The 55,801-nt window shown below is 65.2% G+C and carries 45 protein-coding genes; 13 read left to right on the top strand and 32 right to left on the bottom strand.

Going from position 1 to position 55,801, the window contains the following annotated elements; genetic code table 11:
- Window positions 1-274: 274 nt before the first annotated feature.
- Window positions 275-2,854, bottom strand: a complete 2,580-nt coding sequence (gene ligD / locus BZL41_RS21970) for a DNA ligase D (RefSeq protein WP_095601245.1) — start codon at window positions 2,852-2,854, stop codon at window positions 275-277.
- Between the two features lie 71 nt (window positions 2,855-2,925).
- Window positions 2,926-4,125 carry a PilT/PilU family type 4a pilus ATPase gene (locus BZL41_RS21965; RefSeq protein ID WP_174706196.1) on the bottom strand — a complete coding sequence of 400 codons (1,200 nt, stop codon included), beginning with the start codon at window positions 4,123-4,125 and terminating at the stop codon, window positions 2,926-2,928.
- A gap of 134 nt (window positions 4,126-4,259) precedes the next feature.
- Here BZL41_RS21965 and BZL41_RS21960 point away from each other — a divergent pair, with 134 nt between their 5' ends.
- Window positions 4,260-4,538 carry a peptidylprolyl isomerase gene (locus BZL41_RS21960; RefSeq protein ID WP_095601244.1) on the top strand — a complete coding sequence of 93 codons (279 nt, stop codon included), beginning with the start codon at window positions 4,260-4,262 and terminating at the stop codon, window positions 4,536-4,538.
- A gap of 200 nt (window positions 4,539-4,738) precedes the next feature.
- Window positions 4,739-6,766: a PAS domain-containing sensor histidine kinase gene (locus BZL41_RS21955; protein WP_256578223.1), complete on the top strand. Its 2,028-nt coding sequence runs from the start codon at window positions 4,739-4,741 to the stop codon at window positions 6,764-6,766.
- 284 nt (window positions 6,767-7,050) lie between these two features.
- On the opposite strand, the gene BZL41_RS21950 is transcribed toward BZL41_RS21955, so the two are convergent.
- The 8 genes from BZL41_RS21950 to BZL41_RS21915 form a co-directional block, all read right to left on the bottom strand.
- Window positions 7,051-7,599, bottom strand: a complete 549-nt coding sequence (locus tag BZL41_RS21950; protein WP_095601243.1) for a cytochrome b — start codon at window positions 7,597-7,599, stop codon at window positions 7,051-7,053.
- A 67-nt stretch (window positions 7,600-7,666) separates the two neighbouring features.
- Entirely contained in the window at window positions 7,667-9,073 is a 1,407-nt protein-coding gene (locus tag BZL41_RS21945) for an ATP-binding protein (RefSeq protein ID WP_095601242.1), read from the bottom strand.
- Complete coding sequence (locus BZL41_RS21940) at window positions 9,073-9,732, bottom strand: response regulator transcription factor (RefSeq protein WP_095601248.1); 660 nt, start codon at window positions 9,730-9,732, stop codon at window positions 9,073-9,075. The genes BZL41_RS21945 and BZL41_RS21940 overlap by 1 nt, the downstream gene beginning before the upstream one ends.
- A gap of 59 nt (window positions 9,733-9,791) precedes the next feature.
- Entirely contained in the window at window positions 9,792-10,442 is a 651-nt protein-coding gene (locus BZL41_RS21935) for a tetratricopeptide repeat protein (RefSeq protein ID WP_095601241.1), read from the bottom strand.
- 13 nt (window positions 10,443-10,455) lie between these two features.
- Window positions 10,456-11,247: an SDR family oxidoreductase gene (locus BZL41_RS21930; protein ID WP_095601240.1), complete on the bottom strand. Its 792-nt coding sequence runs from the start codon at window positions 11,245-11,247 to the stop codon at window positions 10,456-10,458.
- 9 nt (window positions 11,248-11,256) lie between these two features.
- A complete protein-coding gene (locus BZL41_RS21925; RefSeq protein WP_095601239.1) occupies window positions 11,257-11,907 on the bottom strand; it encodes a TenA family transcriptional regulator in 651 nt (216 codons plus the stop codon).
- Window positions 11,904-13,364: an AMP-binding protein gene (locus BZL41_RS21920; RefSeq protein WP_095601238.1), complete on the bottom strand. Its 1,461-nt coding sequence runs from the start codon at window positions 13,362-13,364 to the stop codon at window positions 11,904-11,906. The genes BZL41_RS21925 and BZL41_RS21920 overlap by 4 nt, the downstream gene beginning before the upstream one ends.
- Complete coding sequence (locus BZL41_RS21915) at window positions 13,348-14,037, bottom strand: thermostable hemolysin (protein WP_095601237.1); 690 nt, start codon at window positions 14,035-14,037, stop codon at window positions 13,348-13,350. The genes BZL41_RS21920 and BZL41_RS21915 overlap by 17 nt, the downstream gene beginning before the upstream one ends.
- A gap of 278 nt (window positions 14,038-14,315) precedes the next feature.
- Here BZL41_RS21915 and BZL41_RS21910 point away from each other — a divergent pair, with 278 nt between their 5' ends.
- The 3 genes from BZL41_RS21910 to BZL41_RS21900 are packed head-to-tail and all read left to right on the top strand — an operon-like array spanning window position 14,316 to window position 17,072.
- On the top strand, window positions 14,316-15,365 hold the full coding sequence (locus BZL41_RS21910) for an aromatic ring-hydroxylating dioxygenase subunit alpha (protein ID WP_095601236.1): 1,050 nt from the start codon (window positions 14,316-14,318) through the stop codon (window positions 15,363-15,365).
- Window positions 15,362-16,315 (top strand): PDR/VanB family oxidoreductase, encoded by a 954-nt coding sequence (locus BZL41_RS21905; RefSeq protein WP_095601235.1) that lies wholly within the window; start codon window positions 15,362-15,364, stop codon window positions 16,313-16,315. Before BZL41_RS21910 ends, BZL41_RS21905 begins: the two co-directional genes overlap by 4 nt.
- A gap of 31 nt (window positions 16,316-16,346) precedes the next feature.
- Window positions 16,347-17,072 carry a GntR family transcriptional regulator gene (locus tag BZL41_RS21900; protein ID WP_095601234.1) on the top strand — a complete coding sequence of 242 codons (726 nt, stop codon included), beginning with the start codon at window positions 16,347-16,349 and terminating at the stop codon, window positions 17,070-17,072.
- 109 nt (window positions 17,073-17,181) lie between these two features.
- On the opposite strand, the gene BZL41_RS21895 is transcribed toward BZL41_RS21900, so the two are convergent.
- A complete protein-coding gene (locus BZL41_RS21895) occupies window positions 17,182-19,011 on the bottom strand; it encodes a sigma-54-dependent Fis family transcriptional regulator (RefSeq protein ID WP_095601233.1) in 1,830 nt (609 codons plus the stop codon).
- Window positions 19,012-19,280: 269 nt separating this feature from the next.
- Between BZL41_RS21895 and BZL41_RS21890 the strand changes: the two genes are divergently transcribed.
- The 6 genes from BZL41_RS21890 to BZL41_RS21865 all read left to right on the top strand — a co-directional run bounded on the left by BZL41_RS21890 (window position 19,281) and on the right by BZL41_RS21865 (window position 27,587).
- Window positions 19,281-20,048 (top strand): coniferyl-alcohol dehydrogenase, encoded by a 768-nt coding sequence (locus BZL41_RS21890; protein WP_095601232.1) that lies wholly within the window; start codon window positions 19,281-19,283, stop codon window positions 20,046-20,048.
- A 116-nt stretch (window positions 20,049-20,164) separates the two neighbouring features.
- Window positions 20,165-21,793, top strand: coding sequence for a DUF1302 domain-containing protein (locus BZL41_RS21885; RefSeq protein ID WP_095601231.1), 1,629 nt, complete (start codon window positions 20,165-20,167; stop codon window positions 21,791-21,793).
- 17 nt (window positions 21,794-21,810) lie between these two features.
- Window positions 21,811-23,172 carry a DUF1329 domain-containing protein gene (locus tag BZL41_RS21880; RefSeq protein ID WP_095601230.1) on the top strand — a complete coding sequence of 454 codons (1,362 nt, stop codon included), beginning with the start codon at window positions 21,811-21,813 and terminating at the stop codon, window positions 23,170-23,172.
- A 115-nt stretch (window positions 23,173-23,287) separates the two neighbouring features.
- On the top strand, window positions 23,288-24,325 hold the full coding sequence (locus BZL41_RS21875) for a YCF48-related protein (RefSeq protein ID WP_371916560.1): 1,038 nt from the start codon (window positions 23,288-23,290) through the stop codon (window positions 24,323-24,325).
- A 104-nt stretch (window positions 24,326-24,429) separates the two neighbouring features.
- Entirely contained in the window at window positions 24,430-26,775 is a 2,346-nt protein-coding gene (locus BZL41_RS21870; protein WP_371916559.1) for an RND family transporter, read from the top strand.
- An 83-nt stretch (window positions 26,776-26,858) separates the two neighbouring features.
- Window positions 26,859-27,587, top strand: a complete 729-nt coding sequence (locus BZL41_RS21865; RefSeq protein ID WP_095601228.1) for a hypothetical protein — start codon at window positions 26,859-26,861, stop codon at window positions 27,585-27,587.
- A 162-nt stretch (window positions 27,588-27,749) separates the two neighbouring features.
- Here the strand turns inward: BZL41_RS21865 and BZL41_RS21860 are convergent, their stop codons facing one another.
- Window positions 27,750-28,679: an alpha/beta hydrolase gene (locus BZL41_RS21860; protein ID WP_095601227.1), complete on the bottom strand. Its 930-nt coding sequence runs from the start codon at window positions 28,677-28,679 to the stop codon at window positions 27,750-27,752.
- Window positions 28,680-28,693: 14 nt separating this feature from the next.
- On the bottom strand, window positions 28,694-30,133 hold the full coding sequence (locus tag BZL41_RS21855) for a coniferyl aldehyde dehydrogenase (RefSeq protein ID WP_095601226.1): 1,440 nt from the start codon (window positions 30,131-30,133) through the stop codon (window positions 28,694-28,696).
- A 317-nt stretch (window positions 30,134-30,450) separates the two neighbouring features.
- Here BZL41_RS21855 and BZL41_RS21850 point away from each other — a divergent pair, with 317 nt between their 5' ends.
- Entirely contained in the window at window positions 30,451-30,933 is a 483-nt protein-coding gene (locus BZL41_RS21850; protein WP_095601225.1) for a MarR family winged helix-turn-helix transcriptional regulator, read from the top strand.
- Between the two features lie 195 nt (window positions 30,934-31,128).
- On the opposite strand, the gene BZL41_RS21845 is transcribed toward BZL41_RS21850, so the two are convergent.
- From BZL41_RS21845 to BZL41_RS21830, 4 genes are all read right to left on the bottom strand, one after another.
- The gene (locus tag BZL41_RS21845) at window positions 31,129-33,012 is read right to left on the bottom strand and encodes a feruloyl-CoA synthase (protein ID WP_256578221.1); all 1,884 of its coding nucleotides are present in this window, start codon (window positions 33,010-33,012) and stop codon (window positions 31,129-31,131) included.
- 106 nt (window positions 33,013-33,118) lie between these two features.
- Entirely contained in the window at window positions 33,119-34,570 is a 1,452-nt protein-coding gene (locus tag BZL41_RS21840; RefSeq protein ID WP_095601224.1) for an aldehyde dehydrogenase, read from the bottom strand.
- An 87-nt stretch (window positions 34,571-34,657) separates the two neighbouring features.
- The gene (locus BZL41_RS21835; protein WP_095601223.1) at window positions 34,658-35,485 is read right to left on the bottom strand and encodes a p-hydroxycinnamoyl CoA hydratase/lyase; all 828 of its coding nucleotides are present in this window, start codon (window positions 35,483-35,485) and stop codon (window positions 34,658-34,660) included.
- 267 nt (window positions 35,486-35,752) lie between these two features.
- Complete coding sequence (locus tag BZL41_RS21830; RefSeq protein WP_095601222.1) at window positions 35,753-36,625, bottom strand: helix-turn-helix domain-containing protein; 873 nt, start codon at window positions 36,623-36,625, stop codon at window positions 35,753-35,755.
- 147 nt (window positions 36,626-36,772) lie between these two features.
- On the opposite strand from BZL41_RS21830, the gene pobA reads away from it, so the two are divergent.
- Window positions 36,773-37,957 carry a 4-hydroxybenzoate 3-monooxygenase gene (gene pobA / locus BZL41_RS21825; protein ID WP_095601221.1) on the top strand — a complete coding sequence of 395 codons (1,185 nt, stop codon included), beginning with the start codon at window positions 36,773-36,775 and terminating at the stop codon, window positions 37,955-37,957.
- 24 nt (window positions 37,958-37,981) lie between these two features.
- Here pobA and BZL41_RS21820 read toward each other — a convergent pair whose 3' ends face one another.
- From BZL41_RS21820 to BZL41_RS21750, 15 genes are all read right to left on the bottom strand, one after another.
- Window positions 37,982-39,241 carry an OprD family porin gene (locus BZL41_RS21820; protein ID WP_095601220.1) on the bottom strand — a complete coding sequence of 420 codons (1,260 nt, stop codon included), beginning with the start codon at window positions 39,239-39,241 and terminating at the stop codon, window positions 37,982-37,984.
- Between the two features lie 88 nt (window positions 39,242-39,329).
- Window positions 39,330-40,535 carry a benzoate/H(+) symporter BenE family transporter gene (locus BZL41_RS21815; protein WP_095601219.1) on the bottom strand — a complete coding sequence of 402 codons (1,206 nt, stop codon included), beginning with the start codon at window positions 40,533-40,535 and terminating at the stop codon, window positions 39,330-39,332.
- Between the two features lie 133 nt (window positions 40,536-40,668).
- Window positions 40,669-41,610, bottom strand: coding sequence for a catechol 1,2-dioxygenase (gene catA, locus BZL41_RS21810; RefSeq protein WP_095601218.1), 942 nt, complete (start codon window positions 41,608-41,610; stop codon window positions 40,669-40,671).
- A 35-nt stretch (window positions 41,611-41,645) separates the two neighbouring features.
- Entirely contained in the window at window positions 41,646-41,936 is a 291-nt protein-coding gene (catC, locus tag BZL41_RS21805) for a muconolactone Delta-isomerase (RefSeq protein WP_095601217.1), read from the bottom strand.
- 16 nt (window positions 41,937-41,952) lie between these two features.
- A complete protein-coding gene (locus BZL41_RS21800; RefSeq protein ID WP_095601216.1) occupies window positions 41,953-43,074 on the bottom strand; it encodes a muconate cycloisomerase family protein in 1,122 nt (373 codons plus the stop codon).
- A 53-nt stretch (window positions 43,075-43,127) separates the two neighbouring features.
- Window positions 43,128-44,468, bottom strand: a complete 1,341-nt coding sequence (locus BZL41_RS21795) for an MFS transporter (protein ID WP_095601215.1) — start codon at window positions 44,466-44,468, stop codon at window positions 43,128-43,130.
- 102 nt (window positions 44,469-44,570) lie between these two features.
- Window positions 44,571-45,335, bottom strand: a complete 765-nt coding sequence (locus BZL41_RS21790) for a 1,6-dihydroxycyclohexa-2,4-diene-1-carboxylate dehydrogenase (RefSeq protein ID WP_095601214.1) — start codon at window positions 45,333-45,335, stop codon at window positions 44,571-44,573.
- 128 nt (window positions 45,336-45,463) lie between these two features.
- Complete coding sequence (gene benC, locus BZL41_RS21785; RefSeq protein WP_095601213.1) at window positions 45,464-46,474, bottom strand: benzoate 1,2-dioxygenase electron transfer component BenC; 1,011 nt, start codon at window positions 46,472-46,474, stop codon at window positions 45,464-45,466.
- Between the two features lie 111 nt (window positions 46,475-46,585).
- The gene (gene benB / locus BZL41_RS21780) at window positions 46,586-47,074 is read right to left on the bottom strand and encodes a benzoate 1,2-dioxygenase small subunit (RefSeq protein WP_095601212.1); all 489 of its coding nucleotides are present in this window, start codon (window positions 47,072-47,074) and stop codon (window positions 46,586-46,588) included.
- On the bottom strand, window positions 47,075-48,436 hold the full coding sequence (benA, locus tag BZL41_RS21775; protein WP_095601211.1) for a benzoate 1,2-dioxygenase large subunit: 1,362 nt from the start codon (window positions 48,434-48,436) through the stop codon (window positions 47,075-47,077).
- A gap of 289 nt (window positions 48,437-48,725) precedes the next feature.
- Window positions 48,726-49,682: an AraC family transcriptional regulator gene (locus BZL41_RS21770; protein ID WP_095601210.1), complete on the bottom strand. Its 957-nt coding sequence runs from the start codon at window positions 49,680-49,682 to the stop codon at window positions 48,726-48,728.
- Between the two features lie 458 nt (window positions 49,683-50,140).
- On the bottom strand, window positions 50,141-51,280 hold the full coding sequence (zapE, locus tag BZL41_RS21765; protein ID WP_095601209.1) for a cell division protein ZapE: 1,140 nt from the start codon (window positions 51,278-51,280) through the stop codon (window positions 50,141-50,143).
- A 922-nt stretch (window positions 51,281-52,202) separates the two neighbouring features.
- Window positions 52,203-53,528, bottom strand: a complete 1,326-nt coding sequence (locus tag BZL41_RS21760; protein WP_095601208.1) for a hypothetical protein — start codon at window positions 53,526-53,528, stop codon at window positions 52,203-52,205.
- A 422-nt stretch (window positions 53,529-53,950) separates the two neighbouring features.
- Window positions 53,951-54,850 (bottom strand): hypothetical protein, encoded by a 900-nt coding sequence (locus BZL41_RS21755; protein ID WP_095601207.1) that lies wholly within the window; start codon window positions 54,848-54,850, stop codon window positions 53,951-53,953.
- A gap of 3 nt (window positions 54,851-54,853) precedes the next feature.
- Window positions 54,854-55,312, bottom strand: a complete 459-nt coding sequence (locus tag BZL41_RS21750; RefSeq protein ID WP_095601206.1) for a CesT family type III secretion system chaperone — start codon at window positions 55,310-55,312, stop codon at window positions 54,854-54,856.
- Window positions 55,313-55,801: the final 489 nt, after the last annotated feature.

Genomic DNA, 55,801 nt, shown 5'->3' with positions numbered 1-55,801 from the left:
GGAATGCATCCTCGGACGCTCCGCGTCCATCCGGGCGGACGCAGAGCGTCCTGACCAGGGCTCCCACGCTGGAGCGTGGGAACCATCAATTCTCCGACGGATTCGCTTTTCGTAGGAGCCAGCTCTGCTGGCGAAGCTTTTGTGCAGCACCATTCGCGAGCAGAGCTCGCTCCTACCCCACGCCGTAGCCCCGGATAAGCGCCAGCGTAATCCGGGGCCGCGGGGTCCCGGATTACGCCCACGCTTATCCGGGCTACGATCCTGCGACCAACCCCTACTTCATCCCCAACCGCCGGCGCATGTCCGCCGTGATCGCCTGCCGGGTGTCGGCCATGTCTGCCCAGGGGTCGTCGTCGCCCAGCTCGTCCAAGCGTTCGAACAGGTTGCGGATGTTCCACAGATTCGCGCCCTTGAGGTCGGCCAGCTCTTCCCGGTGGATCGGCACCGACACCGGCAACCCCTCCCGTGCCCGTACCGAGTAGGCCGCCACCGAGGTCGCGCCGCGGCCGTTGCGCAGGTAGTCGATGAAGATCTTCCCGACGCGGTTTTTCGGCCCGCTGACGGCGGAAAAGCGGTCCGGCATCAGCTTGGCCATGTGCCGGGCGATGGCCTGGCTGAAGTCCTTCACCGCGTCCCAGCCCAGACGGCGGGTCAGCGGTACCACCACGTGGATGCCCTTGCCGCCGCTGGTCTTGAGGAAGGAGCGCAACCCCAGCTCGTCGAGCAGAGTCAGGGTCAACTGGGTCGCCTCGATCATGCGCTTCCAGGGCAATGCCGGGTCCGGGTCGAGGTCGAGGATGAAGCGGTCCGGGCGCTCCAGCTTCGGCACGGTGGCATTCCAGGTATGCAGCTCGATGGTGCCCATCTGCGCCGCGCCTACCAGCCCCTCGGGCGTGTCCACCAGCAGCACCGGTTGCGGGTCTTCCGGGTCCTCGGTCTGGTTGACGTGGGGCAGGCTCAGCTTGCCGGCGTGCTTCTGGAAGAACAGTTCGCCGTCGATACCCTCCGGCGCCCGCACCAGTGCTACCGGGCGTCCTTGCAGGTCGGGCAGGATCCAGGGGGCGACCCGTCCGTAGTATTGCGCCAGCTCCAGCTTGGTGGCGCCGATGGTCTTGTCGATGACGCGATCCGGGTGGCTGATCTTGATCTGACCGACACCGTCCGCGTTCGCCTTGGCCTGCCCGCTGCGTCGTTTCGGCACTGCCTCCTCCTCGACCTTCTCCGCCGGCTGCGCCCGTTCGCGGCTGATTGCCTTCGCCGGCTTGTCGGTACGCAAGCCGTGAAACACCGAATGCCGGATCACTCCGTCGCGGGTCATTTCCGCGTAGGCCACTTCGCACATCAGCTCGGGCTTCAGCCAGTGAGCGCCGCGGGCGTCCGCACCGGTAGGCGGGTTGACCACCGCCGGCCGCTCGATTTCCCGATCCTTGAGCTGCTTGTACACCGTGCGCAGGGTAGCCTCATTGAAACCGGTGCCCACCTTGCCGGCATAGCGTAGTTGGCCGCTGTCCTCGTCGTGCAGGCCGAGCAGCAGCGCGCCGAAAGCATTGCGCGCGCCCTTCGGGTCGGTATAGCCAACGATGATGAACTCCTGGCGGTTCTGGCACTTCACCTTGATCCAGCTGGAGCTGCGACGGGACACGTAAGGGCTGCCGGCGCGCTTGCCGATCAGGCCTTCCAGGCGCATCTGGCAGGCGCTCTCCAGCACCGCGTCAGGGTCTTCGGCAAAGTCCTCGGAGAAGCGCAGCAACGGGCTCTCGTTGTCCGCCATCAGTGCCGCCAGCGCGGCGCGACGCTGTTCCACCGCCACCTCGCGCAGGTCCATGCCGTTCAGGTACGGCGCATCGAACAGGTAATAGACGATGCGCTCGCTGCCGCCTATATCGAAGGCGTTCTGCAGGGCCTGGAAGTCCGGCAGCCCTTCCTCGTTCAGCACCACCACCTCGCCGTCCAGCCAGGCCGACTCCAGCCCCAGAGCGGCCAGCGCCTCGGCCTGCCGCGGCATCTTCGCCGTCCAGTCATGACCGTTACGGGTGATCAGGCGCACCTTGCCTTTTTCGATGCGGGTCATGATGCGGTAGCCGTCGAACTTGATCTCGTAGCGCCAGTCGCCATCCGGGACGGACTCGACCAGGGTCGCCAGTTGCGGCGTCAGCTTCTCCGGCATGGGCGCCTCGCGCGCGCCGGCCAGCCGCTGCCCTTCCTCCTTCTGGCCACGCCGCCGCGCCGGCGTCTTGATCGGCCGGCGCGCCTCGGCCGCCTTGGTGCCGCGCTGGCGCGGGATAATGGTGCGGTCGCTGATGACACTGTCCGGCTGGGCCTCGACGATGTCGTATTCGCTTTCCGGGCGCGCCGCTTCGTCGTTGGACTTGATCAGGAACCACTGCTCCTTGCTGCCCTGCATGTGCGTGCGCACCAGGTTCCAACTGCCGCTGAGCTTCTCACCCTCCAGGCTGAACTTGAGCTTGCCCTTGCGGTAGCCCTCGCGGGGATCGCCCTCCGGCGTCCAAACGCCCCGGTCCCAGACGATCACATCGCCGGCGCCGTAATGGCCCTCGGGGATATTTCCCTCGAAGTCCGCGTAGTCCAGCGGGTGGTCCTCGACATGCACCGCCAGCCGCCGCACCTTGGGATCGAGGCAGGGCCCCTTGGGCACCGCCCAGCTCTTCAGGGTGCCGTCCAGTTCCAGGCGGAAGTCGTAATGCAGGCGGGTCGCATCGTGTTTCTGGATGCAGTATTGCAGTGCGTGCTCCCCCGCCGCGACCTTGCGGCGGGTTCGCCGGGCCGCGCCGGAGGGCTCGGGTGTGGCGGAGAAATCGCGCTTGCGGTTGTACTCTTCCAGCGGCTTGGCCATGGGATCGCCTCTCGCTTGGTCTAGAAGCTTAGAGATGCGCGGCCCCCCAGGGGTTCTATAAGAATGACCTGTTATTGCGGACGCCCCGGCTCCTCGGGCCCGCCTTCTTCCTCGATATCCTCCAGCTTCAGTTCCAGCCCCCAGGCCGGGGCGTCCACAGGCTTGGCCGGTTCGGGAGCGCTGGGCGCCGCGGGCTGGGCGGTGGCCGGGGTGTCCTTGTAGAGTTTCAGCTTGAGGCGGACATTGTTGGCCGAGTCGGCGTTCTTGATCGCTTCCTCTTCGCTGATGGCGCCCTCGTTGGCCAGGTCGATCAGCGCCTGATCGAAGGTCTGCATGCCCAGGTTCTTCGATTTCTCCATCACCTCCTTGATCGAGCTGAGTTCGCTGCGCTTGATCAGGTCGCGCACGGTCGGCGTGCCGAGCAGCACTTCCACGGCGGCGCGGCGCTTGCCGTCGACGGTCTTGACCAGCCGCTGGGAGACGAACGCCTTGAGGTTGTTGCCCAAGTCGTTGAGCAGCTGCGGGCGGCGGTCTTCCGGGAAGAAGTTGATGATGCGATCCAGCGCCTGGTTGGCGTTGTTGGCGTGCAGGGTGGAAATCGCCAGGTGACCGGTATCGGCGAACGCCAGGGCATGCTCCATGGTCTCGCGGTCGCGGATTTCGCCGATCAGGATCACGTCCGGCGCCTGGCGCAGGGTGTTCTTCAGCGCGGCATGGAAGCTGCGGGTATCCACGCCCACCTCGCGCTGGTTGATGATGGATTTCTTGTGCCGGTGCACGTATTCCACCGGATCCTCGATGGTGATGATATGCCCGCCGCTGTTGCGGTTGCGGTAGTCGATCAATGCCGCCAGGGAGGTGGACTTGCCGGAGCCGGTGCCGCCGACGAACAGCACCAGTCCCCGCTTCTCCATCACCACCTTGAGCAGCACTTCCGGCAGCTTGAGGTCCTCGAACTTCGGAATCTCCATCTTGATGTTGCGCGCGACGATGGATACCTCGTTGCGCTGCTTGAAGATGTTGATACGGAAGCGGCCGATGTGCGGCAGCGAGATCGCCAGGTTCATCTCCAGCTCCCGTTCGAATTCGGCCCGTTGCTCGGCGTCCATGACCGACTCGGCGATCTTCGCCACCTCCCCCGGCTTCAGCGGTTCGGCACTGAGCGGCTTGAGCACGCCATTGAACTTGGCGCAGGGCGGTGCGCCCGTGGAGAGGTAGAGGTCGGAACCGTCCTGGCTGGCCAGGATTTTCAGCATCGATTGGATATCCATGGAGCACTCTTCTTACGCTAAAGGATGACGCACCGCCGACCGGGACCGACGAAAAACTGGCGCCAACGAACCGGCGACTGTATGGTCTTGGGTTCAGGCACAATGCCTAGCCCATCACAGAATCGGACTCCCACATGCCCAAAGCCATGGCCCGCCACATCCTGGTCAAGACCGAGGCCGAAGCCGAACAACTGAAAAAACGCCTCGCCAACGGCGAAGCCTTCGATGCCCTGGCGAAGAAACACTCGCTCTGCCCGTCCGGCAAACGCGGCGGCGATCTCGGCGAGGTCCGCCCCGGCCAGATGGTGCGGGCCATCGATCAGGTGATCTTCAAGAAGCCCCTGCGCACCGTACACGGGCCGATCAAGAGCGTCTTCGGCTACCACCTAGTACAAGTGTTCTATCGAGAATGACCACAAAAACCGGAAAATGGCCGGTTTCCGCCCGTCGACCGCTGCCGTTCGGCGAATTGTGGCGAGGGCAACGGATAGGTTGCGCGGTTTGGTGGTCTGTCACTCATGCATCGTAGCGACAGCCCCCGCCCGAAGGAGTATGCAGGATGCAACCGGAGCGACAGTTCACAGGCCCCATGAATCTGATAACGGCCCCGCGGATGCCCCGTTTTCCCTTCGATGGCGGAGAGATGGGGCAGAAGGTCCGCACCTTCGATTGGAGTGCCACTCCGCTCGGCCCGATCCAGGACTGGCCGACCGTGCTGCGCGTCACCGTGGAATTCGTCCTCAACTCTAAATTCCCCAAGTGCCTGGTGTGGGGACCCTCCCTCACCTCGATCTACAACGATGCCTTCAAGCCGATCCTCGGCAACAAACCGGAAGCACTGGGGCGGCCGTTCGACGAGATATGGAGCGAAGCCTGGGACGCCATCGGCCCGATCGCCGAGCGCGCGTTTTCCGGCGAGGCGACCTATATCGAGGATTTCCCGCTCGCCATCAACCGCCACGGCCACTTGGAGCAGACCTTCTTCACCTTCTGCTACAGCCCGGTACGGGACGAGAACGGCGTGGTCGTCGGCATGATGGATACCGTTATCGAAATGACCGGCAAGTACCTCGCCGAACGCCAGTTGCGCGAACTCGCCAACTCGCTGGAAAAGCAGGTCGCCGAACGCACCGCCGACCGCAACCGCCTCTGGCAGTTATCCACCGACATCATGCTGGTGACCCACTTCGATAGCACGATCACCGCAGCCAACCCCGCCTGGCAGCGCATGCTCGGCTGGAGCGAGCAGGAACTGGTCGGCCAACGGGCACTGAGCCTCATCCACCGCGAGGACCTGCATCGCACCATCCGCACCATCCGCCTGTTGTCCCGCGGCACGCCGATCTCCGGCCTGGACAACCGCGTCCGCCACAAGGACGGCAGCTACCGCTGGATCAGTTGGAACGCGGTACCCGGCGATGGCCTGATCAATGCCGTGGGGAGGGACTTCACTGCGGAAAAGGAGCAGGCCGAAGCCCTCCAGCAAGCCGAGGAGAACCTTCGCCACAGCCAGAAGATGGAAGCGGTCGGCCAGCTCACCGGCGGCTTGGCGCACGACTTCAATAACCTGCTGCTGAGCATCGGCGGCAGCCTGGAATTGCTGGGCGAGCGGCTCCGCCAGGGGCGTACCCGGGACCTCGAGCGCTACATCGAGGCGGCCCAGGGCGCGACCCAGCGCGCGGCCTCCCTGACCCACCGCCTGCTGGCCTTTTCCCGGCGCCAGACCCTCGATCCGCGGCCGACCCGGATCAACCACCTGATCGCCGACATGGAAGAACTGATCCGCCACACCATGGGGCCAACGATCCGGGTGGATATCATCCGCTCCGCGGACTCCTGGACCGCCCTGGTGGATCGCAACCAGTTGGAAAACTCCCTGCTCAACCTCTGCATCAACGCACGCGACGCAATGCCGGAAGGTGGGCGGCTGGTCATCGAGACGGCCAACGTCGAGCTGGGGGCAAAAGCCGCCGGCGCGCTGGAGTTGGCGCCCGGCGAATACCTGTCGCTGAAGGTCAGCGATACCGGCATGGGCATGTCGGCGGAAGTCGCCAAACGGGCCTGCGAACCCTTCTTCACCACTAAACCCACCGGCCAGGGTACCGGGCTGGGGCTTTCCATGGTGTACGGCTTCGCCCAACAGTCCGGCGGCCAGGTACGGATCCACTCGGAAACCGGCCAGGGGACATCCGTCATGCTCTACCTGCCGCGCCACGCGGGTGAGCCGGAAGCCCCCAGCAAGATGGCGCCGACCTCCGACATGCCGGTGGCCAGCCAGGGCGAAACCGTACTGGTGATCGATGACGAGGCGACCCTGCGCATGCTGGTGACCGAAGTGCTGGAAGACCTCGGCTACGCCACCCTCGAGGCCGCGGAAGGCCCGTCCGGCCTGGCGTTGCTGGAATCAGGCCGGCCCGTGGACCTGCTGATCACCGACATCGGCCTGCCCGGCGGCATGAATGGCCGCCAGGTCGCCGACGCCGCGCGCCGGATCCGGCCGGGGCTGAAAGTGTTGTTCATCACCGGCTATGCCGAGAACGCGGTGGTCGGCAACGACCGCCTGGAGCCGGACATGCAAATCCTGACCAAGCCTTTCACCCTGGACGCCCTGGCCAATCGGATCAAGGGCCTGCTCGGCTGAATGGGCAAGCGGCCGTCGGGCGGACGAGTCCCCACATCCGCCCCTACCACATTCCGCTCTCTGTAGGAGCCAGCTCTCCTGGCGAAGCTCTTGTATAGCCCCATTCGCGAGCAGAGCTCGCTCCTACAAAGCGCCGCGTCCGGACCTCGGCGTGGGAGCGAATTCATTCGCGATGGGCTGAAAGGTAGCTTCGCGGATGAATCCGCTCCTACAGGTTGCGTACCACTCAGACCTGCTTTTCGTAGGAGCCAGCTCTGCTGGCGAAGCTCCACGCAGGATACGACTCAGCGCCCATCACCCAGCGGCAACATGCGCAGCAGCACCCCATCGCGTTTCACGTAATGGTGGAACAACGCGGCCACCGCATGCAGGCCGATCAGCCAATAACCGGCTTGGCCGAGCGCTTCGTGCAATTCCTTCAGCTCACCCGCGAGCTCCTTGTCCGGGGCCACCAGGGCCGGCAATTCCAGGCCGAAGAACGGAATCGGCTTGCCAGCCGCGCTGAGGATCAGCCAACCCACGAACGGCAGGCCGATCATCAGGCCATACAGAGCAAGGTGCATGGCCTTCGCCAACCAACCCTGCCAGGCCGGAACGGCGGGTTCGTCACGCAGCGAGGGGCCAAGAATGCGCGCCAGCAAACGCAACCAAACCAGGGCGAACACCGCCAGGCCCAGCATGAAGTGCCATTGCTTGAGCAACTCGCGAGTTTCGCTACCTTTGGGGAAGTTGCCTTTCAGCTCGATGCAGGCATACACGCCGGCGATCAGCAGCAGCATCAGCCAATGCAGGCCAATGGAAAGGCGGCTGTAGCGTTGAGAGAGATAGGTCATCGGAAACGCTCCTTGTGTGAGGAAGTGTCGCGATCCTAAGGCTGGACACTTAAGGAAACCTTACCCCTCACACTTCACGCGGGAAACGCACCCGGACTTCCAGTCCGCCCAGCGGCGATTCGAGCAATTCGACATCCGCCCGGTGCAGCTCCGCCACCCGCGCGACGATGGACAACCCCAGCCCGGCACCCTGCCCTTCGCCCTGGCGGAAGAAGCGTTCGAACACCTGGGTACGCATTTCCAGCGGCACGCCGGGGCCGCTGTCCAAGACGCGCAGCGACACGGCATCTCCGGTGCCTTCCAGGCACACCTGGATCTGCCCGCCGGGCGGGGTGTATTGCAAGGCGTTGCCGACCAGGTTCTGCAGCAGGGTCTCCAGGCTGGCCGCATCGCCCATCAGGCGATAATCGCCGCCGTCTGCCGCTTCCAGGGTCAGTTCCTGACGGCGGTTCAGCGCCAGAGGCGTCAGTTCCGCCAGGGCGCCACGGGCCAGCGCGCACAGGTCGAGACGGGCCATGGCCAGTTGCACGGCATTCGGCTCCAGCCGGGCCAGGGTCAACATCTGCGCCACCACCCGGGTGGTCCGGTCCACGCCGGCGATGAGCTGCGCCAATGCATCGGCGCGGTCATGCTCATCGGCCGCCTCCATCGCGTTCTGCGCGTGGATGCGCAGCACCGCCAGGGGCGTGCGCAGCTCATGGGCGGCATCGGCGATGAAGCGTTTCTCCCGCTCGATCAGTTGAGTGACCTGCAACAACAGGCGGTTCAAGGACGCCACCACCGGCTCCAGCTCCCTCGGCAAGGGTTGCAGGATCAGCGGAGACAGATCGTCCGGGCCGCGCGCCTTGAGCGACTGGGTCATGCGCACCAAGGGCCGCAGCCCCCAGCCCACCGCCAGCCACACCAGAATCGCCAGTACCGGCAGCCCCACCAGATCGGGCAGCAGGCTGCGGGCGGCAATCTTGCCCACCAGCTCGCCGCGCACACTGTCGCGCTCGCCGACCAGCAGCCAGGCGCGGTCCTCCCGGTCGTGCAGGAGGAACAACCTCCAGCCGTGTCCGGCCATGCGCAGGTCGTGGTAGCCCTCCAGGGCGGTGCTCGGGGCGGCCGCCCCGACGCTACTCAGCAAAACCTGCAAGGCATCCGCCGGGATACTCGCCGAATGCAGCAGCGAGCGGCCCTGCTCGTCGGCAACCTGGAAACCGAGCTTGCCCTCGTAGCGGTGACCCGCCTTGCGTTCCTGACCGCCCACCAGTGCGGCATCCAGGGCAGCCTGCAGTTCGCTGCGGTTGGCGTCGCTCATGTCGCGTCCGACCAGCCCTTGCAGCAGACGCGCGCTCTGCGCCAACTGGGCGTCGAACAGCTCCTCGATCTCATGGTGGGCGTCGCGGTAGCTCTTCCAGGAGATCAACCCCAGCGAGACGCCGAGCAAGCCGAGCACCAGCAGCAAGGTACGGGCACGGATCGAACGCATCAGAGCTTGTCCACCAGATAGCCGACACCCCGCACGGTGCGGATCAGCTCGGGGAAGAACTTGCGACGCAGGTGGTGCACATGCACTTCCAGGGCATTGCTCTCCACCTCTTCATCCCAGCCGTAGAGCACCTGCTGCAGCTTGTCGCGGGTCAGCACACGGCCCGGGTGGGCGAGCAGCTCGTGGAGCAGCATGAACTCCTTGCGCGACAGGTTCACCGCCTCGCCCCGGTAGGTGACCTGCTGGTTCACCGGATCGAGGCGGATGTCCTGGTATTCCAGCGCCGGCTGCGGGCGGTTGAGGCTGCGCCGGACCAGCGCGCGCAAACGGGCCTTGAGTTCGGCGACATCGAACGGCTTGACCAGGTAATCGTCCGCCCCGGCGTCGAGCCCGGCGACCCGGTCGCCGGTGGCGTCGCGGGCGGTGAGCACCAGCACCGGCACCGGGTTGGCCGCCGCGCGCAGGCGCCGCAGCACTTCCAACCCATCCAGGCGCGGCAGGCCAAGGTCGAGGACGGCCACATCGAAGTCCTCGTGGCTCAGTGCATGCAGCGCGCTGGCGCCGTCCTGCAACCAGTCGACGGTGTAGCCCTCCGGCTTGAGCGCCGTGCGGATGCCCTCGCCCAGCGCACCGTCATCTTCAACCAACAACAATCGCATGGAGACGTCCCGTATCGCCGGCCCCGCCGGATGGCGCCATTCAACCGCAGTGCGCGCCATCATTCCAGCTTCTTGCTGACCTCTGCCAGCAGCGCGCGCGCCTCTTCGCGGCGGCCCTTGTCGGCCAGCTCGCGGCCGGGGCGGTCCGGTGCCTGCAACGCCGTTTCCAGGGCGGCCCGGGCCTCCGCATAGCGCTTCTGGCGCAGCAGGTAGTCGCCGTAGAAATAGTTCGGGTCAATGCCCTTGGGGTTGAGCGCCAGCGCCTGCTTCAGCATCGCCTCGGCCTTCTCGTCGTCGCCAAAGCCGATCGGCCAGCCGGGCACTTGGTAGTAGAGACTGCCCAGGCTGGTATAGGCGGAGCCGTCGAGGGCCTTGGGGTTCACCGCCAGGGCCTGCTCCAGGCTGGCACGCGCCTGCTTGACCAAATCCAGCGCGCCGAGCCCACCCTTGGCGCCGGCCCAGGTGCTGAGGATGATGCCGCGCCAGATCAGCAGCTCGGCCGCCTTCGGTTCGCGGGCCAGGGCCTGCTCGGCTTCCTTGGCGAGACCGGCGAACGCTGCTTCGCGCTGCTTTTCCGGCAGGTCGTAGCGGATTTCCGCCCAGCGCGTCTGCAAATGGCCCAGCATCTGCTGGCCGCTGTCGCTGAGGGCGAATGCCGGCAGGCTGAGCAGGCCGCCCAGGGCCAGGCAAAGGGAAATCAGGACTCTCATAGGGTTCTCCAAGTCAGGAACGGTGACGGGCAAAGCGTTGGATGACCGGCAGTTGCTTGCGCAGCGCCTGGTCCACCACCCGCGGCAACAGGCTGTTGAGGCGGACGAAGAGTTTTTCCGGCCAGCCCAGGTAGCTTTCCTCTCGCTCGCGGAGGATCGCCTCGACGATCCGCACGGCCACCGCCTGCGGCGCGTCCATGCTCACGTTCAGTTCGTCGTTCATCGCCACCACGCGGTCGCCGTTCATGGCCGTGCGGGTAGCACGCGGGGCGATGTAGAGCACCTTGATGCAGGTGTCCGCCAGCTCGCGACGCAGTGCCTCGGAGAAGCCGCGCACAGCGAACTTGCTGGCGCAATAGGCGGTGAAACCGGCGTAGCCGATGGAGCCGAAGGTGGAACCGACATTCACTACCAGCGCGCGCGGCGCATGGCGCAACAGCGGCAGCAGGCGATGGGTGAGTTGTAGCGGCGCGGTGAGGTTCACCTCGACCAGCGCGGCGATGGCGTCCTCGTCCTGGGATTCCAGCAGGCAGAACTGGTTGACCCCGGCTGCATTGATCAAGCAATTGACCCCACCGAAACGCCGCGCAGCACTCAACACCGCGTCGCGCCCGGTGCTCTCGCGCAGGTCGGCCTGGACCACCTCGACCTGCCCGGGAAAGCGCTGCGCCAGGGCCCGCAGGGTATCGCCCTGGCGCCCCACCAGCAGCACCTTGGCACCGCCGGCGCAGAGCCGTTCGACCAGCGCCTGGCCGATCCCGCCGCTGGCGCCGGTGAGCACGGCGCGGCATTCGGAGAGTTTCATGATCGGCCCTCAGGACAGCGGCAAGCTGCGGAACATGTCGCCGTACAGGCGGTACACCACCTTGGCGGTATGCACCACGGCGGCCTGGTCGCGCGGGTCGCCGAGGCGGTTCATCAGCCCCTTGAACAGCTCGATGTGCTCCAGGTCCAAGCTGCCGTGGGAGGTCAGGTAGCTGAACGCCTGGGGCGGCAGGCCGAGCTGGCCCTGGATGATGCCGGCGGCCTGGGTGGCGAGCATGACGCTGGTCCCCTCCAGCACGTTGACCATGCCGAAGAAACCCACCGGGTTGTCGCGGGCGATACGGTCGTAGACATAAGCGACCATCAGCTCCGTGGCCAACCCCGGCGTACCATTGCGCACCGCCTCGGCATCGCCGTCACAGGCGCGAATGTCGTTGAGAATCCACTCGTGGTGGCCGTATTCCTCCTCGATGTACTCGGCAATCGCCTCGCGCAGCCACTCCAGCCGCTCCGGCAAGCGCGCCCCGCATGCCATCAGCAGCGGCACGGTGTGCTTGACGTGGTGGTAGGCCTCGGTAAGGAACGCCTTGTAGCTGGCCAGGCTGACCTTGCCGGCCATGGTCTGCTGGATGATCGGTGCGCCGAGCAGGTAGTCGCGCTCGGCAGCGGTCTGTTCTTGCAGCGTCTCGTAAAAACTCATGGTCTGTCCTCGGGGGAAATGGCCGCGAAGGCCGACTGGTAGTGATCGAGCAAGGCGGCGCGGCGCAGCCGGCCGTTGGCGGTGGCCAGGCCGTTGGCCTCGTTGAAGGGTTGTTCGGCGCGCAGCCAGCGATGAACGCGGGCGTAATCGGGCAGCACGCGATTGACTTTTGCCACCGCAGCGGCCAGTTCGTCGTCGCTACAAGTGGGGAAGCGCGGCACCAGCACGGCGATGTTTTCCGCCAGCGCCTCGCCATGCAGCCAGGCCTGGGCGATGGGAAGCTGCTGTACCAGCTCGGCTTCCACCCATTCCGGGTTGACGTTGCGGCCGTAGGCGGTGATGAACTGATGCTTGCGACGGCCATGCAGAACGAGGAATCCCTCGTCGAAATGCCCCAGGTCGCCGGTGGCGAGCCACTCGTCCTGTGGTGCCGGTTCGCCGAGATAACCGAGCAGGCGTGCCCCGCGCACCAGCACCTCGCCGTCCTCGCTCAGCCGTACCTCCAGATGCGGCAGTGGCTTGCCGACCGTACCGATACGACGCGCCTCCGGCGTGTTCAAACAAACCACCGAAGCGCACTCGGACAGCCCGTAACCCTCGAATACCGGCAGGCCGAGCGCATCGGCGCGTTGCAACAACTGCTCCGCCACCCGTCCACCGCCCACCGCGACGAAGCGCAGCGAGTCGGGCAACGGCATCCCGCGCTCGGCGGCAGTCACCAAGGCCAGAAGCAGTTGCGGCAGGAGAATCAGGCTGTGCGGCCGGCTCTGCGCCAGCGTGGTGAGAAAGCATGGTAGGTCGAGACCGCTGCCGCCCTTGATTCCCACATCCGCCAGCGACGGCAGGTCGATCTCGGCACCGGCCAGCAGCGGCACGTAGATACCGGCAATGTTCTCCAGCAGCACCGCCAGCGGCAAGATGCACAGATGCCGCTCCACCTCACGGGACCGGCTGGACTGCCAGAGGCTCTCCGCCACCCGTAGCTGCACCTCGGCATCCAGGCAAACGCCCTTCGGCTGGCCAGTGGTGCCGGAGGTGTAGGTGATCTTCCGTGTGCCGGCCGGCAACGCCGTGACCTCGCCCGGATCGCGCTGCCACAGGCCCGGCAGGCGCTCCTCGAAGCCGAGGGCGCGAGCCGTTTCGTCGGCGGCGCCAATCAGCGTATCGATGCCGGCGCTGTCCAGCACATGGCGCCGCTGCCCCGACGAAAAGAACCCCGGCAGCGGCACGCAGACCTTGCCGGCGCGCAGCAACGCCAGGTCCCATAGCGCCCACTCGGGGCCGTTGTCCAGCGCCAGCGCAACCCGCCGGACGCAGAGCGCCTCCAACTGCCCGGCACGCTCTTCGGCCTCCCGGCGCAGCGCAACATAACTCAGCGACAATGCACCCTGGCGCAGGGCGACCCGCTCGCCGTGCGCCGCCAGCGCGGCCCACAGCCGGTCAATGGCAGGCTGCATGGGGCAAAGCTCCTTCGCTGTAGAGGGCGCGATAGCCCAACCGTGGGTAAACGCCCATCTGCACCAGGCGCTGATGGCCACCCAGGATTTCCCCGGCCATGACCTGCGGATGATTGGCGTAATAGCTGCCCCAGTCGGCCTGCTCGGCACCCAGGCAGACCGGATCGGCTGGCCCCAGGGACAGGGGCGACAGCTCCAGCCGCTGGAAGCTGTTCAGCAGCGCGGGCGTACCGGTGAAGGTGACCCAGCGGAAACCGCAGGCCACCAGCAGGTCGGTGAGCGCCACGATCAGCAGCCGCGCCGCCCCGGCACCCAGGGCGGCCAGATTGCCCACCTCGACGATGTCGCGCCGCGCAATCGGTTGGCCGCTGTACCCGGCGATCACCTGCTCGATGGGCCGGTCCAGATAGCGTTCGAGAAACAGCGGCGCCTCCCCCGCCGCACGCAACCCCACCGCCCCCCGCACCGCGCCGTCCGCGCTTTCCAGCCCGAGCAGGCAAGGCATGAAATGCCGGACACGCGCCCCATAGTGCTCGGCGAAACGCTCGCGGATGAACGCCTCCAGCAACGCCCGGCGCTCACCGTGGCGGTGCTGGGCATAACGCAGACCGAACGCCGGCTCGCGGCCGATCCGGGCGAGCAAACCGTCAGCATGAATCCCAGGCAGTTCCATACCGGAACCTCTCGTGATGAACCTGGGACGGATTGTTGGGAGCCAGGCTTAAGGGAGTCTTAAGCCTGGGGAAGAGGCAGGTGCGGACCTGTAGGAAGAGCGAATTTATTCGAAGAAGCTTCGCCAGCAGAGCGGGCTCCTACGAGAAGCGGTGTGGATCGCCTCATCCGTTCGTTTATCGCCCATATTCTGGATCCAGGAGACCGAATCAATTTGACCTTTCTTTAGAAAATCCCTGTTATTGGATCCAATCAGAACAAAAGGCCTGGAGGCTACCGATGTTTCCCAAGAATGCCTGGTACGTTGCCTGCACCCCTGACGAGATTGCGGAGAAGCCGCTGGGACGGATGATCTGTGGCGAGCGGATCGCCTTCTACCGAGGCCCCGAGGGCAAGGTGGCGGCCGTGGAGGATTTCTGTCCGCACCGTGGAGCGCCCTTGTCGCTGGGCTTCGTGCGCGACGGGCAACTGGTCTGCGGCTATCACGGACTGGTGATGGGGTGCGACGGCAAGACCCGCGAAATGCCTGGCCAGCGGGTTCATGGCTTTCCCTGTATCCGCGCGTTCCCGGTGGAGGAACGCTACGGATTCATCTGGATCTGGGTCGGTGATGCCGCGCTGGCGGACCCGGCTAAGATTCATCGCCTCGAATGGGCGGACAACCCCGACTGGGCCTACGGCGGCGGGCTGTACCACATCCAGTGCGACTACCGCCTGATGATCGACAACCTGATGGACCTGACCCACGAGACCTACGTCCACGCCAGCAGCATCGGCCAGCCGGAAATCGACGAAGCGCCGGTGAGCACCAAGGTGGAAGGCGAAACCGTGATCACCAGCCGCTTCATGGAAAACATCATGGCCCCGCCGTTCTGGCGCGCGGCGTTGCGCGGCAATGGGCTGGCCGACGACGTGCCGGTGGATCGCTGGCAGATCTGCCGCTTCACCCCACCCAGCCACGTGCTGATCGACGTGGGCGTCGCCCATGCCGGCCACGGCGGCTATCACGCCGAACCGCAGCACAAGGCCGGCAGCATCGTGGTCGACTTCATCACTCCCGAGACGGAGACCTCCATCTGGTACTTCTGGGGCATGGCGCGCAACTTCCAGCCACAGGACACCGAACTCACCGCGCGGATTCGCGAAGGCCAGGGCAGGATTTTCGCCGAGGACCTTGAGATGCTGGAGCGGCAGCAGAAGAACCTGCTGGCCTATCCCGAACGCAGCCTGCTGAAACTGAACATCGACGCCGGCGGCGTGCAGGCCCGGCGCATCCTCGACCGTCTCGTCGCCGCCGAGCGCCAGGTCCGGGAAGGGAGCGCCGCATGATCGACGTCATCGTAGTCGCGCGGCAGATGGAAGCCCGCGACATCGCCACCCTGTTCCTCGCCCGGCCGGACGGCTCGCCCCTGCCGGCGTTCGGTGCCGGCTCGCACATCGACGTGCACCTGCCCAACGGCCTGGTGCGCCAGTATTCCCTGTGCAACCCGCCGGGCGAGCGACAGAGCTACCAGATCGGCGTGCTCCGCGACCCCGCCTCGCGCGGTGGCTCCCAGGCGGTCCACGACCTGCTCAAACCCGGCGAGCGGCTGCGCATCGGCGAGCCGCGCAACCTGTTCCCCCTGGAGGAGCGCGCCGGACGCAGCCTGCTGTTCGCCGGCGGCATCGGCATCACGCCGATCCTCTGCATGGCGGAACGGCTGGCCCAACTCGGCGCCGATTTCGCGCTGCATTACTGTGCCCGCTCGGCCGAGCGCGCCGCCTTCGTCGGCCGCCTGCGCGGCTCGATGTTCGCCGACCGGGTGCACCTGCACTTCGACGACGGCGAATCCGGCCAACGCCTCGACGCCGCGCGCCTGCTGGCCGGGCCCGACGACGATACGCATCTCTACGTCTGCGGCCCCAACGGTTTCATGAGCCACGTGCTGGACACCGCCCAGTCCCTGGGCTGGGCCGAGGGCCGCCTGCATCGCGAATACTTCGCGGCCCCCGTGCAGGCAGAAAGCGCCAGCGATGCCTTCGAAATCCAGTTGGCCAGCAGCGGGCAGGTCTTCCGCGTCCCCACGGACAAATCGGTGGTTCAGGTATTGGACGAAGCCGGCGTGTGCATTCCGGTCTCCTGCGAACAAGGCATCTGCGGCACCTGCCTGACCCGTGTACTGGATGGTGTACCGGAACATCGCGACCTGTTCATGACGGACGACGAACGCGCCCGCAACGACCAGTTCACCCCCTGCTGCTCACGGGCCCGAAGCGCCCGCCTGCTGCTCGATTTATGATGTCGGCACGGCATTACGGGACAAGCGGGCCATGTGCAAACCCGGGCAACACGTACTAATCACACTGCGTAAGATGATCGCCTCCGGCGAGCTGGCGGCCGGCGAGCGGGTGGCGGAAATCCCCACCGCCGAGCGGCTGGGTGTGTCGCGCATGCCGGTGCGCATGGCATTCCGTACCCTGGAGCAGGAAGGCCTGCTGGTGAAAACCACGGCGCGCGGCTACACCGTGCGCCAGGTCGGCCTCGACGAGATCGCCGGGGCGGTGGAAGTGCGCGGCGTGCTGGAAGGGCTGGCCGCGCGCCAGGCGGCGGAACGCGGCATCGATGCCGAAACCCGCGCGACGCTGCTGGAATGCCTGCAAACCGGCGACCGGCTATTCGAGAAAGGCAGCGTCGACGAGGAAGATCTGGAGGTTTACCACGACCTCAACATGCGCTTCCACAAGGCGATCATCCGGGCCAGCGGTAACCCTGCCATCGCCGAGGCGTTGTCGCGCAACGACCACCTGCCGTTCGCCTCGGTCAGCTCGCTGGTGGTGGACCGCCACGACATGGGACGCGAATTCCGCCGCTTCAACTTCGCCCACATGCAGCACCACGCGGTGGTCGACGCCCTGCTCAACGGCCAGGGCGCCCGCGCCGAGGCGCTGATGCGCGAACACGCCAACGCCACCCTGCGCTACGCCGACCTGTTCGGCCCACCGCTGGCCGGCTCGACCGGCATGCGGGTGATCCATAAGGAAATACCCGAGGGGTGAATCTCGAGGCTACGTGCCGCTCGCACTCGCTTTCGCAGGAGCCCGCTCTGCTGGCGAAACGTTGGCGTGACCCCGTTCGCGAGCAGAGCTGCAAAACGAAAGCGCTCCCCTACTGCCCACGCCGCGATAGCCGGTAGGCCAATTGCGCCCGGGTGAGGCCGAGGCGTCGGGCCGCTTCCGAGACGTTGCCGCGCGCCTCGCTGAGGCGGTAGTCAATCAGCGCATCCTCGATGTCCTGCAGCGACAGCCGATCCAGGTCCTGCTGGCCGAACAGGCCACCCAGCAGATCCGGGGCCTGCACGGCGGCGGGCGGCTCGGTTGCGCTCGCACCGCCCTCCTCGCCCATCGCCGCCAGCGTGCCGCGCGAGCCGATGGAGAACATCGGCTGCGACAGGCGTTCGCCACTGGTGAACAAATGGGCGAGATCGATGGCTCCGCCTTCCGGGGCGCTGATCACCCCGCGCTCCACCAGGTTCTGCAATTCGCGGATGTTGCCGGGGAAGTCGTAGCCCAGCAGCGCGTCCACGGTGCGCGGCGTAAAACCGCTGAGCTGCTTGCCGTGTCGCGCAGTGAAGCGCTGGAGGAAGTGCGCCATCAACAGCGGAATGTCTTCCTTGCGGTCGCGCAGCGGCGGCAGGTGGATGGGAAAGACGTTGAGGCGGAAGAACAGGTCTTCGCGGAAGGTGCCCTGGCGCGTCGCCTCGCGCAGGTCGACGTTGGTTGCCGCCACCACGCGCACATCGACCCGCAGGGTCCGGCTACCGCCGACCCGCTCGATTTCCGACTCCTGCAAGGCGCGCAGCAGCTTGCCCTGGGCCACCAGGCTGAGCGTGCCGATTTCGTCGAGGAACAGCGTGCCGCCATCGGCGCGCTCGAAACGGCCGGCACGCGATTGCGTCGCGCCGGTGAAGGCGCCGCGCTCCACGCCGAACAGCTCGGACTCCATCAGGGTTTCCGGGATCGCCGCACAGTTGATGGCGACGAAGGGCTGGTCGTGGCGCGGGCTGATGCGGTGCAGCATGCGCGCGAACATCTCCTTGCCGACCCCGGACTCGCCGGTGAACAGCACCGTCGCCTGGGTCGGCGCGACGCGCTTGAGCATGTGGCAGGCGGCATTGAAGGACGACGACACGCCGACCAGATCGGTATCCAGCACCGGCGCAGGCGGCGTGGCGGCCACCGGAACGGCAACGCTCGCCTTGTCGCCGGGGCGCGATGCCGCGACCGGCACGGGCGGGCGCTCGCCGCCCACGAAGGTCTCGGCATGCAGGTAGGCCAGCTCTTCGTCCGCATCGGTCCACTCCTCCGCCGGCTTGCCGATCAGCCGGCAGACGTGGGCGCCCATGGACCGGCACTCCACTTCGCGATAGAAGATCAGCCGCCCAACCAGCGCCGAGGTGTAGCCGATGGCATAGCCGGTCTGCATCCAGCAGGCCGGCTCGGTCCCGATGCCGAAGCGCTCGATGTGCTCGTCGTCCTCGCTGGAGTGATGCCAGAGGAATTCGCCGTAATAGGTGCCCATGTTCATGTCGAACTCGAAGTGCACCGGCTCGACCCGCACCGCCCCCTCGATGGTGTGCATGACCGGCCCGGCGGCGAACAGCGCCAGGGTGTCGGCCTCGGGAAAGCGCCGGCGGATCAGCTCGGCGTCGCGTGCGCCGCAGTGATAGCCGGTACGCAGCAGGATGCCCCGCGCCTTGGCCAGGCCCATGGTCTCGATCAGCTCATGCCGCAGCGCGCCCATACCGCTGCTGTGCATCAACAGCATGCGCTGGCCATTGAGCCAGATGCGCCCATCGCCGGGGCTGAACAGCAGGCACTCGGTCAGATCCTGCAGCGTCGGGGTCGCTTGCGGTGCCAACTGCTCGCTTGCGCCGCGAGCGGAATCCTTGCCCGTCTTGCCGGAAAGCTCCGCCAGGGAAATCAGCGTCTTGGCCATGGAAAACCCTTAATTGGTTTTATTATTTTCGCCATCTTGCACCATGAATTTGCTGAAATCATCACTTTTCAGCGGCACTCCCCGGCACCTCTCCAGCCCCTCCAATTCCTTTATTCACGCCTATCCAGCGATCTAGAGCGGTTTAATCGACAGCGATCGTCTATGGCATATGGCTTGCTACAACTAATTAGCAACATTAACTATTTGCCCAATACAACAACAAGAACGGCTCGCCGTCCTCCACGGTGGAGCCCGCAAGGGAAACCTTCATGAACCTGATCGACAGGACCATCGTTGTCACCGGCGTTTCCTCCGGGATCGGCGCCGAAACCGCCCGCCTTCTCCGCTTCCATGGCGCGCATGTCATCGGCGTCGACCGCAACGAACCGAGCCTGACCCTGGACGGCTTCGTGCAGGCCGACCTGAGCCACCCGGAGAGCATCGATGCCGCCGTGCAATGCCTGCCCTCGCGCATCGACGGCCTCTGCAACGTAGCCGGGGTTCCGGGTACGGCGGGCGTCGAACTGGTTGCGTGCGTTAACTACCTGGGCCTGCGTCACCTGACCCAGGCGCTGCTGCCGCGCATGCCGGCCGGCGGTTCCATCGTCAACGTCGCCTCCGTCCTTGGCGCCGAATGGCCCGCTCGCCTGGAACAGCACAAGGCCCTGGCCGCCACCGCCAGCTTCGCCGAAGGCGAGGCCTGGCTGGCCGGGCATCCGGTCGACCAACAGACCTGTTACCAGTACTTCAAGGAAGCGCTGATCGTCTGGACCCTCACCCAGGCTCAGCCATGGTTCCTCGCCACCTCGGTGCGCATGAACTGCGTCGCGCCGGGCCCCGTGTTCACGCCGATCCTCGGCGACTTCGTCACCCTCGTCGGCGAGCAACGCGTCGCCGAGGATTCCCGGCGCATGAAGCGCCCGGCCTACGCCGACGAGATCGCCCCGGTAATCGCCTGGCTGTGCGCCGAGGAGTCGCGCTGGATCAACGGCGTCAACCTTCCCGTGGATGGCGGCCTCGCCTCTACCTATCTCTGATCGTCCCTTTTCGACAGGAGAAACCGGCCTCGAACGACCCTAGAGCGTGCCCATGGGCATGGGTCAACACCCGGCCCGCGTGAAATGAACCCGGATAATAAAAACAAGAGGTAGTCATGAAATCAGCCAGAGGTATTGCCACCTTCAGGGTCGCGGCCATCGCCGCGGCCATCGGTTCGACCCTGCCCTCCCCGGCCGGTGCGATGCAGTTCGACATGGGCGACTCAGCCTGGCGGGTGCGCTGGGACAACACCCTGAAGTACAGCCTGGCCTATCGCCTGCACGATCAGGACAGGCATCTCACCGAAGCCCCCACCGCCGGCGGGCTGTATCCGGATATCCAGAGCCAGGGCGACCGCAACTTCGACAAAGGGCTGGTCTCCAACCGCCTCGACGTGCTTTCCGAATTGGACGTCAGCACCAGCAACTATGGCGCCCGGGTCAGCGCCGCCGCCTGGTACGACGATATCTATAACCAGGACACGGACAGCGACAACCAGCGCGACTTCCTCTCGGAAACCCGTGAGTTGCACGGGCGCGACGCGGAAGTGCTGGACGCCTTCGTCTTCGTCCGCGGCGCCCTCGGCGACGACAGTCAGGGCACCCTGCGCCTCGGCCGGCACAGCCTGATCTACGGCGAGAGCCTGTTCTACGGCGGCAACGGCATCGCCAACGCGCAGGGCCCGATCGACGTGGTGAAACTGATCAGCGTGCCGGGCACCCAGTTCAAGGAAATCCTCCGCCCGGTGAACCAGGTGTCCGGCCAGGTGCAGGTGAATGACCAACTGTCGCTCGGCGCCTACTACCAGTTCGAGTGGGACCGCTCGAACATTCCCGCCGCCGGCAGCTATTTCAGCGACGTGGACGCCATCGGCCACGGCTCGGGTTCGTTGATCGAAGTGTTCGGCAGCGAAACCGTCAACGGCGGCGACATCAGCGCCAAGGATTCCGGCCAGGGCGGCTTCCAGGTCCGCTACAAGCCGGCCGATACCGAGCTGGAGCTGGGCTTCTACGCCGCCCAGTACCACGACAAGACCCCCAGCGGCCTCTACGCCTACGCCAACCCCACCCCGCTGCCGGTGCTGAGCCACTACCGGCAGGTCTACGCGGAAGACATCAAGACCGTCGGTATGAGCTTCTCCACCGCCTACGGCTCGTTCAACATCGCCGGCGAAACCTCGATCCGCTGGAACGCCCCCCTGGTCAGCAGCCTGCAAGTGGTGGCCCCCGGTGCCGCGGCGGACAACGATGGCGACGCCCTCTACGCCAAGGGCAAGACGGCCCACGCCAACCTTTCCGCCATCTATCTGCTGTCGCCGTCCGACCTGTGGGACGGCGGCTCGGTGATCGCCGAGATCGCCTGGAACCGCACCCTCAGTATCACCGATAACCGCGCCGCGCTGGACCCGAACACCACCCGCGATGCCACCGCCTTCCGCATCCTCGCCGAGCCGGCGTACTTCCAGGTGGCGGACGGCCTGGACATCTCCATCCCGGTGGGCATGGGCATCGGCCTGGATGGCCGCTCCTCGGCGGTCAGCAAGTCCGGTTTCGGCGTCTCCCACGGCGGCGACTGGAGTATCGGGCTCAAGGCGACCTACCTGCAGAAATGGGACTTCGGAGTGAACTACGTGAACTTCTTCGGCGATGCCGAACCGGGCCTCGACGAAGCCGGCGTGTTCACCTACGGCCAGACCCTCGCCGACCGCGACTTCATCTCCGCCTACGTCAAGACCACATTCTGAAAAGGTAGTCAGTTGCCATGAAAAACAAACGTTCGCTGTGCCTGTCGGCCCTGGCCATCGCCCTGCTGGGCAGCACCCTCGCCCAGGCTGCGGTCTCCCCCGAGGAAGCCGCGCGCCTGAAGACCGACCTCACCCCGCTCGGCGCCGAGCGCGCCGGCAATGCCGACGGCAGCATCCCCGAGTGGACCGGCGGCTACACCACCAGCCCTGACGGCTACAAGAACGGCGAGAAGCGCGCCGACCCCTTCGCCGCGGACAAGCCGCTGGTGTCCATCACCGCCGCCAACATGGAGCAATACGCCGGCGCCCTGGCCGAAGGCACCAAGGCGCTGCTGAAGAAGTACCCGGACTACCGCCTGGACGTCTACCCGACCCACCGCTCGGCCGCCGCACCGCAGTGGGTCTATGACAACACCCTGCAGAACGCCACCCGCGCCACCCTCGACGAAGCCACGGAAAAAGTCAGTGGCGCCTACGGCGGCATTCCCTTCCCGATCCCGAAAAACGGCGCCGAGATTCTTTGGAACTACCGGCTGTCCTGGCAAGGCGGCGACACCTTCTACGTGCCCTTCGACACCTGGCTGATGACCGCCGGCGGCAAGAAGGTCCAGGCCACCCGTGCGCGCTTCTGGTACCAGCACCCGTATTACTTCAAGGAAGGCAGTCTGGAGACTTTCGGCAGCAAGCACCTGATCGGCAAACTGCTCACCGAACAGCCATCATCCAAGGCTGGCGAGGGCCTGATGACCCACTGGGACATGGACCCGGGCAAGCGCGCCGCCTGGCAGTACCTGGTCGGCCAGCGCCGTGTGCGCCGTGCGCCGAACATCGCCTACGACACGCCTGATTTCGTCACCTCCGGCGTCGGCTTCTTCGACGAAGCCTTCATGCTGTTCGGCCCGACCGACCGCCACGACCTGAAGATCGTCGGCAAGAAGGAAATGATCGTGCCGTACAACAACAACCGCGCGGCGGCGGCGAAGAGCGACGAGCTGGTCCAGCCGAGGTTCCTCAACCCCGACCTGGTGCGCTGGGAGAAGCACCGCGTCTGGGTGGTGGAAGCCACGCTCAAGGCCGGCAAGCGCCATGTGGTACCGCGCCGCACCTACTACGTGGACGAGGACTCCTGGCAAATCCTGCTGGTCGACGGCTACGACGCCCAGGGCAAGCTGGGCCGCCAGGTCTACTCGCTGACCCTGCTGGCGCCGGAAATGCCGGTACTCACGTCGCAAGTGATGTGGGGCGGCTACAACCTCGAGACCGGCGCGTACTTCCTCAACGCCTCGGCCAACGACCTGCCGGTCCAGTACGAGAGCTTCCCGCGTCCATCGGCGGCGTTCTTCACGCCCGATGCGATGGCCAGCGAGAACATGCGCTGATCGTGCGGCGGGCCCGGCGCCGACGGCGGCGCCGGGCCTCCGTGGAGCCCTTTACGCAGTACCCGGAGTGTCCATGATCCGAAGAATTCCTACTCGCCTGCCCTCGCCCTTCCTGATGGCCCTGGTGCTCTGCTCGGCGCTCGGCAGCCTGCCGGCGAACGCCACCGGCATCCCCGCCCTGGAACGGCCGGCCATCCAGACGGCCAAGGCCCGGAACACCGTCCTGCTGGACATCGCGCGCGCTGGCGAGCGCCTGGTGGCCGTCGGCGAGCGCGGCATCGTGCTGCTCTCCGACGACGCCGGCGCCACCTGGCGGCAGGCGCGAGTGCCGGTCAGCGTCAGTCTCACCGCCGTGCAATTCGTCGATGCCGAACGTGGCTGGGCGGTCGGCCACATGGGCGTGGTCCTGCACAGCCGCGACGGCGGCGAGACCTGGAGCAAACAACTGGACGGTGTCCGAGCGGCGCAGCTCGCCCTGGACGATGCGCGTCAGCACGTCCACGCGCCCGACGGCGAGAAACGCGTGAAAGACGCCGAATGGCTGGTGAAGGACGGACCGGACAAGCCGTTCCTCGCGCTCTACTTCAAGAACCGCGACGAAGGCTATGTCGTCGGCGCCTACAACCTGATCTTCCGCACCCGCGACGGCGGCGCCAGTTGGCAGCCGTGGCTGCGCCACCTGGACAACCCGGAAAGCCTAAACCTCTACGCCATCCGCGCCGCGGGCGGCCGGCTCTACATTGCCGGCGAGCGTGGCCTGCTGCTGCGGGCCGAGGCCGATGGCGACCGCTTCGAAGCCCTCGAATCGCCCTACGACGGCAGCTATTTCGGCCTGCTCGGCATGCCGAGCGGCGAGCTGGTGGCCTACGGCCTGCGCGGCCATGCCTACTGGTCCGGCGACCGGGGCGACACCTGGAGCCCGATCGAGACCGGCCTAGAAACCACCTTTTCCAGCGCCACCCCGCTGCACGACGGCGAACTGCTGCTGGCCAGCCAGGCCGGCGAGCTGCTGCTCAGCCAGGACCGGGGCCGGACCTTCCAGCCAGCCGGTGCCGGCGGTGCCTCGGTGGCCGGCATCGTCCAGGCGCCAGACGGCAGCCTGGTCAGCGTCGGTCTCGGCGGCGTGGCCCGCCCTTCCACCGCGCAACGCTGAGCCGCCGCGGATACCTGGCGTAACCGGAGTGAGATGTGAACGACAATAATCGCTACCTTGATGCGCACCGCCGGCTCGACACCTTCGACCCGCGCACCGGCAACCTGATCGAACGCGCCATCTTCAACCATCGCCCGCTGGCCATCCTGTTCTGCCTGCTGGCCACCCTGGTGCTCGGCTACCAGGCCACCGGGATCGGCCTCAACGCCAGCTTCGAGAAGACCATCCCCACCTCGCACCCCTACGTGGCCAACTACCTGGAGAACCGTGCGGAGCTGAGCGGCGTCGGCAACGCCGTGCGGATCGCGGTGGAAGTGCGCGAGGGCAGCATCTTCGATGCCGGCTACCTGGACACCCTGGCCAAACTCAACGACGAGCTGTACCTGCTGCCGGGCGTCGACAAGCCCTACATGAAGTCGCTGTGGACCCCGACCACCCGCTGGACTGCAGTGACCGAGGACGGCCTCGACGGCGGCACGGTGATCCCCGACAGCTACGACGGCTCGCCAGCCAGCCTCGAGGAAATCCGCGCCAACGTGCTGCGCTCCGGGGAGATCGGCCAACTGGTGGCGGCCAACTTCAAGTCCAGCGTGATCTTCCTGCCGCTACTGGAGATCGACCCGGAAACCGGCAAACCGCTGGACTACGGCCGGTTCTCCCAGCGCCTCGAAAACCTCCGCGCCAAATACCAGACCGACAACCTGCGCCTCCACATCACCGGCTTCACCAAGCTGATCGGCGACCTGATCGATGGCATGGCCCAGGTCGCGCTGTTCTTCGTCGCCGCGGTGCTGGTCACGGTCGCCGTGCTGTTCGGTTATACCCGCTGCGTGCGCAGCACTTTCGTCGTGGTGCTCTGCTCGTTGATCGGCGTGCTCTGGCAGATCGGCCTGCTCGCCGCCATGGGCTACGAACTCGACCCCTACTCGATCTTGGTACCCTTCCTGGTCTTCGCCATCGGCATGAGCCACGGCTCGCAGAAGATGAACGGCATCATGCAGGACATCGGCCGCGGCACCGACAAACTGGTCGCCGCGCGGCTGACCTTCCGCCGCCTGTTCATCGCCGGCCTCACCGCGCTGATCAGCGATGCCGTCGGCTTCGCCGTACTGATGGTCATCGAAATCAAGGTCATCCAGGACTTGGCGATCACCGCCAGCATCGGCGTCGCCGTGCTGATCCTGACCAACCTGGTGCTGTTGCCGGTACTGCTCAGCTATCTCGGCGTCAGCCCGAAGGCCGCGCAGCGCAGCCTGCAGGCGGAACAGGCCGATGCCCAGGGCCGCAGCCGGCACCCGCTGTGGCGCTTCCTCGACCGCTTCACCACCCGCCGCTGGGCGCTGCTCGCCCTTGGTGCCGGCCTGCTGCTGGCGCTGGTCGGCAAGGGTATCGGGCTGCATCTGAAGATCGGCGACCTCGACCCCGGCGCACCGGAGCTGCGCGCCGACTCGCGCTACAACCGCGACGTGCAGTTCATGAACGACAACTACGCCGCCAGCTCGGACATCTTCGTGATCATGGTGAAGACCCCCGAGGACCAGTGCACCCGCTATGCCACCCTGTCGGCGGTAGACGAGCTGGCCTGGCGACTCGAGCAGTTGCCGGGCGTCGAATCCACCAACTCCATGGCCACCTTGAGCAAGATCGCCGGAATCGGCTACAACGAGGGCAACTTCAAGTGGTACGAGCTGATCCCCAATGACGGCGCCCTCGGTGCGGTGCAAACCCGCGCGCCACGCGAACTGTTCAACCAGGGCTGCTCGATGCTCTCGCTGTACGTCTACCTCGCCGACCACAAGGCCGAAACCCTGAGCCGGGTGGTGGACACCACCGAGGCGTTCATCGCCCGGCAGCAGATTCCCGAGGTGAAGTTCATGCTCGCCGCCGGCAGCGCCGGGATCGAGGCAGCCACCAACATCGTCGTCGAGAAAGCCATGCAGGAGATGCTCTACTGGGTCTACGGCGCGGTCATCGTGCTGTGCTGGATCACCTTCCGCTCCTGGCGCGCCGTACTCGCCTCGATCCTGCCGCTGATGCTCACCTCGGTGCTCGCCGAAGCGCTGATGGTCTGGCTGGGCATGGGCGTGAAGGTGGCGACGCTGCCGGTGATCGCCCTCGGCGTAGGCATCGGCATCGACTACTCGCTCTACGTCATGAGCGTGGTACTGGCCCGCATGCGCGCCGGCGACAACCTGTCCATGGCCTACTACCGCGCCTTGCTGTTCACCGGCAAGGTGGTCCTGCTGACCGGCGTCACCCTGGCCATCGCCGTGGCCACCTGGATCGTCTCGCCGATCAAGTTCCAGGCCGACATGGGCCTGCTGCTGGCGTTCATGTTCCTCGTCAACATGCTCGGCGCGCTGATCCTGCTGCCGGCCCTCGCCTACTTCCTGCTGCCGCAGAAGCTGTTCGCCGTGAAACCGGCCGGCCTGAGCCTGCCAGCGAACTGAGAATTTCCCGGAGGCCGGTAGAAGGTGACCGGCGCTCCGGGCTTTTCGCGATTCCCCGTCACGACGCCCGATAAGGAGCATCCATGCGTTCCCTGGCAGCCCTCTTGCTGTGCCTCTGCCTCCCCGCCCACGCCACCGATGCGGAACTCCAGCGCTACCACGCGCTACGCAGCAACGGCTACCTGCTGGCGGCCAATGCGCTGATCCATTTCAACCCCGAGAACCGCACCGACGACCCGCGCAACCTGCGCGCCTGCCACGAAGCCTTGGAGCGCTTGCAGGCACTGGCTGCCGGCGGCCCGGAAAGCATTCGCCCAGCCCTGGCACGGATGCAGGCGACACTGGCCGTTCTGCAGCGCCTGCCACGCGAGGAGTCGCCGCGCTACCCGGCGCTACTGATCGACCTGCTGGACAGCCAGCGCCAGCTCGACGCCAACGCACTGGCGGCCTACACCGCGGCCGCCGCCAACCTGCCGGCAACGGTCCGCTTGCTGCACCGGCAGAGCCTCGCCCTCGGCGAGCTGCTGCTACACGCCCAGGCACGCAACGCCCGGACCCTGGGCGATCATTCGGTGAATTGGAGCGCCGAGACCTTCGTCGCCAAGGATGCGCGGATCGAAGCGGATTTCGCCGCGCTACCCAGCGCACTGCCGGACAGTGCCGAGCAGTTGAACAAGCACTGGCGCACCTACCGCTTCACCCGCCCGCGCCTGCTGGCCAGCGAACCCGGCCGGACGCTCGGCGGTGAGGAACGCTACCTGTCGAAAATCATGCGCGAACTGGATCGGCTGGCGGTAAGCGGTAAGCGGTAAGCGGTAAGCGGTAAGCGCCGTACGATGCTGCGTTTGATGAGGGAAGTGAACACTCCGCGAGCCCGCTCTCGTAGGAGCGAATTCATTCGCCCGCGCACTCCGCGGGCGGATAAATCCGCCCCTACAAACGAGCCACATTCGTAGGAGCATCCACATCGATTTTCACGCTGGCAAAGCCGCTTTTCCTTCCTGCTCGGCCATGCCATAGAACGCGCCGCGCAACGAATCTTCGATCAATTGCCAGGCGGCCTCCGCCGGGGCCTCGGGTCCGAGGTGGGTGAACATGTGATCGCAGCCGGCGAACATCCGCTCGACCACCGGCACACCATCCTCGCGTAGGCGCCGGGCGTAGACCTCGGCTTCCGCACGCAGCACGTCGTACTCGGCGACGATCACCGTCGCTGGCGGCATGCCAGCCAGCTCACCGGGAGCGGCCAGCGCCGGCGAGGCCAATGGATCGTGGGCCTGGGACCGATCCGACAGATAGCAACGGTTGAAGAAACGCATCAGGCGCGGGCCGAGCAAAGGCTTCGCCAGGGCCGAACGCTTTTCGGCCGGATCCAGGGCCAGGTTCATCGCGGGATAGTCGATCACCTGGTGCAGCACCCGCAGAGCACTGTGTCCCCTCGCCTGCCGGGCCACGGCGGCAGCCAGGTTGCCACCGGCGCTGTGCCCACCCACCGCCATACGCCAGGGGTCGATGCCCAATTGTCCGGCCTCCTGGGCCAGCCACTCCAGCACGGCGAAACACTGTCGAGGCGCGGCCGGGAACGGGTGTTCCGGCGCCAGTGCATAGTCGAGGTTCACCACCAAGCAGCCGAGGTTGTGCGCGAGGCGCCGGCAGTAGGGATCGTCATGCTCAGGCACGCCGGCGACGAAACCGCCGCCGTGCAGATTCAGGAACACCGGCAGACGCGCTCCGCCAGAGAGCTTCGGGTAGTAGAGCAACGCGCGGGCCGCACCCAACGGGGTCGGGATGAAGATCTCGGCAACCTCGTGAAGCGGATACCGCGCGGCATCGTAGACGACGACCGGTTTCATGCGCCGGGCGAAGGCGCGCAGCAGCTTGGCCGGCAGATGGGTCAGGTTCATGGCAGGCTCCGGCGTCAGGGGGTCAACAGATGGTCAAGCAGACCGTGGATCATCTCGCCATAGGGCGCACGCATCGGCAGGTTGGCCTCCCCGCCGGGGCTCTGTACCAGCACCGCCTTGGCGTGGCTGAAGGTACGGAAGCCGTCGATGCCGTGATAGGCGCCCATGCCCGAATGCCCTACGCCACCGAACGGCAGGTCCTCGGCGAGGACATGGGTCATCGCATCGTTCACCACCAGCGCGCCGGAGGTGGTCCGCTCCAGTACCCGCTGCCGCTCGGCGGCATCCTCGCCGAAGTAATAGGCCGCCAACGGACGCGGCCGGGCGTTCACGTAGTCGATCGCTTCGCCGAAGTCGCGGTAGGTCTTGAGCGGCAACAGTGGGCCGAAGATTTCCTCCTGCAGCACCTGCATGTCATCGCGGACGTCCAGCAGCAGCGTCGGCGCGATCTTGCGCCGCATACGGTCGCCCAGGTCCTCGCCGGCCGGGTTCAGTTCCAGCACGGCCGCGCCCTTGCCCCGCGCATCGGCCAGGTAGCCGTGCAGGCGGTCGAAATTGCGCGGATTGACGATCGAGGTGTAGTCCGGGTTGTCCCCCAGGCGCGGATACGCCTGGGCAACGAAGCGCCGCGCCTCCTCGACGAATGCCGAAAGCCGTTCCTCGGGCAGCAGCACATAGTCGGGCGCGAGGCAGATCTGTCCGGCGTTGAAGGTCTTCACCGTCAGCACCCGCTCCACCACCGTGCGCAGGTCGGCGCTGCGCGACACCAGCACCGGCGACTTGCCACCCAGCTCCAGGGTCACCGGCACCAGGTTGTCCGCCGCCACGCGCATGATGTGCCGCGCCACCGAGGTGCTGCCGGTGAAGATCAGGTGATCGAACGGCTGGGCGCTGAAAGTCGCCCCGACCTGGGCATCGCCGAGCACCGTCACCAGCTCGGTCTCGGCGAAATGACGGGCCACCAGTTCGGCGATCAGCGCCGAGGTGCGCGGGGTCAGCTCGGAGGGTTTGAGCATGGCACGGTTGCCGGCGGCGAAGATGCTCGCCAGCGGGCCGAAGGCGAGCACAATGGGAAAGTTCCAGGGGCTGACCACCCCCACCACGCCCAGCGGTTGGTATTCGACGCGCGCCTCGGTTCCCGGAAACGGCGCCGGCCGGGTATCCGCCCGCATCCAGTCGCGCAGGTGTGCCTTGCAGTGCTTGAGCGAGGCGACCGAGCCGCCGATGTCGGAGAGCAGCGTCTGTTCGTGGCTGCGGTTGCCGAAGTCGGCGGAAATCGCCTCGGCGATGGCCTGGCGGTTGTCCAGCAGCAAGGCGATGGCACGGTCGAGGCGGTCGATGCGCTGTTCCGCGCTGCTCGGCCCCTCCGTCAGGTGCGCCTCTTTCAAGCGTTGCAAGGCGGCCTGTATCTGCGCCGCCGAGACCGGTGCGCCGTCTTTCCCGATAATGCTCATGGCAGGGGTTCCTGGTTATGTTCTTGTTCTGGACCGGCCGTTGCCGGCGCTCGTCGCACCGGCCTGCCAAGCAGTATGCCCGGAGCCGTGGCCGATAAAAATAGTTAAACACGTTAAATTGTTTTATCGCAGCCGATGCGCCGGTAATCGAACACTTCCGTCAACTACCTGACAGGTTCCATCCCGATTGCTGGGCTATTCGCCGCACTGGCCAAGCGCCCCCGGATAGTGCGAAACTGATTCACCGATTTAATTACATGACGCAGTCCGGGCTTCGGCCCGGCTCCTCCATCGAGCGCCGAGACAGACAAACCGCCATGGCCCGCAAAAACGCCCAGACTCTCGAAGACACGCTTCCCGACGCACCGGCCGCCGAGCCGGTCGGCACCATCCTCGACGAACTGATCGGCTATGCCCTGCGGCGCGCGCAATTGAAGGTCGCCCAGGGGCTGATCGACGAACTGAGCAGCTTCGACCTGCGCCCCGCGCAGTTCTCCGCGCTGGTCGTCATCGAAGCCAGCCCCGGCCTGATGCAGACCGACCTGGCGCGCATCCTCGCCATCGAACCGCCCCAGGTGGTGACCCTGCTGAACAAGCTGGAAAAAATGGGCCTCGCGGTGCGCGTTCGCTGCAAGCCGGACAAACGCTCCTATGGCATCTTCCTGAGCAAGGCCGGGGAAACCCAGCTCAAGCAACTGAAGGCCATCGTCAAGCAGAGCGACCTCACCGCCACCGCCGCCCTCAGCGACGAAGAACGAGCCCAGTTGCTGGGCCTGCTGCAGAAGATTCGCCAGGGCTGAGCAGACACAGGAGCCTGGGAGAACTCATTCACCCGACGATGCCCCACGCGCGGATAAATCCGCCCCTACAAAGCTTGTCGCACCAGCCCCGCTTCTGTAGGCACCAGCTCTGCTGGCGAAACTTTTTACGTGCCCCTTCGCGAGCAGAGCTCGCTCCTACAGGTGTAGGGGCGAATTCATTCGCCCGCTTTCGCTTCACGCCCGCACGATATCCGGATCGTCCCCCCGGTAAAGCGCCTCCAGCTTCGCCGCGCGATGCAGCAGCACGGCACGCTGGTTGATCGACCCTTTGTCGGTGATCTCACCCTTGTCCACCGACGGCGGCTCGGCCAGCAGACACAGCCAGGCGATGCGGCTGGCGCTGCCGGTGGCCTGGGCGTTCAGTTGCGCCAGCAGGGCCTGCTGCCAGGCCCGCACGGCCGGGGCGGCCAGCACCCGTTCCACCGGGGCGCTCTCCCCGAGACCCGCCAGTTGGCGGCAGGCCGGCAGGTGCGGAAACAGCATCAGCCCCAGGCAATCGCGGTCCGGTCCGGCCACCACCACGTCCTGGACGTACGGCGCGCCGGCCATGATCACCCGCGTGCGCAGGGGGCCGACGCTGACGAACACCCCCGAGGACATCTTGAAGTCCTCGGCGAGGCGGCCATCGAACATCAGCCCGACCTGCGGGTTGGCCGGATCGGCCAGTTTCAGCGCATCGCCGGAACAGTAATAGCCCTCCTCGTCGAACACCTCGCGGGTCTGCTCCGGCGCGCGCCAATAGCCGGGCATTACGTGCGGGCCGCGGAAGCGCCCTTCCAGCTTGTCGCCCACCGGCACCAGCTTGACCTCGCACCCCGGCGCCGGCAGGCCGATATACCCGGCCACCGACAGCGGCCCGGTGGTGAAGGTGCAGGACGGTGCGGTCTCGGTCATGCCCAGCCCGGCCATCATGCGGATGCGCTCGCCGCAGGCCTGCTCGGCGACCCGGTCGAGGCGGTCCCAGATGCTTTGCGACAACCCGGCGGCCGCGAAGAAGAACAGCTTGATGCGGGCGAAGAAGCACTCGCGCAACTGGCTGTCCTGCTCCAGCGCGTTGACCAGCTCCTCCCAGCCCTTGGGCACCGTCAGGTAGGCGGTGGGCGAAATCTCGCGCAGGGTGCGCAGGGTCTCGGCGATGCCTTGCGGGGTCGGCTTGCCGTCGTCGATGTACAGCGTGCCGCCGTTGTAGAGCACGATGCCGACGTTATGGCTGCCACCGAAGGTGTGGTTCCACGGCAGCCAGTCCACCAGTACCGGCGGTTCCTCGCCGAACACCGGAAAGGTCTGCAGCAGCATCTGCTGGTTGGCGCAGAGCATGCGCTGGGTGGTGACCACAGCCTTCGGCAGCTTGGTCGAGCCGGAGGTGAAGAGGAACTTGGCGATGCTGTCCGGCCCGCTGGCGGCGAAGGCGGCATCCGCCTCGGCGCCGCCCGGCCGCGCCAGTAGCTCGTCGAAGCCGATGGCCTCGCGATCGAGCAAGGTGCCCCGCACCGTCACCACCGGCACATCGAGCGGAATCACCCGCTGGATCGCCCGGGCGAAGGTATCGCCATCGGCGGCGAAGACCAGGCCGGGCGTCAGGACGTCGACGACATGCCGCAGCTTGCCGAGATCCTCGGACATCAGCGAATAGGCCGGCGAGACCGGGCAATAGGGAATCCCGGCGTACAGCGCACCGAACGCCAATTGCAGATGCTCCAGGTCATTGCCGGAGAGGATCGCCAGCGGCCGCTCCGCCGACAGTTCCAGCCTCAGCAGGCGCTGGGCGATGGCCCGGGTCCGCCGCAGCATCTCGGCATAGCTGATGCGCTGCCACTGGCCATCGGCGCCGCGCCGGGCGACGAAGGTCTGCTCGGGACGCCGCTGCGCCCAGTGCACCAGCCGATCCAGCAGGCGCGCGGGCAGTTCGGCCAAAGGCTCCAGCGAGCGCATACGCAGCGCACCGCCCTCTTCGATCACCTCCACCGGCCCCCGGCCGATGGACACCTGTCGATAGCGCGGCGTGGCCGGATCGAGCACCGGCCCGGCCCCGGGGCAGGCAGCAGATTCGCTTTTCACGTGTCATCCCTCCAGCCGCGAACGCGGGGTCGTCCCGGCGCCGCGGCAGGCAAACAGTCTTGTTGGCTCCCGGGTTGCGGGAGCTTGTCGTTGTCGTTCGCCAAAACTAGATCGGGTAGTGCCGCGGCGTGGTCTGCAGCGTGATCCAGCGTAATTGGGTGAAATGCTCGATCGATGCCTTGGCACCGAAGCTGCCATAGCCACTGGCCTTGACCCCGCCGAACGGCATCTGCCCCTCGTCGTGTACGGTCGGGCCGTTGATATGGCAGATACCCGAGTCGATGCGCTGGGCCAGGCCCATGGCACGAACGACGTCGCGGCTGAACACCGCGGCGGACAACCCATACTCCGAGTCGTTGGCGACCCGCAGCGCTTCCTCGTCGCCGTTCACGCGCATCACCGAGACCAGCGGGCCGAAAGACTCCTCGGCATACAGGCGCATCGCCGGGGTGACGCCATCGATCACGGCAGGTTGCATGATGCTGCCCTCCACCTCCCCGCCCACCACCAGGCGGGCGCCCTTGGCAACGGCGTCGTCGATCAGCCCGAGCATGCGCTGGGCGGCACCGGCATCGATCAGGGAGCCAAGCACCGACGACGCCTCCAGCGGACGCCCGGCGCGCAGACCGGCCGCCTTGCGCGCCAGCTTGTCGACGAAGGCATCGGCGACCCGCTCGTCGACGATCAGCCGCTCGGTGGACATGCAGATCTGCCCCTGGTTGAAGAAAGCGCCGAAGGCGGCCGCCTCGACGGCCGCGTCCAGGTCGGCGTCGTCCAGCACCAGCAACGGCGCCTTGCCGCCCAGCTCGAGCACGGCCGGCTTGAAATGCCGCGCGGACAGCTCGCCGATGATCCGCCCGACACGGGTCGAACCGGTGAAATTGACGCGCCGGACCTGCGGATGGGCGATCAGCCGCTCGACAATGGCCGGCGCATCTTCCGGCGCATTGCTGATCACGTTGACCACGCCATCGCCAAGGCCGGATTCCTGCAGCACGCTGCCAAGCAGGTGATGCACGGCCGGGCACAGCTCGGAGGACTTCAGCACCACGGTGTTACCGCAGGCCAGCGGCATCGCCACGGCGCGGGCGGCGAGGATTACCGGGGCGTTCCACGGCGCGATGCCGAGCACCACGCCGCAGGGCTGGCGCACGGCCATGGCCATCGAGCCCGGCAGGTCGGAGGGAATCAGGTCGCCGGTGATCTGGGTGGTCATGCTCGCCGCTTCGCGCAGGATGCCGGCGGCGAGCATCACATTGAAGCCGTACCAGCCCGGCATGCCGCCGGTCTCGGCAGTGCCCAGGGCGATGAACGCCTCGGTTTTCTGTTCCAGCAGGTCAGCGGCCTTCAGCAGGCGTCGCCGACGCTCGTTCGGCCCCAGGGCAGACCAGGCGGGAAACGCAGCCTGGGCAGCCGTCACGGCGGCATCGGCATCTTCCAGGCTGGCCGCGGCAGCGCGGGAGGCCACCGCACCGTTGACCGGATCACGACGTTCGAAGGCGCGACCGGTGCTCGACGACACCGCGCGCCCGCCAATCAGCAAAGGCACTTCTTGCATGGGACAACCCTCGTTCTTGTACTTGTCGCAGGGTTGCGAGGCGCTATCCGGTGCCGCCTCGCTCATCGATGCCTATACGCCTGCACCCTAGCGGCGGTACGCCTGCAGGCCCGGCTTGATGCTCTTGTCGTCGAGGAACTGCTTCATCCCCTTCTCACGGCCACGCTCGGGGTCGCGCAGAGTCGACTGGTCCAGCTTGGCGTACAGGTAGTCTTCGTTCTGTTCCCAGGTCAACTCGCGGCAACGTTTGAAGCCGATCTTCGCGGCACGCATCACCACCGGATTCTTCTCCAGCAGGTTCTGCGCCAGCTCGACGGTGGCCTCGCGCAGTTGCGCCAGCGGCACGCTCTCGTTGACCAGGCCCATCTCGGCGGCCTTGCGCCCGTCGAAGGTCTTGCCGGTCATGATGTAGTAAAGCGCCTGGCGGTGGCCCACGGTATCGGCCATGGCCTTGCTGACCAGATTGCCCGGCGGGATGCCCCAGTTGATCTCGGAAAGCCCGAAGGTCGCCTCGTCGGCGCAGATCGCCAGGTCGCACGCCACCAGCGGGCTGAAGCCGCCGCCGAAGCACCAGCCGTTGACCATGGCGATGGTCGGCTTGGCGTACATGCGCAGGCGCTTCCACTGCCATTCGGAAGCTTCGCGACGGATCTTCTCCTGGAGGACTTCCGGGCCGGCGTCGGTCTCGCGGAAGTACTCCTTCAAGTCCATGCCAGCGGTCCAGGATTCGCCGGCACCGGTCAGTACCAGCACGCCGGCTTCCGGGTCCTGCTCCACTGCGTCCAACACTTCGCACATTTCCCGGTTCAGCGTCGGGCTCATGGCGTTGCGTTTTTCCGGGCGATTCAACGTCACCCAGGCGATCCCGTCCTCGACCTTCACAGCGACGGTTGTCCAGCGTCCTTCGTAGCTCATCTCGATACCCCAGTGCGTGGTTGTTCGGTCAGTGAGACGAAACTTACGCCCACCAATATAGTTATGTCAATTAACTATTTTTACAAGAGACGTCATCAAGCTACCGTCAACAGGCAAAGCTATAATCAGCACGAGAAAAAAGATTCACCTGAGAAACCATTCGGATGCTTGGGTACGGCGGGCGAATGGATTCGCCCCTACGAAGCACGTAACCCGAATAAGCCTTGGCGCAATCCGGGACGCCAGTGACAGCAGAGCCACCGGCTATCAGGCACTGCCACCCTGGCGGAAAGCCTTCGGCGAAACACCGGTCAGGCGCTTGAAGAAGCGGGTGAAATACGCAGGTTCGGAGAAGCCCAGGCTATCCGATATCTGGTTGACGCTCATGGCGGTGTAGACCAGGTTGCGCTTGGCCTCCAGCAGCAGGCGCTGGTGCACCAGGCTCAAGGCGGTTTGCCCGGCGAGCCGGCGGCACAGGCCGTTCAGGTGGGCGGTGCTGATGCCCAGGCGGCGGGCGTATTCGTCCAACCCCAGGTGGTCGCGGTAGTGCTGCTCGAGCAGGCGGGAAAACGCCGTGAGGTAGTCACGCCCCCGCTCCGGGCGCTCCTCGGCGTGGCGCACCAAAGCCTGCCGGCCAAGCCAGACCGCAAGCACGCCGACCAGCGACTGCAACAACAGGTCGCGAGCCGGCGCATGGGTGGCATATTCCCGGTCGATCGCCTTGAACAGGGTGTCGAGGTAGCGCCGCTCCGTGCCCACCGGATACAGCCCCGCCTGCCCCAGCACCGCGTGCTGCGCTCCCAGTTGCGCCTGCAGATGCGCCACCAGCGGCGGCGCCAGGCTAAGCACGTAGCCATCCACCTGCTCGCCGAACTGGAAGCCATGGATGCACATCGGCGGCGTCACCTGGATCGCCGGCTGCGCCACGCGGGTCTGCACGCCCTCCAGGTCGATCAATGCCTCGCCCCGGCGCAGGTAGAGCAGTTGGGTCAGGTCGGCATGGCGATGCGGCTTGATTTCCCAGCCGTGCAGGCGGCTGCGCTCGGGAATCGACTCGCAATGCAGCAGGTCCGGCGTCGGCCAGCCGAGGTTTTCGCCGTAGAGCTTAAAGACTGGCACCGCAGGGGACGGAGTGTTCATCGACGCGACCCCAAAGGAAGAAGACTGGCCGATCTTCGCACAGAGTTTCCAAAAGTCCAGAAACCCTATCGGAAATCACCTTCTTTGGACCAACCCACCACTCAAAAATGCAGCCATCTCAAACAAGAACCGAGAGGGCATACAAGAATGAGAACCCGGGTCGCCATTATCGGGGCCGGTCCGTCCGGCCTGCTGCTCGGCCAGTTGCTGCACAAGGCCGGCATCGACAACGTCATCCTCGAACGCCAGAGCCCCGACTACGTGCTCGGCCGCATTCGCGCCGGGGTGCTGGAACAGGGCATGGTCGACCTGCTGCGCGAGGCCGGCGTCAGCGAGCGCATGGACCGCGAGGGCCTGGTGCACACCGGCTTCGAACTGGTCTTCGACGACCGCCGCGAACACATCGACCTGCAAGGCCTCACCGGCGGCAAGACGGTGATGATCTACGGCCAGACCGAAGTCACCCGCGACCTGATGGCCGCCCGCGCCGCCAGCGGCGCCCTGAACATCTACGAAGCCGCCAACGTGCGCCTGCACGACGCGGACAGCGACCGCCCCTATGTCACCTTCGAGAAACAGGGCGAGAGCCAGCGCCTGGACTGCGACTACATCGCCGGTTGCGACGGCTTCCATGGCGTGTCGCGGCAATCCATTCCCGCCGAGCGGCTGAAGGTCTTCGAACGGGTCTATCCGTTCGGCTGGCTCGGCGTGCTGGCCGACACGCCCCCGGTGAGCGACGAACTCATCTACGCCAACCACCCGCGCGGCTTCGCCCTGTGCAGCATGCGTTCGCCGACCCGCACCCGCTACTACGTGCAGGTGCCAGCAGACGAGAAGGTCGAGGAGTGGCCAGACGAGCGCTTCTGGGCCGAACTCAAGGCCCGCCTGCCCGCCGACATCGCGGTGAAACTGGTCACCGGCCCGTCCATCGAAAAGAGCATCGCGCCGCTGCGCAGTTTCGTGGTCGAACCCATGCAGCACGGCCGGCTGTTCCTCGTCGGCGATGCCGCGCACATCGTCCCGCCCACCGGCGCCAAGGGCCTGAATCTGGCCGCCAGCGACGTCGCCACGCTGTACCGCATCCTGCTCAAGGTCTACCGCGAAGGCCGCACCGAGTTGCTGGCGAAGTACTCGGAACTGTGCCTGAAGCGCGTCTGGAAGGCCGAGCGCTTCTCTTGGTGGATGACTTCGGTGCTGCACCGCTTCCCCGACACCGACACCTTCACCCAGCGCATGCAGCAGGCCGAACTGGAGTACTACGTCAGCACCGAAGCCGGTCGCACCACCATCGCCGAGAACTACGTCGGCCTGCCCTACGAGCCCGTCGAGTGACGGGAACAGGCCGACGGGGCAAGCTTAGAACAGCGTCAACGTATAGCTGAAGATCAGACGGTTCTCGTCGATGTCGCTGCGGTAGTTGGCGCGGGCCGCCACGTTGCGCAGGCGTACGCTGACGTTCTTCAGCGGGCCGCTCTGCACCGTGTAGGCGACGTCCAGGTCGCGCTCCTTCGCCTCGCCTTCGAAGCCCAGGCCGGTGTCCACGTTGTCGCTGCGGATGTAGCGCAGCGTGGCGGTCAGGCCGGGCACGCCCAGGGCGGCGAAGTCGTAGTCGTAGCGGACCTGCCAGGAGCGTTCGTCCTTTTCGGCGAACTCGTAGGTCGGCACCTCGTTGCCCAGCGGTGTGACGTTGGCGAACACCCGAGGGAAAGCGCTGTCGCCGAACATCGCCTGGTAGCCGACGTAGACGGTATGTCCGCCGTGCCTGGCGGACAGCAGGGAGAAAAACGCCCGGTTGTCGATCTCGCCGAGCAGGTGGCTGCCCTCCTCGCCGGAATCGTAGTAGCCGAGGTTGGCGCCAAGTACCCAGGCGCCCAGCGGGTGGCTGTGCTTGAGGCCGAGGAAGCGCTGATCGTAGATGTCTTCCAGCCGCGCATACCAGGCGCTGACGGTGGTGCGATTGGCGTTGAAGGCATAGTCGCCGCCGGCGTAGTCGAAGGCGTCACTAAAGGCGGCCTGGGGCGTGCGGCCGAGCATGGCGCGCATGCGCTCGTCGCCGGCCTCGTTGCGCAGGCTGGTGGAAGTCAGGTGGCCGCCTTGCAGGGTCAGGCCATCGATCTCGCCGGACACCACACTGACGCCCTGGTAGGTCGGCGGCAGCAGGCGGATGTCGCTGAAGGTCAGCACCGGCAGGTTGGGTTGCAGCTCGCCCATCCTCAGTTCGGTCTTCGACAGGCGCAGCTTCAGCGCGGCGCCCAGGCGGCTGTACTCATCGGCGGCGCGGCCGTCGCCATGCACCGGCAGGAGACCGGTGTTGACCCGGTCCGGACTGCTGTCCAGCTTGAAGCCCAACTGGCCGATGACATCCACCCCGACGCCGACCACTCCCGGCGTGTAGCCGGACTTGAGATTGAGGATGAAACCCTGGGCCCACTCTTCCGCCTTCGATTGCCGGCTGGGCCCGACGAGGTCCGAGAAATCGCGGCTGAAGTAGTAGTTGCGCGCCACCAGTGTGGCGCTGGCATCCTCGATGAAGCCGCCCTCCCCGGCCAGCGCCGAAGGCAGGATGAGGGCGGCGCCAAAGGCGATGGCAAGGCGGGAATACTGCGGTGTTTGCATGGTGTCGTGTCTCTTTTGTTGTTGTTTTCGGTGCACGCGGCCGCACCGCCGGCCCGGGCCGGCAGCGAGGCCAGGTCTTTCAGCTTTTTCAGCGGGCGGGTTGCTCCTCCGCGTCCGCGACGCGCTCGGGTAGCCGAGCGCTCGACAGCAGGTGCGCGACGATGCCGAACAGCAGCCCCCAGAACGCGGCGGACAGGCCCAGGAAGGACATGCCCGAGGCGGTTACCAGAAAGGTGATCAGCGCCGCCTCGCGATCCTGCGGAACCGCCATCGCCCCGCTCAACGCCGTGGCGATGGCCGTCAGCAGCGCCAGCCCGGCCAGCGCGGCGATCAACGCCTGCGGGAAAGCGCTGAACAGCGACACCAAGGTCGCGCCGAACAGCCCGAGCAGCAGGTAGAACACGCCGCCCGCGACCCCGGCGACATAACGCCGGGCCGGGTCTTCATGGGATTCGCGCCCGGTGCAGATAGCCGCGGTGATGGCGGCGAGATTCAGCCCGTGACAGCCGAACGGCGCCAGCAGCAACGAGCCCACGGCACTGGCGCTGATCAGCGGGCTGGCCGGCGTGGCATAACCGTCGTTGCGCAGCACGGCGATACCCGGCACGAACTGCCCGGTGAGCGCCACCATCACCAGCGGGAAGGCAATGTTGAACACCACCTGCCAGTCGAATGCCGGGCTGATCCACACCGGCGTGGCCAGGGCGATCACCAGTGCCTCGCTGCGCAGCTCGCCAGCCGCCACGGCAATGGCCACGCCCATCACCAGTACGGCGAGCACCGCATAGCGCGGCAGCAGCCGTTTGAACACCAGGTAGGTGACGATCATCGCCAGCACCAGCCAGGGCTGCTCCTTCAGCGACACGAACAGGCCGGTGCCGAAGCGGAACAGGATGCCGGCCAGCATCGCCGCCGAGATCGCCGCCGGCAGCCGGCGGATGATCCGGTCGAACGCCCCGGACAGGCCCACCAGCAAGACGACCAGACTGGCCACCAGATAGGCCCCCACCACCTCGCCGAGCCCGACACCCGGCAGCATCGCCACCAGCAGCGCCGAGCCGGGCGCCGACCAGGCGATGACGATCGGCACCTTGTAGCGCAGGCTGAGGACGATGCCGAGCACGCCGCTGCCGATGGAAATGGCCCAGACCCAGGATGACAGCACGTCCTGGGGCATGTCCGCGGCCTTGGCGGCCTGGAAGATGATCACCAGCGGCCCGGCATAGGAAATCACCGTTGCGATGAAGCCGGCAACCAGCGCGGACAGGGAGCAATCTCGAATCAGGGTTCGCATCGGTACCTCGCCGCAAGGCAGTCGTGGGACCCGTGGCATGGCCGGGTCGCTCGTTGTCGTTCGGGCCCAGGGCATCCGTGGTCGAATGAATTCGGCCCTCCCCGGCTCCCCTCGCAGGGGTGTTGGCAGCGGCTCAGGCGCCTTGCAGGGCACGTGGGCGTTGGCTGCGTTTTTCCGCTTCAGGGGCCACGGCTTTCTGCAACTGGAAGTCGAATTCCAGCTCGGCGAAGCGTCCACCCTCCACGCCCCGGTCGCGGGCCGCGGCGGTGTCTTCGATGAAGCGGATGTCGCCCACCAGCCCTTCGCGGGTGGCGTAGGCGAAGTCGTCCCACAGGTATCGGTCGCCGGCCAGGTTGATCTGGGTGGTCAGGTGCCGATGCCCCGGCGCGGAAATGAAGAAATGGATGTGCGCCGGACGCTGCCCGTGGCGGCCGAGCAGGTTCAGGCACTCCTGGGTCGGGCCGTCCGGGGAGCAGCCGTAGCCGGACGGCACGATGCTGCGCGCGCGGTAGCGACCCTCGGCGTCGGTGACGATGCGTCGGCGCAGGTTGTAGTCGGACTGGCTCTTATCGAAGTAGGAGTAATTGCCCAGGGTGTTGGCGTGCCACAGATCCACCACCGCACCGGCCACAGGCTTGCCCTCGGCATCCCGCACCACGCCCTGGAGGAACATCACGGTGGCGCGGTCCAGCTCGCTGCCGTCGTCCATCCGCGCCTCGCCCTGGCAGACCGGTGCGCCGGCAACATACAGCGGGCCTTCGATGGTGCGCGGCGTGCCGCCGGTGAGACCGGCGCGGGCATCCTTGGCGTCCTGCAGCAGGTCGAGGAAGTGCTCCAGGCCCAGGCCGGGCACCAGCAGCCCGGCCTCGCCACGGCCGCCCAGGCGGTTGAGGTAATCCACCGCCTTCCAGAACTCGTCTTCGGTCACTTCCAGGTCCTCGACGATCTTCGCCAGGTCGTTGACGAGGCGGAACATCAACTGCTTCAGGCGCGGGCTGCCCTGGTCGTTGTTGAAGCCACAGGCTTCCCTGAACAGGCCCTGCACGTCGTCGGTATGGCTCACTTTCACGGTCATGTCGGATTACCTCGGTATTGTCATTGTCAGGCGGATCAGCGGTCGTCGGCATGGATCGACGACGGATGGCGGCAGAGCCCGTCGATCTCGATGTCCATGTAGGGGAACAGCGGCAGTTGCATCAGGGTGTCGTGCAGCGCCTCGAGGCTCGGCACGTCGAACACGCTGTAGTTGGCGTAATGCCCGGCGATGCGCCACAGGTGGCGCCAACTGCCCTCGCGCATCAGGCGCTGGGCCAGTTCTTTCTCGTCGGCCTTGATCTGTGCGGCGCGGGCCGGGTCCATATCCGGCGGCAGCTTCACGGTCATCTTCACGTGGAACAGCATGGAAATTTCCTCCGGTTCAGGAACGGGCGAAGCGCGCCAGGCGCTCTTCGTCCAGGGTCAGGCCGAGGCCGGGCGTGCGCGGTACATAAAGGTGGAAGTCGCGATAGAGCGGCGGCTCGGTGACGATGTCCTCGGTCAGCAGCAAGGGCCCGAACAGCTCGGTGTGCCAGGTCAGCCGGCTCAGGGTGACGAAGGCATGGGCCGAGGCCAGGGTACCGATGGAGCCCTCGAGCATGGTCCCGCCGTAGAGGGCGATGCCCGCCGCCTCGGCGATCTGAGCGGTACGCAGCACGGCGCGCGGGCCACCGTTCTTGGCGATCTTCAGGGCGAATACGCTGGCGGCGCCGTCGGCCGCCAGGCTGAAGGCATCCTCGACGCTCTCGATGGACTCGTCGGCCATGATCGGTGCCGGGCTGCGCTGGTTCAGGCGCACCTGGCCGGCGCGGTTGATGCGCGCGATGGGCTGTTCGATCAGGTCGATGCCGTTGTCGCCCAGCACCCGGCAGGCACGGATCGCCTGGGATTCGTCCCAGCCCTGGTTGACGTCCACCCGCACGCTGGCGCGCTCGCCGAGGGCGCGCTTGATGGCGACGACGTGGGCGAGGTCGCGCTCCACCGGGTTGGCACCAATCTTCAGCTTGAATATCCGGTGGCGGCGCAGGTCGAGCATCCGCTCGGCTTCCTCGATGTCGCGGGCGGTGTCGCCGGAAGCCAGCGTCCAGGCCACCTCCAGGCCATCGCGCACGCGGCCGCCGAGCAGTTCGCTGACCGGCAGGCCCAGGCGCTTGCCCTGGGCATCGAGCAAGGCGCTTTCGATGCCGGATTTGGCGAAGGTGTTGCCCTTGGCCGCCTTGTCCAGGCGCTGCATCGCCGCGTTGACGTTTGTCGCATCCTGGCCGACCAGCAGCGGCGCGAGGTGGCTGTCGATGTTCTGCTTGATGCTCTCCGGACTCTCGTTGCCGTAGGCCAGGCCACCGATGGTGGTGGACTCGCCCAGGCCCTCGATGCCATCGGAACAGCGCAGGCGGATCACCACCAGGGTCTGCTTCTGCATCGTGTGCATCGCCAGCTTGTGCGGGCGAATGGTCGGCAGGTCGACGATGACCGCCGCGAGGCTTTCGATCAGGACGTGGCTCATTTCAGGTTTCCAGTGGCTGATGGGCTCGCCTCTCCATCGAGAGGCGGGTTCGTTCAGGCTTTCGCCGCCGCCAGGGCCGCATGGCCGGCCCGGCGTCGCTGGCTGCTCAGGGCGAACAAGGCCATGGCCAGGGCAGCGACCACGCCAGGGACGGCGAAGGCCATGAAGTTGAGCGGCAGCGGCAGGTTGATGCCGAGCAGCGCACCGCCCAGCAGCGGGCCGACGATGGCGCCGTTGCGGCCGACGCCGGAGGCCCAGCCGAGGCCGGTGGAGCGGATCGACAGGCCGTAGAACTGCGCCGCGCCGGCGTACAGCAGGATCTGCGTGCCGATGGTGGTGGCGCCGGCCACGGTGATCAGCAGGTAGAGCAGCGGCGTCGGGCTCTTGAAACCGAGCAGGCTGATGGACAGTGCCGCGGCGGCGAAGAACGCCACCATCACCTTGGTCAGGTCGAAGCGGTCGCCCAGCCAGCCGCCGAGGATGGCGCCGGCCATGCCGCCGAAGTTCAACGCGAGCAGGAACGACAGGCTCGACCCCAGGCTGTAGCCGGCACTGGCCATCAGCTTGGGCAGCCAGGAGCTGAGCGCGTAGACCATCAGCAGGCAGCAGAAGAACGCCACCCACAGGCACAGGGTGCGCAGCAGGCGGCCCTCGCGGAACAGCTCCAGCACCGAGACGCCGGCGCCCTTGGTCTCGCTCAGCAGCAGTTCGTCCGTGGGCGCGAAGACGTGGCCCGGCTCGACCCGCGCCAGCAGCTCACGCGCCTGAGCGTACCGGCCCTGGCGCACCAGAAAGCCGATGGATTCCGGCAGGTAGCGGAGGATCACCGGCAACAGCAGCAGCGGCACGGTGGCGGCGAAGAACATCGACTCCCAACCGAAGCGCGGCAGCATGACGATGCCGACGCCCGCCGAGAGCATGCCGCCCAGCGAATAGCCGCTGAACATCACCGCCACTAGCGTGCTGCGCAGGCGCTTGGGCGCGTATTCGTTCATCAGAGCCACTGCATTGGGCATCAGGCCGCCGCAGCCCAAACCGGCGATGAAGCGGCACACGCCGAACTCGGTGGGGTTGCTGGCGAAGCCGTTGACGATGGTGGCGCCGGAGAACAGCAGGAAGCAGATCGCGATGCCCTTCTTGCGCCCGATCCGGTCGGCCAGGGTGCCGAAGCACAGGGCGCCGAACATCATGCCGAACAGCGCGTAGCTGCCCAGCGCACCGGCCTGCAGCGGGGTCAGGCCCCACTCCTGCATGATCACCGGCAACACCACGCCGTAGATGAACAGGTCGTAGCCGTCGAAGATCAGCAACAGCGCGCACAGCGCCATGACCGCCCAGTGGAAGCGGGTGAAACGTGCCTGGTCGATGACCTGGTGGATGTCTATCTGTCGCATGGCATGACTCTCTTTTTTGTTGTTGTAAAAAGTCGTGGGGCGTCCGTGGGCTGGTACCGGACCCGTAGGGGCGAATTCATTCGCCCAGCGCGCCTCCGGCGCTCAGCCCAGGTCCCCGCCGCCCACCGGCAGGACCACGCCGGTGATGTACGAGGCCTCGTCGGAGGCGAGGAAGAGGATCGCGCCGACCTGCTCGTCGAGGGTGCCGTAGCGCTTCATCAGGCTGCTCTCGACGGTCTGCTCGACAATCTGCTGGTACCAGGCCTTTTCCTGCTCGCTCTGCGCCGCGCCATTGCGCGGGATGCGCCGCGGCGGCGCCTCGGTGCCGCCCGGCGCGGTGGCGTTGACGCGGATGCCGCGCCCGGCCGTCTCGAAGGCCAGGCAGGCGGTCAGTGCGTTCACCCCGCCCTTGGCCGCGCCGTAGGGCACGCGATTGATGCCACGGGTGGCGATGGACGAGACATTGACGATGGCACCGGCGCCCTGCTCCAGCAGGTACGGCAGCGCGGCATGGCAGCACCACAGCGTGGGAAACAGCGAACGCCGCACTTCGGCCTCGATCTCCTCGTCGCGGTAGAACTCGTAGGGCTTGGCCCAGATGGTCCCGCCGACGTTGTTGATCAGGATGTCCAGGCGGCCGAAGCGCTCCACCGCCGCATCCATCACGCCCCGGCAATCGCCGGCCTGCTCCAGGTCGGCGGTCAGGCACAGCACGCCTTCATGCCCGGCCAGTTCGAAGACCAACTCGGAGCGATCCACCGCCACCACCCGGGCGCCCTCTTCCAGCAGCCGCTCGGCGACGCGGCGGCCGATGCCCTGGGCGGCGCCGGTGACCACGGCGACCTTGTCCTGGAATCGCTTGTTCATCTTGCCCACCTCAATCCGGGGTATTGCTATCTACCCCCTCTCCCGCTTGCGGGAGAGGGTTGGGGAGAGGGTGGCGTCTGCCTTGCCCTCTCCCCCGGCCCCTCTCCCATAAATGGGAGAGGGGAGTTTCACGCCGACGCGGCGAATTTCTCGTAGTAGAAATTGGCCGGGGCGATGCCCTGCTCGCGGATGAAGCGGCTGACCGCCTCCACCATCGGCGGCGGGCCGCACAGATACACATCCACCTCGCCATCGTTGAGGTGCCTGGGCTCGATGTGCTGGGTGACATAGCCCTTCTGCGGGTACTGGCTGTCCGGGCTGGCGACGCAGGCGCTGAAGGTGAAGTTGGGGATACGTGCGGCGAAGGCTTCCAGCCGGTCCAGCTCGACCAGGTCGTGGTCATGGGTCACGCCGTAGATCAGGTGCAGCGGATGGGCGCTGCCCTCCTCGGCGATCTTCTCCAGCATGGCGGTGAACGGCGCCAGGCCGGTGCCGCCGGCCAGCAACAACAGCGGCCGCTTGATCTCGCGCAGGTAGAAGCTACCCAGCGGGCCGGTCATGGTCAGGCTGTCGCCGGCCTTGGCCAGGCCGGTAAGAAAGCTGCTCATCAACCCGCCCGGTACGTTGCGGATCAGGAAGCTCACCTCCCCATCCTTCGGCAGCGAACTGAAGGAATAGGCGCGGGTCTGCTCGCTACCCGGCACGCGCAGATTCACGTACTGCCCCGGCAGGAACGCCAGCCGGCTCAGCGACTCGCCCTTGAGCGACAGCGCGATGGTGCTCTCGGACAGCTTGCGCACCTCGGCGATGGCCGCCTCGAAGGCTGCCAACTGCGTCTTGCACACCTGCGACGAGGCCGGCACCCGCACCACGCAATCGCTCTCGGCACGCATCTGGCAGGTCAGCACGTAGCCCTGCCCGGCCTCGTCCTGGCTGAGGGCGTCCTCGATGTAGTTGTCGCCCAGGTCGTAGCGGCCGGCCTCGGCGAAGCACTTGCAGGCCCCGCAGGCGCCGTCGCGGCAGTCCAGGGGAATGTTCACGCCCTGGCGGTAGGCCGCGTCGGCCACGGTCTCGCCGGGGTTGGCGTCGATGAAACGGGTCACCCCGTCTTCGAAATTGAGAGCAATCTTGTGCGACATGGCGCACCTCGCTTTAACAGTCGTTGCAGTCGAAACGCGGTGGACACGCAGCCGGAACCCCGGCGGGAAAACGTTCCCGCGCAGCCCTGGCGCCGCGGCCTGGCCGGGTTCTCAGATGTGGTAGACGTCGATGACCTGGCGGACGTAATCGTTCTTCAACACCACCTTCTTCGCCTTGATCAGCGGGTTCGGCCCGCGCGTGTCGAGGCGATAGAAACTGGTGCCGTAGAAGTGATCCACCGTCTTGTAGCGGAAGCTCAGCGTGTGCCAGTTGAAGCGCACCGCGCAAAAACCCTCGCCCTGCTCGACCAGTTCGATGTTGGTGATGTTGTGCGACGTGCGCGTATCCGGGATGGTCGCGCTGGACCGCTCGGTGCGGATGCGGAACACCCGGTCCTCCAGGCCGCAGCGATTGCCATACCAGATCAGCGAGATTTCCGTCTGCGGGTCCTCCACCAACTGGTCGCGGTCGTCCCAGGCCGGCATCCAGAAGGTCGCGTCCGGTGCGTACAGCTCCAGCCAGGCGTCCCACTGCTTGTCGTCGAGGTAACGGGCTTCGCGGTAGAGGAAGTCGCGCACCTGCTCGTAGGTCATGCTCATTTACGCGCCCTCCACATGGATCATCCGATCCTGCTCGCGCTGCAGCGCCTTGATCATCTCCTGCTGCCAGTAGTGGTGCTGCAATACGAACAACCCCTCGTCCTCGGTACGCACGCCGCTGAGCTGCGGGTGCAGGTCGATTTCGCGGGCGGAGTCGTCGGGGCCCTCGATCCAGTGCTTCGCCCCGCGCGACATGTCGTTCCACTCCATGGCGCGGCCCTGGAAGCCCTGCTGGCAGGCACGGAATTCCTCCAGATCGTCCGGCGTGGCCATGCCGGAGACGTTGAAGAAATCCTCGTACTGGCGGATGCGGCGGGCACGCGCCTCGGGGCTCTCGCCCTTCGGCCCGATGCAGTAGATGGTCACTTCGGTGCGGTCCACCGACAGCGGCCGGGCGATGCGCAGTTGCGAGCCGAACTGGTCCATCAGGTACAGGTTCGGGTACAGGCAGAGGTTGCGCGAATGGCCGATCATCCAGTCGGCGCGGGCCTCGCCGAACTCGGCGGCCAGGCGCTCGCGGTCGGCGAACAGCGGGCGATCCTCGGGGTTGTCCCAGCGGGTCCAGAGCAGCAGATGGCCGTTATCGAAGGAATAGAAGCCGCCGCCCTTCTTCCCCCAGCCACCGGCGCTCATGGCGCGGATATCGTCGCCCGCCTCCTTCAGCTTGCGCTGCTGCTGGGTGGCGGCGTAGTTCCAGTGCACGGCGGTGACGTGGTAGCCGTCGGCGCCGTTCTCCGCCTGCAGCTTCCAGTTGCCCTCGTAGACATAGGTGCTCGATCCGCGCAGCACCTCCAGGCCATCCGGGGATTGGTCGCAGATCATGTCGATGATCTTCCGCGACTCGCCGAGGAATTCCTCCAACGGCGCCACGTCCGGGTTCAGGCTGCCGAACAGGAAGCCCCGGTACGACTCGAAGCGCGCGACCTTCTTCAGGTCGTGGGAGCCGTCGCAATTGAAGCTGTCGGGGTAGCCGGCGTCGGTCGGGTCCTTCACCTTGAGCAGCTTGCCCGAGTTGTTGAAGGTCCAGCCGTGGAACGGGCAGGTATAGGTAGCCTTGTTGCCGCTCTTGAAGCGGCACAGCATGGCGCCACGGTGGCTGCAGGCATTGATGAACGCGTTGAGCTCGCCGTCCTTGTTGCGCGCGATGAAGATCGGCTGCCGGCCCATGTGGGTGGTGTAGTAGTCGTTCTTCTCGGGAATCTGGCTCTCGTGGGCCAGATACAACCAGTTGCCCTCGAAGATGTGCGTCATCTCCAGATCGAACAGGCGGGGGTCGATGAACATCTCGCGCTTGCAGCGGTAGATGCCCCTCCTCTGGTCTTCCTCAAGCAGGCTCTGCAGGTAGTCGAGTCCCAGGTTCATGGCCGTGGCTCCGTTGTTATTGTTTCAACGGTTCCAAGGCTACGGCCGAGGATTGTCCGACAATATCCGCTTACTGCAGACCTTTATCCGTTTTCTGCAAGACGCATCTGGCGCGGGGCTTCCAGGTGTACGGAGGCCATGCCTCGGTGCAATCCGAAGCCACGATTCCCTACGGCAAGGATGAGAAACGACGCGGCCAGTCGACGGGCTTGTATAGGGGCGAATTTATTCGCCCGCTTTTAAGAAACCCCAACACCAAACACCCCGAACCCACACCGCCCCCAAAAACCTACCCCTCCCGCCGCCGCAACGTATCCGAAGGCAGCTCCCCGAACGCCTGCTTGTAACTCTCGGAAAACCGCCCCAAATGCAAAAATCCATAATCCAGCGCCACCTCGGTGACGTTGCGCACCTTCACCGCCGGGTCGCTCAACTGCGCCCGCACCTGCTCCAGCTTCCGGTTACGGATGTAATGCTTCGGGGTCGTCCCCGCATGCCGCTCGAACAGCGCATACAGCGAACGCGGGCTGACCCGCGCCAGCGCCGCCAACTGCTCCGGCGTGATGTCCTGCTTCAGGTTCTCCTCGATGAACTGCGCAATCCGCTCGAACGACGGCGACACACACTCCGGCGGCTCGAAACTCAGGTTGTTCTCCAGCAACCCCAACAGCTTGCTGGCCACGATGCGGGTGAAGTGCTCCTGCACCTGCGGCAGTTGCTGCGCACTCTCCGCCTCGTCGCAGATCAGCGACAGCAACCCGAGAAACCCTTCCAACTGCGCCAGACTGTGCCGCACCCCGAAGCGAATTCCCTCCGCCGGCATCCGCCAGCGATTCTCGCTGCACGCCTGCCCCAGCAAGGTCGAAGGCAGCTTGACGATGAACTTCTCGCAATCGTCCGAATAGGTCAGGTCTACCGGATCGTCCGGGTTGATCAACAACAGCTCGCCCGGCACGAAGTAATGCTCCTGCCCCCGCCCGCGCCACAGGCAATGGCCATTGAGCAGGATCTGCAGGTGATAGATGGTCTCCAGCGCCGGTGACGTAACCCGCACGCTGCCGCCATAGCTGATACGGCACAGGTCCAGGCTGCCGAACGTGCGATGGCTCAGGCTCGCCGCCGGATGCCCCGATGTAGGCAAGCGGATGCAATGCGACCCCACATGCTGGTTCACATACTCCGACACCGCATACGGGTCCGCATGGGCGAAGACCCGGCTCTTCTCGTTCAATAGGCGACAGTTCATAGCACGGCGCTCTTGTAGTTCTTATAGGCAACACCACGGGCAAGGCACCCGCACTCAAGCCATTGATACCGGCAAAACGCCAATACCGGCGTAACAGCCGATCAACGGTCATCGACGGAACGACACCCAGCCGCCGCCCCGCCAGGGTAGACGGACCGACAGCTTAGGGAATTCGACCATGGGGGAACATGGCGGCGGGCGGTAAGCGAACGGTTTGTGGGTGGGGCATTCGCCAGCAATGCGGTCGCTGCGTTGAAGGCTTTCGAAACGAGACAGAAACGTTCCCGTCTTAAACCGGAACCTCTCACGATTAGCCTGGGACGGATTGTTGAGAGCCAGGCTGAAGGGAGTCCTGAGCCTCGGTGAAAACGGAGCGGTAGGGGCGAACTCATTCGCCCGCTCTTCGCCCCGACACAAGAAAGAAGGCGGCACAAAAGCCTCGCCAGCAGAGCTGGCTCCTACAGGGCCGGACTGGCCGCCGCCCCGAACCGTACCAACTGCATCTCGCGCAGGCGGCTCAAGGTGCGGCGGAACGGAAACGCCAGGTAGCCCTCGGTATACAACGCCTCCAGCGGCACCTGCGCCTCCAGATACAACGGCACGCCCCGGTCGTAGCACTCGTCCACCAGGGCGATGAAGCGCCGCACACCGTTGTCATGGGCGGCCAGCCGCGGAAGCTGTCGATCCCCCGCCGTCACCCGCTCCACCCCGTCCTCGGTGCCACGGGCGATGTAAGCCTCGCGCTGGGAACCGCTCAGGCTGGGCACCTCGCCCAGCAGAATGGCCGGGAAGCGGTCGCACAACTCGATGAAATCCGAAGCCGAGCGCGGCGCCTCGCAAAGATCGGCATAACGGCACCAGACCGCCGTATCGCAGGCATTCACCACCGGCAGGCTGCGCCCGCCGATCAGCAGCGCCTCGTCGCTGCTCGCCCGCCCCTCCGCCAGCCCCACGAATACCTCGCCCAGGGCACTGGGCTCGCCGGGCCGGGCCAGCCAGTAGCGCTGCTGCGCCTGCCCCGGATGCAAACGGTGGTCCTGGCCGCCATCGACATCCACCACCTGCGTATACCGCTGGATCGCCGCGATGGCCGGCAGAAAGCGGTCCCGGTTGAAACCCTCGGCATAGAGCTGTTCCGGCGGCTGGTTGGAGGTGACCACCAGCACCACGCCCTGCTCGAACATCGCCTGCATCAACCGGCCGAGAATCATCGCATCGCCGATATCGCTGACGAACAACTCGTCGAAACACAACACCCGCACCTCCCGCCCCAGCTCGCAGGCCAGGGCCAGCAGCGGATCGGCCGTGCCGGTCAACTGGAACAAGCGCTGATGCACCCAACGCATAAAGTGATGGAAATGAAGCCGCCGCGCCGGCACCCGCAGGCTCTCGTGAAAGCGATCCATCAGCCAGGTCTTGCCACGCCCCACCGGCCCCCACAGATACACCCCACCCATCGCCCCGGCCCGCCCGGCATGCAGCGCCCGATGGCAACACTCCAACACCTCCGCCGCCCGACGCTGGGCGGCGTCCGGCAAAAAACCTGAATGGGCAACGGCCTGCTCGTAGGCAGCCAGCGGCGAAAGAGGAACGGACATGAACGGAAAACCGGCAGAAAAACCAACCGGCGACGCTACGGGCTCGACGGAGACTTGTCCAGCCGCCGCGCCCGGAACAGCCCGGCGTATAGCCCAGTCAGCACGACATCGGCGACAGCAAAGCCAAGAGACCAGCCCCGACACCTGAACGCGCCCTTTGGTCATGCCAACCAGCATGCCTTTGGCGAAGTTCACTTCGCGCACGTCTTACTTGGAAGACGACACCCCGCCTCCCAAACGGCCAGAACCCAGCACAACGTCCCGCCCCCACACCGCCCCCCTCGCCCCGCTGGGGAGAGGGCTGGGGTGAGGGGTGGAGCCTGAACCCCCAACCGTGGACAAGCGGATGCCATGCGACCCGATATGCTGGTTCATATTCCGACACGGCATGAGCGAACCCAATACAGCCAATCAACGGCCATCGACGGAACGACACCCCGCCAGGGTAGGCGGACCGACCGGTCCGCTTAGGGAAATCGACCACCGGGGAACATGGCGGTGGGCGGTAAGCGAACGGTTTGTGGGTGGAACGGTGCCCAGTGAGGAATGTGATCGCTGCGTTGACGGCTTTCGAAACGACAGCGACAGAAACGTTTCACGTCTTATATTTTTGATCGGTTTCGACCCGAAGCCACTGATGAGAACCGGCAGCAACCGGCCGATTCTATGGAAAAGTCCCTCCTCGATTTACCCACGAAGAAGCGTAGCCAACATGAATCTGGCTCGCTCACAGAAGGCGGGGCTGTCTTAGTTTTTACGTAGCAACGTCAAAATTGAGTGTTTTTTGAACTATTGAGGAGCAACTAAAAGGTCACCTTTTTCAACAGAATCGGCCAAAAGCGGTCACTAACATTCAAGGCCAGGAACTCTGCGCGCCTTATTATGCAGTATCCCCTGCGCTGCAGGGTTAGCTGTCTTCAGCTCACTTGAGAAACTTTTCGTAATCAGCCTTAACACCGCTAGGAACACTGGCAGGATCAATAAGGGCTAGACTCTGTTTGAATCGCTGGCGGCATAACGGCAGACTACTTACGCGACGGCCAAGCGTTGTTTCGGGTGAAGTTGCCAAACGAATCATCGTAGCGATCTCACGGGGAGAGAACGACTTGATCATTTGGTCATAGCTTGTTGAAGCAGCCCACGAGACACCGTGTCCATTGCCCACATTGCAACAGAGCACTACTTGAACAAATTGCTCTTGTACCGTTTCGGGAACGGCACCTTGTTGTGAGAGTTCTAACAGACGCTCAGCGAATGGGGGCTCGTTGTAGAAATTGTTCATCCCATTGTGAACGCTCCATAGACGATCTACCGCACGATAGAAAACCGCATGTTGCTCGGACTCGTTTAGCAGTGTCAAAAGTCCCAACTTCTCGAAGTACTGCAACGATGCTGTATGCCGTGGCTCATCACCCTTTGCTGCATACTCACTGTGTTTGTTGACTAAGTCAGCACGCAACGCGGCAGTAAACCCCGTTTTTAGCGCGTCGCAGATATCTAGCGAATTGAGGCGCGAAGGCTCTGACGTATTGGGATCACAGTAGATGCCGTGAACCATTCCAACAAGCATCTGACGCTGTGCGTCATGGGTTTCGCCAAGTCGTTGAACCCAAACGCCGCACTGATTCGCGTTGAATCGCGCCCCTTTTACTGCCGAAATGAACGCACTAATATCAACGCCCTTTGGCGATGATGCATCAGCGAGTGCGTAACGAACACAACGATTAAGGAACGTCGTGAATTCGCGGTCGTTGACCGTTCCGAGGGTGGGGTGTGCGGCCGAAAAATTGTTTCGAACATCCCGACATTGATCGAGAAAGAAGAAGCCATCCTCATTGACGAGGTTAAGTTTTAGGCACAACTCCAACAATTTGCTGTCTTGAAGTTCAAGCAAGTGCTTTTCTTCAAAATCAGACTGAATAATCTGGGCAACGATTGGCAAGCCAAAGTTTCGCACCTTCGTTCGGAGCTGAAGGATCGCAGCATTCCAGATGTAGTTCATCGCTCCATCAAAAAGCCCAGTGCTCACGGCAACGCACATTCTTGCGATTAGCTCCCCTCGAAGCGGGACAGGGATTTCTCGCAGTTCGCGCGGCAAATCGCGCCAAGCGCAGTGAATTTCCTCATCACTCGCCAGCACAGTTCGAGGAATCCCAAGGGCAGTCGTGAGTGCTGAAAGCGTTGGTAAAATTGTTGTCGGCAATGCTGGAAGCAATGGATCAAGTGGCGAGGGGACTATGTCTGACACTATGTTGTCTCCGAGGGTTGATTCAAGACAGCTAACGTTTGAGTTCAGCGCGCAGTCCGTAGGACCGTCGACCCTGCAGCAAATTGGTATGCGTTACTTGCCAGATGCGCTCTTCTCACCTCGTGGAGATCGATAAACGCGGCCGGTTGGCTAGTGGCTATGGGCTGGAGGACAAAAGCACCAACAGCAATCAGCACGCTAGCCCACCAGGGCAAGCAGCTGGCGACATGGAAAAGGTCTTCGGTGGGTATTGTTCTGCGGTGTCTCGCCATCCCTGCGTTCCCTGACTGGCCATCCATTAATGGGCACAGTGCCATTATAAGGACTATAGACGCTGATTCGGATCGGTAAAGTGCCGTTTGGCTGATCGAGCAAAAGCCCCGTGGCGTAAGCCGCCTCGGGGCACGGAGCAGTGGGTGATGTTAATGATCGCCTCTGGGGGGAAGCGCATACTGCATTTCGTCCCGGGCCTGGAGGTAACGATTGAGATAAGCCGAAGGAACGCTGTTGAACGCAGATTTATTCCCACCCGGGTCCTTGTAGGTCGTGTACATGTTCCGCGTCCCCGTTACTCCATCCCAGACACTTCCATTGTTCCGGAGTCCTTCAATCAAACGTTGAGCGGCCTCCGGGCCTGCGGCCACTCGAAGCCGCATCTTGGTGAAGCGATTCATCTTGGCGTCATCGAACGGTGTGGTGGAGAGCGCATCGGCCAATTCCTCGGTCATGGGCCGGGGGCCTCCCGGTGGGGTGGTTATCAAGCGGATCGGTTCGGTAGGATTGGTCCGCTCTCCGTAGGTGTAGATTTTTTTTAACCCCTGCCAGGCATCTACGACCACCGCCTTGTCACCGACAGTCCGGTCCCGCCAATCTCCTGCGATCACGAAATTATGGTCCTCGTTGGACTCTTTAACCTGAAACACCGGCAAATGCCGGGATATATTCTGGAACTCGGCTCCAACCATCCTGCGATGTTCCCCGCAACTTCCTCCCCCGGTCAGTTTGACGTTCTTCAGCTCTTCTGCTTCCGAGCCCGCTCCGCCAACAAGGTCCCGCGACATTTTCATGCGTGTCCAACTGCGCCCGCCGCTCATCCAAATGGCAGCTTCCTGATTGCCCGGACCATCAGGGAAGGTTTCGTGCCCTGTTTTGAGCAGAATGTCATGGGCGGCTTGCATTGTTTCGAATATTCGAGTCGATACTTTGATGGTTTCACCATTCCGCCTTCCAATTAAAGCATCGAGACGAGAATCGTTGATATGAGATAGCGGCACGTACTCATTGACGATACCGGACCGGCTCGAGGAACCATGAGTATTCATTCTTTACCTTCTATTAGCGAGATTAGTAGATGCCGTCACTGGAGCATGGCGGGCATTGTTTTGAAACTCCAACCACTCCCGCATACCTCGGGCTCTTTCAATAAAACCTTCCACTAGCTTGTAGGCGGTTGCCATATCCAACTCTGGCAAGGCTTGGCGAGTTGAAAGCACGATTTTGTTCGGTGCCTGGGTCATGCCGATTGCAAAGACGGGGTGGGATAAATCGAATACGTTCACCCTCAACAAAGTGCGCAATATTTCGGCAGAACAGTCTTCTGCGACTTCACCCAGCACACTGACCAGGTTCAGATAACCTCGCTGCATTCCAATAAGATGAATCTCCAAATCCTCATTCAACGTCAACACATAGGCTTCATTGTCTTTAGCCTCTATCTGCGAATCGATCCCATATTGTTTGAGCACATGGGAGACGAGCAGGTGAAAGGAGCGTTCCGCTTGCATGGCATCATCCTGTATTTGCGTTTGGGGCGGGCTCTCCAAGAGGCTTCTTGTGAGACGAAGCCTGATGATTAACCCCAGACTCTCCGTGGCTTCTGTAGCGGCGTAGTTCCAAACGAACAGGCCCCACCTGCCCCAGGTTTTGGCCTATGTCCGTCATACGGGACGCGCCTCAAGGAGCGCGCGTGACGGAGTTACCGCTCACCGCCTCCATACCGGAATGCCGCTTGTTCTTCACCCAACCCCGGCCTATCCTGCGCCGGTCACGGTTGTCCGTGGCCGGGTTTGACAGCCCGAACAGTTAGGCGCGATCCGCGCCTGGTAATGCATGTTTCTACAGCGCTCTATGGCCGGAATCGCGTGGGTCTTCGTCGAACTACGCAGGAGTCTTTCGCCATGGAAAACGCTTTCTCTCCCCTCACTCTTCACCGCTACGACCGCCCCTTGCGCGGTGTGATGATCGACGGCCAGCCCTGGTTCGCCGCCTGGGAT

Source organism: Pseudomonas sp. PIC25, from assembly GCF_002286785.1.
In the GTDB taxonomy this organism is placed as follows: Bacteria; Pseudomonadota; Gammaproteobacteria; order Pseudomonadales; family Pseudomonadaceae; genus Pseudomonas_M.
This window is presented reverse-complemented; position numbering and strand designations above follow the sequence as displayed.

What these genes read in the sequence shown, in the direction of transcription:
- BZL41_RS21965 (WP_174706196.1), bottom strand. Translation starts at nt 4,125, where the DNA reads ATGGATATCCAATCGATGCTGAAAATCCTGGCCAGCCAGGACGGTTCC.
- BZL41_RS21755 (WP_095601207.1), bottom strand. Translation starts at nt 54,850, where the DNA reads ATGAATACTCATGGTTCCTCGAGCCGGTCCGGTATCGTCAATGAGTAC.
- BZL41_RS21880 (WP_095601230.1), top strand. Translation starts at nt 21,811, where the DNA reads ATGAAAAACAAACGTTCGCTGTGCCTGTCGGCCCTGGCCATCGCCCTG.
- catA (WP_095601218.1), bottom strand. Translation starts at nt 41,610, where the DNA reads ATGACCGTGAAAGTGAGCCATACCGACGACGTGCAGGGCCTGTTCAGG.
- BZL41_RS21890 (WP_095601232.1), top strand. Translation starts at nt 19,281, where the DNA reads ATGAACCTGATCGACAGGACCATCGTTGTCACCGGCGTTTCCTCCGGG.
- ligD (WP_095601245.1), bottom strand. Translation starts at nt 2,854, where the DNA reads ATGGCCAAGCCGCTGGAAGAGTACAACCGCAAGCGCGATTTCTCCGCC.
- BZL41_RS21945 (WP_095601242.1), bottom strand. Translation starts at nt 9,073, where the DNA reads ATGCGTTCGATCCGTGCCCGTACCTTGCTGCTGGTGCTCGGCTTGCTC.
- BZL41_RS21865 (WP_095601228.1), top strand. Translation starts at nt 26,859, where the DNA reads ATGCGTTCCCTGGCAGCCCTCTTGCTGTGCCTCTGCCTCCCCGCCCAC.
- BZL41_RS21820 (WP_095601220.1), bottom strand. Translation starts at nt 39,241, where the DNA reads ATGCAAACACCGCAGTATTCCCGCCTTGCCATCGCCTTTGGCGCCGCC.
- BZL41_RS21950 (WP_095601243.1), bottom strand. Translation starts at nt 7,599, where the DNA reads ATGACCTATCTCTCTCAACGCTACAGCCGCCTTTCCATTGGCCTGCAT.
- BZL41_RS21830 (WP_095601222.1), bottom strand. Translation starts at nt 36,625, where the DNA reads ATGAACACTCCGTCCCCTGCGGTGCCAGTCTTTAAGCTCTACGGCGAA.
- benA (WP_095601211.1), bottom strand. Translation starts at nt 48,436, where the DNA reads ATGAACCTGGGACTCGACTACCTGCAGAGCCTGCTTGAGGAAGACCAG.
- BZL41_RS21960 (WP_095601244.1), top strand. Translation starts at nt 4,260, where the DNA reads ATGCCCAAAGCCATGGCCCGCCACATCCTGGTCAAGACCGAGGCCGAA.
- BZL41_RS21900 (WP_095601234.1), top strand. Translation starts at nt 16,347, where the DNA reads ATGTGCAAACCCGGGCAACACGTACTAATCACACTGCGTAAGATGATC.
- BZL41_RS21930 (WP_095601240.1), bottom strand. Translation starts at nt 11,247, where the DNA reads ATGAAACTCTCCGAATGCCGCGCCGTGCTCACCGGCGCCAGCGGCGGG.
- BZL41_RS21955 (WP_256578223.1), top strand. Translation starts at nt 4,739, where the DNA reads ATGCCCCGTTTTCCCTTCGATGGCGGAGAGATGGGGCAGAAGGTCCGC.
- benC (WP_095601213.1), bottom strand. Translation starts at nt 46,474, where the DNA reads ATGTCGCACAAGATTGCTCTCAATTTCGAAGACGGGGTGACCCGTTTC.
- BZL41_RS21795 (WP_095601215.1), bottom strand. Translation starts at nt 44,468, where the DNA reads ATGCGACAGATAGACATCCACCAGGTCATCGACCAGGCACGTTTCACC.
- BZL41_RS21770 (WP_095601210.1), bottom strand. Translation starts at nt 49,682, where the DNA reads ATGAACTGTCGCCTATTGAACGAGAAGAGCCGGGTCTTCGCCCATGCG.
- BZL41_RS21935 (WP_095601241.1), bottom strand. Translation starts at nt 10,442, where the DNA reads ATGAGAGTCCTGATTTCCCTTTGCCTGGCCCTGGGCGGCCTGCTCAGC.
- BZL41_RS21855 (WP_095601226.1), bottom strand. Translation starts at nt 30,133, where the DNA reads ATGAGCATTATCGGGAAAGACGGCGCACCGGTCTCGGCGGCGCAGATA.
- BZL41_RS21875 (WP_371916560.1), top strand. Translation starts at nt 23,288, where the DNA reads ATGGCCCTGGTGCTCTGCTCGGCGCTCGGCAGCCTGCCGGCGAACGCC.
- BZL41_RS21850 (WP_095601225.1), top strand. Translation starts at nt 30,451, where the DNA reads ATGGCCCGCAAAAACGCCCAGACTCTCGAAGACACGCTTCCCGACGCA.
- BZL41_RS21750 (WP_095601206.1), bottom strand. Translation starts at nt 55,312, where the DNA reads ATGCAAGCGGAACGCTCCTTTCACCTGCTCGTCTCCCATGTGCTCAAA.
- BZL41_RS21915 (WP_095601237.1), bottom strand. Translation starts at nt 14,037, where the DNA reads ATGGAACTGCCTGGGATTCATGCTGACGGTTTGCTCGCCCGGATCGGC.
- BZL41_RS21840 (WP_095601224.1), bottom strand. Translation starts at nt 34,570, where the DNA reads ATGCAAGAAGTGCCTTTGCTGATTGGCGGGCGCGCGGTGTCGTCGAGC.
- BZL41_RS21910 (WP_095601236.1), top strand. Translation starts at nt 14,316, where the DNA reads ATGTTTCCCAAGAATGCCTGGTACGTTGCCTGCACCCCTGACGAGATT.
- BZL41_RS21895 (WP_095601233.1), bottom strand. Translation starts at nt 19,011, where the DNA reads ATGGCCAAGACGCTGATTTCCCTGGCGGAGCTTTCCGGCAAGACGGGC.
- BZL41_RS21815 (WP_095601219.1), bottom strand. Translation starts at nt 40,535, where the DNA reads ATGCGAACCCTGATTCGAGATTGCTCCCTGTCCGCGCTGGTTGCCGGC.
- BZL41_RS21800 (WP_095601216.1), bottom strand. Translation starts at nt 43,074, where the DNA reads ATGAGCCACGTCCTGATCGAAAGCCTCGCGGCGGTCATCGTCGACCTG.
- BZL41_RS21905 (WP_095601235.1), top strand. Translation starts at nt 15,362, where the DNA reads ATGATCGACGTCATCGTAGTCGCGCGGCAGATGGAAGCCCGCGACATC.
- BZL41_RS21860 (WP_095601227.1), bottom strand. Translation starts at nt 28,679, where the DNA reads ATGAACCTGACCCATCTGCCGGCCAAGCTGCTGCGCGCCTTCGCCCGG.
- BZL41_RS21835 (WP_095601223.1), bottom strand. Translation starts at nt 35,485, where the DNA reads ATGAGCTACGAAGGACGCTGGACAACCGTCGCTGTGAAGGTCGAGGAC.
- BZL41_RS21790 (WP_095601214.1), bottom strand. Translation starts at nt 45,335, where the DNA reads ATGAACAAGCGATTCCAGGACAAGGTCGCCGTGGTCACCGGCGCCGCC.
- pobA (WP_095601221.1), top strand. Translation starts at nt 36,773, where the DNA reads ATGAGAACCCGGGTCGCCATTATCGGGGCCGGTCCGTCCGGCCTGCTG.
- BZL41_RS21920 (WP_095601238.1), bottom strand. Translation starts at nt 13,364, where the DNA reads ATGCAGCCTGCCATTGACCGGCTGTGGGCCGCGCTGGCGGCGCACGGC.
- benB (WP_095601212.1), bottom strand. Translation starts at nt 47,074, where the DNA reads ATGAGCATGACCTACGAGCAGGTGCGCGACTTCCTCTACCGCGAAGCC.
- zapE (WP_095601209.1), bottom strand. Translation starts at nt 51,280, where the DNA reads ATGTCCGTTCCTCTTTCGCCGCTGGCTGCCTACGAGCAGGCCGTTGCC.
- BZL41_RS21940 (WP_095601248.1), bottom strand. Translation starts at nt 9,732, where the DNA reads ATGCGATTGTTGTTGGTTGAAGATGACGGTGCGCTGGGCGAGGGCATC.
- catC (WP_095601217.1), bottom strand. Translation starts at nt 41,936, where the DNA reads ATGCTGTTCCACGTGAAGATGACCGTGAAGCTGCCGCCGGATATGGAC.
- BZL41_RS21885 (WP_095601231.1), top strand. Translation starts at nt 20,165, where the DNA reads ATGAAATCAGCCAGAGGTATTGCCACCTTCAGGGTCGCGGCCATCGCC.
- BZL41_RS21925 (WP_095601239.1), bottom strand. Translation starts at nt 11,907, where the DNA reads ATGAGTTTTTACGAGACGCTGCAAGAACAGACCGCTGCCGAGCGCGAC.